At 40.7% G+C, this 42,549-nt stretch carries 42 protein-coding genes; 23 read left to right on the forward strand and 19 right to left on the reverse strand.

Going from position 1 to position 42,549, the window contains the following annotated elements; translation table 11 throughout:
- Window positions 1–95: 95 nt before the first annotated feature.
- A complete protein-coding gene (locus PR766_RS17060; protein WP_154635856.1) occupies window positions 96–1,298 on the reverse strand; it encodes an ROK family protein in 1,203 nt (400 codons plus the stop codon).
- A 202-nt stretch (window positions 1,299–1,500) separates the two neighbouring features.
- Between PR766_RS17060 and PR766_RS17065 the strand changes: the two genes are divergently transcribed.
- From PR766_RS17065 to PR766_RS17075, 3 genes are all read left to right on the forward strand, one after another.
- Complete coding sequence (locus PR766_RS17065) at window positions 1,501–2,319, forward strand: purine-nucleoside phosphorylase (RefSeq protein ID WP_154635857.1); 819 nt, start codon at window positions 1,501–1,503, stop codon at window positions 2,317–2,319.
- A 122-nt stretch (window positions 2,320–2,441) separates the two neighbouring features.
- Entirely contained in the window at window positions 2,442–3,698 is a 1,257-nt protein-coding gene (locus PR766_RS17070; protein WP_154635858.1) for a nucleoside permease, read from the forward strand.
- 325 nt (window positions 3,699–4,023) lie between these two features.
- Window positions 4,024–4,668 (forward strand): Qnr family pentapeptide repeat protein, encoded by a 645-nt coding sequence (locus PR766_RS17075; protein ID WP_154635859.1) that lies wholly within the window; start codon window positions 4,024–4,026, stop codon window positions 4,666–4,668.
- A gap of 146 nt (window positions 4,669–4,814) precedes the next feature.
- On the opposite strand, the gene PR766_RS17080 is transcribed toward PR766_RS17075, so the two are convergent.
- Window positions 4,815–5,678, reverse strand: a complete 864-nt coding sequence (locus PR766_RS17080) for a YicC/YloC family endoribonuclease (RefSeq protein ID WP_154635860.1) — start codon at window positions 5,676–5,678, stop codon at window positions 4,815–4,817.
- A gap of 123 nt (window positions 5,679–5,801) precedes the next feature.
- Here PR766_RS17080 and rph point away from each other — a divergent pair, with 123 nt between their 5' ends.
- Window positions 5,802–6,515 (forward strand): ribonuclease PH, encoded by a 714-nt coding sequence (gene rph, locus PR766_RS17085; protein WP_006660589.1) that lies wholly within the window; start codon window positions 5,802–5,804, stop codon window positions 6,513–6,515.
- A gap of 139 nt (window positions 6,516–6,654) precedes the next feature.
- The gene (pyrE, locus tag PR766_RS17090) at window positions 6,655–7,296 is read left to right on the forward strand and encodes an orotate phosphoribosyltransferase (RefSeq protein WP_036979193.1); all 642 of its coding nucleotides are present in this window, start codon (window positions 6,655–6,657) and stop codon (window positions 7,294–7,296) included.
- A 54-nt stretch (window positions 7,297–7,350) separates the two neighbouring features.
- Here the strand turns inward: pyrE and slmA are convergent, their stop codons facing one another.
- The 3 genes from slmA to coaBC all read right to left on the reverse strand — a co-directional run bounded on the left by slmA (window position 7,351) and on the right by coaBC (window position 9,831).
- Window positions 7,351–7,947 (reverse strand): nucleoid occlusion factor SlmA, encoded by a 597-nt coding sequence (slmA, locus tag PR766_RS17095; RefSeq protein WP_006663233.1) that lies wholly within the window; start codon window positions 7,945–7,947, stop codon window positions 7,351–7,353.
- A 218-nt stretch (window positions 7,948–8,165) separates the two neighbouring features.
- Window positions 8,166–8,639: a dUTP diphosphatase gene (gene dut / locus PR766_RS17100; protein ID WP_181665331.1), complete on the reverse strand. Its 474-nt coding sequence runs from the start codon at window positions 8,637–8,639 to the stop codon at window positions 8,166–8,168.
- Complete coding sequence (gene coaBC, locus PR766_RS17105; RefSeq protein ID WP_154635861.1) at window positions 8,593–9,831, reverse strand: bifunctional phosphopantothenoylcysteine decarboxylase/phosphopantothenate--cysteine ligase CoaBC; 1,239 nt, start codon at window positions 9,829–9,831, stop codon at window positions 8,593–8,595. The genes dut and coaBC overlap by 47 nt, the downstream gene beginning before the upstream one ends.
- A 182-nt stretch (window positions 9,832–10,013) precedes the next feature.
- On the opposite strand from coaBC, the gene radC reads away from it, so the two are divergent.
- From radC to PR766_RS17145, 8 genes are all read left to right on the forward strand, one after another.
- Window positions 10,014–10,679 carry a RadC family protein gene (gene radC, locus PR766_RS17110; RefSeq protein WP_154635862.1) on the forward strand — a complete coding sequence of 222 codons (666 nt, stop codon included), beginning with the start codon at window positions 10,014–10,016 and terminating at the stop codon, window positions 10,677–10,679.
- A 253-nt stretch (window positions 10,680–10,932) separates the two neighbouring features.
- The gene (gene rpmB, locus PR766_RS17115) at window positions 10,933–11,169 is read left to right on the forward strand and encodes a 50S ribosomal protein L28 (protein ID WP_004265123.1); all 237 of its coding nucleotides are present in this window, start codon (window positions 10,933–10,935) and stop codon (window positions 11,167–11,169) included.
- 11 nt (window positions 11,170–11,180) lie between these two features.
- Complete coding sequence (gene rpmG / locus PR766_RS17120; RefSeq protein WP_004265124.1) at window positions 11,181–11,348, forward strand: 50S ribosomal protein L33; 168 nt, start codon at window positions 11,181–11,183, stop codon at window positions 11,346–11,348.
- Window positions 11,349–11,557: 209 nt separating this feature from the next.
- Window positions 11,558–12,622: a lipopolysaccharide core heptosyltransferase RfaQ gene (gene rfaQ, locus PR766_RS17125; RefSeq protein WP_036962530.1), complete on the forward strand. Its 1,065-nt coding sequence runs from the start codon at window positions 11,558–11,560 to the stop codon at window positions 12,620–12,622.
- 1 nt (window position 12,623) lies between these two features.
- Window positions 12,624–13,748, forward strand: coding sequence for a glycosyltransferase family 4 protein (locus tag PR766_RS17130; RefSeq protein WP_154635863.1), 1,125 nt, complete (start codon window positions 12,624–12,626; stop codon window positions 13,746–13,748).
- A complete protein-coding gene (rfaP, locus tag PR766_RS17135; protein ID WP_154635864.1) occupies window positions 13,741–14,538 on the forward strand; it encodes a lipopolysaccharide core heptose(I) kinase RfaP in 798 nt (265 codons plus the stop codon). Before PR766_RS17130 ends, rfaP begins: the two co-directional genes overlap by 8 nt.
- A gap of 25 nt (window positions 14,539–14,563) precedes the next feature.
- Window positions 14,564–15,565: a glycosyltransferase gene (locus PR766_RS17140; protein WP_154630945.1), complete on the forward strand. Its 1,002-nt coding sequence runs from the start codon at window positions 14,564–14,566 to the stop codon at window positions 15,563–15,565.
- 12 nt (window positions 15,566–15,577) lie between these two features.
- Window positions 15,578–16,555, forward strand: coding sequence for a glycosyltransferase family 8 protein (locus PR766_RS17145; RefSeq protein ID WP_230086717.1), 978 nt, complete (start codon window positions 15,578–15,580; stop codon window positions 16,553–16,555).
- 40 nt (window positions 16,556–16,595) lie between these two features.
- On the opposite strand, the gene PR766_RS17150 is transcribed toward PR766_RS17145, so the two are convergent.
- Window positions 16,596–18,149, reverse strand: coding sequence for a phosphoethanolamine transferase (locus PR766_RS17150; protein ID WP_230086719.1), 1,554 nt, complete (start codon window positions 18,147–18,149; stop codon window positions 16,596–16,598).
- 182 nt (window positions 18,150–18,331) lie between these two features.
- On the opposite strand from PR766_RS17150, the gene PR766_RS17155 reads away from it, so the two are divergent.
- On the forward strand, window positions 18,332–19,336 hold the full coding sequence (locus tag PR766_RS17155) for a glycosyltransferase family 2 protein (protein ID WP_154635865.1): 1,005 nt from the start codon (window positions 18,332–18,334) through the stop codon (window positions 19,334–19,336).
- Here PR766_RS17155 and PR766_RS17160 read toward each other — a convergent pair.
- Window positions 19,331–20,599: an O-antigen ligase family protein gene (locus tag PR766_RS17160; protein ID WP_230086724.1), complete on the reverse strand. Its 1,269-nt coding sequence runs from the start codon at window positions 20,597–20,599 to the stop codon at window positions 19,331–19,333. The genes PR766_RS17155 and PR766_RS17160 overlap by 6 nt on opposite strands.
- A gap of 115 nt (window positions 20,600–20,714) precedes the next feature.
- Here PR766_RS17160 and mutM point away from each other — a divergent pair, with 115 nt between their 5' ends.
- A complete protein-coding gene (gene mutM / locus PR766_RS17165; RefSeq protein ID WP_036962540.1) occupies window positions 20,715–21,524 on the forward strand; it encodes a bifunctional DNA-formamidopyrimidine glycosylase/DNA-(apurinic or apyrimidinic site) lyase in 810 nt (269 codons plus the stop codon).
- Between the two features lie 3 nt (window positions 21,525–21,527).
- Here mutM and coaD read toward each other — a convergent pair whose 3' ends face one another.
- Window positions 21,528–22,013, reverse strand: coding sequence for a pantetheine-phosphate adenylyltransferase (gene coaD / locus PR766_RS17170; RefSeq protein WP_006660572.1), 486 nt, complete (start codon window positions 22,011–22,013; stop codon window positions 21,528–21,530).
- Between the two features lie 214 nt (window positions 22,014–22,227).
- Between coaD and waaA the strand changes: the two genes are divergently transcribed.
- Both waaA and PR766_RS17180 read left to right on the forward strand, forming a co-directional pair.
- Window positions 22,228–23,505, forward strand: a complete 1,278-nt coding sequence (gene waaA, locus PR766_RS17175) for a lipid IV(A) 3-deoxy-D-manno-octulosonic acid transferase (RefSeq protein ID WP_154635866.1) — start codon at window positions 22,228–22,230, stop codon at window positions 23,503–23,505.
- 206 nt (window positions 23,506–23,711) lie between these two features.
- Window positions 23,712–25,175, forward strand: a complete 1,464-nt coding sequence (locus tag PR766_RS17180; protein WP_154635867.1) for an ArnT family glycosyltransferase — start codon at window positions 23,712–23,714, stop codon at window positions 25,173–25,175.
- Between the two features lie 96 nt (window positions 25,176–25,271).
- Here the strand turns inward: PR766_RS17180 and rfaC are convergent, their stop codons facing one another.
- The 3 genes from rfaC to rfaD are packed head-to-tail and all read right to left on the reverse strand — an operon-like array spanning window position 25,272 to window position 28,228.
- The gene (gene rfaC / locus PR766_RS17185) at window positions 25,272–26,234 is read right to left on the reverse strand and encodes a lipopolysaccharide heptosyltransferase RfaC (RefSeq protein ID WP_154635868.1); all 963 of its coding nucleotides are present in this window, start codon (window positions 26,232–26,234) and stop codon (window positions 25,272–25,274) included.
- Window positions 26,234–27,280, reverse strand: a complete 1,047-nt coding sequence (gene rfaF / locus PR766_RS17190) for an ADP-heptose--LPS heptosyltransferase RfaF (RefSeq protein ID WP_154635869.1) — start codon at window positions 27,278–27,280, stop codon at window positions 26,234–26,236. The genes rfaC and rfaF overlap by 1 nt, the downstream gene beginning before the upstream one ends.
- Window positions 27,281–27,289: 9 nt before the next feature.
- Window positions 27,290–28,228 (reverse strand): ADP-glyceromanno-heptose 6-epimerase, encoded by a 939-nt coding sequence (rfaD, locus tag PR766_RS17195; RefSeq protein WP_154635870.1) that lies wholly within the window; start codon window positions 28,226–28,228, stop codon window positions 27,290–27,292.
- 233 nt (window positions 28,229–28,461) lie between these two features.
- Between rfaD and PR766_RS17200 the strand changes: the two genes are divergently transcribed.
- Window positions 28,462–29,655, forward strand: coding sequence for a glycine C-acetyltransferase (locus PR766_RS17200; RefSeq protein WP_006660566.1), 1,194 nt, complete (start codon window positions 28,462–28,464; stop codon window positions 29,653–29,655).
- Between the two features lie 54 nt (window positions 29,656–29,709).
- Window positions 29,710–30,735, forward strand: coding sequence for an L-threonine 3-dehydrogenase (tdh, locus tag PR766_RS17205; RefSeq protein ID WP_006660565.1), 1,026 nt, complete (start codon window positions 29,710–29,712; stop codon window positions 30,733–30,735).
- Between the two features lie 81 nt (window positions 30,736–30,816).
- Here tdh and PR766_RS17210 read toward each other — a convergent pair whose 3' ends face one another.
- Both PR766_RS17210 and envC read right to left on the reverse strand, forming a co-directional pair.
- Window positions 30,817–31,890 carry a divergent polysaccharide deacetylase family protein gene (locus PR766_RS17210; RefSeq protein WP_154635871.1) on the reverse strand — a complete coding sequence of 358 codons (1,074 nt, stop codon included), beginning with the start codon at window positions 31,888–31,890 and terminating at the stop codon, window positions 30,817–30,819.
- 96 nt (window positions 31,891–31,986) lie between these two features.
- Complete coding sequence (envC, locus tag PR766_RS17215) at window positions 31,987–33,279, reverse strand: murein hydrolase activator EnvC (RefSeq protein ID WP_154635872.1); 1,293 nt, start codon at window positions 33,277–33,279, stop codon at window positions 31,987–31,989.
- Window positions 33,280–33,716: 437 nt separating this feature from the next.
- On the opposite strand from envC, the gene PR766_RS17220 reads away from it, so the two are divergent.
- The 4 genes from PR766_RS17220 to cysE all read left to right on the forward strand — a co-directional run bounded on the left by PR766_RS17220 (window position 33,717) and on the right by cysE (window position 36,579).
- Window positions 33,717–34,151 (forward strand): rhodanese-like domain-containing protein, encoded by a 435-nt coding sequence (locus tag PR766_RS17220; protein WP_230086735.1) that lies wholly within the window; start codon window positions 33,717–33,719, stop codon window positions 34,149–34,151.
- Between the two features lie 66 nt (window positions 34,152–34,217).
- On the forward strand, window positions 34,218–34,685 hold the full coding sequence (gene secB, locus PR766_RS17225; protein ID WP_006660561.1) for a protein-export chaperone SecB: 468 nt from the start codon (window positions 34,218–34,220) through the stop codon (window positions 34,683–34,685).
- Between the two features lie 9 nt (window positions 34,686–34,694).
- On the forward strand, window positions 34,695–35,723 hold the full coding sequence (gpsA, locus tag PR766_RS17230; RefSeq protein WP_006660560.1) for an NAD(P)H-dependent glycerol-3-phosphate dehydrogenase: 1,029 nt from the start codon (window positions 34,695–34,697) through the stop codon (window positions 35,721–35,723).
- A 34-nt stretch (window positions 35,724–35,757) separates the two neighbouring features.
- Complete coding sequence (cysE, locus tag PR766_RS17235) at window positions 35,758–36,579, forward strand: serine O-acetyltransferase (RefSeq protein WP_154635874.1); 822 nt, start codon at window positions 35,758–35,760, stop codon at window positions 36,577–36,579.
- Between the two features lie 238 nt (window positions 36,580–36,817).
- Here cysE and trmL read toward each other — a convergent pair whose 3' ends face one another.
- The 6 genes from trmL to galE all read right to left on the reverse strand — a co-directional run bounded on the left by trmL (window position 36,818) and on the right by galE (window position 42,529).
- Window positions 36,818–37,321: a tRNA (uridine(34)/cytosine(34)/5-carboxymethylaminomethyluridine(34)-2'-O)-methyltransferase TrmL gene (trmL, locus tag PR766_RS17240; protein WP_006660558.1), complete on the reverse strand. Its 504-nt coding sequence runs from the start codon at window positions 37,319–37,321 to the stop codon at window positions 36,818–36,820.
- 144 nt (window positions 37,322–37,465) lie between these two features.
- Complete coding sequence (locus PR766_RS17245; RefSeq protein WP_230086726.1) at window positions 37,466–38,593, reverse strand: polysaccharide biosynthesis tyrosine autokinase; 1,128 nt, start codon at window positions 38,591–38,593, stop codon at window positions 37,466–37,468.
- A complete protein-coding gene (locus PR766_RS17250) occupies window positions 38,565–39,548 on the reverse strand; it encodes a Wzz/FepE/Etk N-terminal domain-containing protein (RefSeq protein WP_230086727.1) in 984 nt (327 codons plus the stop codon). The genes PR766_RS17245 and PR766_RS17250 overlap by 29 nt, the downstream gene beginning before the upstream one ends.
- A 27-nt stretch (window positions 39,549–39,575) precedes the next feature.
- Window positions 39,576–40,004 (reverse strand): arsenate reductase/protein-tyrosine-phosphatase family protein, encoded by a 429-nt coding sequence (locus PR766_RS17255; protein ID WP_154635875.1) that lies wholly within the window; start codon window positions 40,002–40,004, stop codon window positions 39,576–39,578.
- A 5-nt stretch (window positions 40,005–40,009) separates the two neighbouring features.
- Window positions 40,010–41,158, reverse strand: coding sequence for a polysaccharide export protein (locus PR766_RS17260; RefSeq protein ID WP_154635876.1), 1,149 nt, complete (start codon window positions 41,156–41,158; stop codon window positions 40,010–40,012).
- Between the two features lie 345 nt (window positions 41,159–41,503).
- Entirely contained in the window at window positions 41,504–42,529 is a 1,026-nt protein-coding gene (gene galE, locus PR766_RS17265) for a UDP-glucose 4-epimerase GalE (protein ID WP_154635877.1), read from the reverse strand.
- Window positions 42,530–42,549 lie beyond the last annotated feature (20 nt).

Genomic DNA, 42,549 nt, shown 5'->3' on the forward strand with positions numbered 1-42,549 from the left:
GATTAGCTAACGACTTACATAGTCAGCGGTCATTGATAATGAAGAATGCCCCACATGTTGGGGCATTTTTTTATTTTTTAAGTCTGAGTCGATAACTATTCGGACAGATAGCTTTCCATTACCATTCCTCCCGCGCCTTGCGCGACAATTTCATAGGAATCATTCGCGGGATAAATTCTGGGCTTAATATTGGGAAAAATAGAGAGTTTCTGTTCAATGGACTTTTTGGTCATGTCGAAGAAGTGGTTTTTTGGGGTTAGGGTTCCGCCACAAACCACGACATCGGCTTGGGTTATTAACACGGCGTTGGCAATCGCAATCCCATAGTAATAAGCCGCTTCCTCAAGTGCTTCAAGGCACACTTCATCATTCTGAGCGAGAGCTTGGAAAATAGTGTGGTAGTTAATTTCAGCTTCGGATGTGACGAGTTGGTTAATGACTGATGGTTTGCCAAGTCGAAGGTGCTGGATGACGCGTGATTTGATCGCCTGCAAAGAACTGTACTGTTTTAAACAGCCAAATGAGCCGCATTCACAACGCTGCCCATTGATATCAATTGTGATGTGTCCAAAAGCTTGCGCTGTACTAATTGGCGTCGGAGCGTATTGGTTATTGATGATAGTTGAACTACGAATATCAGTATCACAGGTTGTGAATAGGAAACGTTGGCTATTCGCTGAATAACGTAACCGGTATTCTGCAAAAGCCGCAAAACTGATCCCACTCCCTAATAGAACGAAGCATGGAACACGCTGTGTAATATATTGATAAAGCTCTTGGATTCTTTCTTTGTAGTGGGAATAAGGCACTTTATCGCGCTCTAAAATATGGTCGATGGCAATGCCTATCCCCAATATCTTCTGAGTATCCAATTGATGCTCAGCGAGGAGGTCATCAACGTTATCTAGCAAGTGGTTGAGCATATTTTCGGCAGTTTCAAGATGCTCGTACTTGATTTTGACCTTACCAATAATGTCTAGCTTCAGGTTTTGCAGGACAATCGTAGAGTAAATATCACTCATTTCAATACCCACAAGATAACCATCCGCAGGATTCACGCTGTACAGAATCGGTTTGCGTCCCCCCGTCGATTCTCCGAGCTCAGAGGTCGAGATCAATTGGCACTTACTGAGTTCATCAAGCAATCTGGCACAAGTCGCTGGCTTCATGTTGGCGAGGGACGTCAACATTTCCGCCCTGATTGGCCCGTGGTTGAGGATCAGTCGGTACAGCGTTTTGAGTTTTTGCGTTTTGGAATTTTTAGATGTGCGAAATTCATTCAATAAACGGTGTAACAAGTTCTCCCCCTCCTATTTATATTCGTGATGAACCAAGCCATGCTGGCTTTTATCAAGATTAACAGATTCACATGATGAGTACTTTAACAGATATCATGTTTATCAACATTTTCTCAAAATGAGATTAAGATCGCGGTTAGATTTTTCAATTACGTTATTATCCCAATCATATTCATTATTTGATTTGATTGCGGAGCGCATTATGCACAACACCAAAGATATTTTAGAAAGCTTGAGTTTTATCCAATCTCGTACAGACGTAAAACCTACCGTTGGGATCATTTTAGGTTCAGGCTTAGGTCCATTTGCCGATACGTTAGAGAATGCGGTGCATATTCCTTATAGCGAGATCCCTCATTTTGCTAAGTCTGAAGCAGTGGGCCACGCAAACGAGTTAGTGATTGGAACGATTGCGGGCAAAAATGTCGTGGCGATGAAAGGTCGCTTCCATTACTACGAAGGTTTTTCGCTGGATCAAGTAACGTTTCCTGTGCGTTTAATGAAAGCATTGGGCGTTGAAAAATTGATTATCACTAACGCATGCGGTGCCGTGAATACTGAGTTTAACCCAGGCGACCTAATGGTAATTACAGATCATATTAACCTGACAGCGAATAACCCATTAATGGGACCAAATAATCCAGAACTGGGTGTACGTTTCCTTGATGTCAGCGAAGTGTACAACAAAGAGCTGCGTCAAACGATTTTAGATGTCGCGAAGGAGCAAGGCGTATCTCTGCGCCAAGGCGTGTACGCATGGTGGACGGGTCCAACCTATGAAACTCCAGCAGAAATTCGCATGATCAGAACCCTTGGTGCTGATGCGATAGGTATGTCTACAGTGCCTGAAGCACTAGTGGCGCACCATTCTCAGATTAAAACGGTGGGTATTTCCTGCCTGACGAACATGGCATGCGGCATTTTAGAACAACCACTGAGCCATGATGAAGTGATTGAGACTGCTGAAAAAGTGAAGGCGACCTTCTTAAAATTAGTGACTGGTGTCATCGAGCGCTTCTAACGTAATTTCAAGTTACTTAATCTCAAATTAATAGAAAGACAGTGCGGGAGCGGTTTTCCTTTAGGGCGTTATCGTCAAGCTGAGAATGTCACCCGCCAAACTTACTTCAAACGGAGCCTAGTATGAATATTAAGTCTCGTTTAAAGGTCATGCTTTTTCTGCAATATTTTGTTTGGGGAAGTTGGCTGGTGACATTGGGTGCCTACATGATGAAAACTCTGAGTTTTTCAGGGGCTGAAGTCGGTATGGTCTATAGCTCTAAAGGGATTGCCGCTATTTTAATGCCCGGCTTAATTGGCATTATTGCGGATAAATATATTCCCGCAAATCGGTTGTACATGATTTGTCATGTGATTTGCGCAGGTTCTCTATTTTATGCCGCGACAGTCACGGATTCTTCCGTCATGTTCTGGGTGATGTTAATCAACGCCATGGCATTTATGCCAACCATTGCGCTGTCTAACACCATCAGCTACTCCTCGTTAAGCCAATATCAGCTAGATTCTGTTGCGAATTTTCCACCAATCCGTGTGTTTGGGACAGTTGGATTTATTGCGGCGATGTGGAGTATCAGCTTATTAAAATTTGAGCTAAGTAGTATGCAGCTGTATGTGGCAGGCTGTTGTTCATTACTGTTAGCGCTGTATTCTTTCACATTACCCAAAATCGCAGTCAATAAGCAGGCGATCACTACAAGCTGGATGAGCAAGCTTGGGTTAGATGCGTTAGTGCTATTTAAAAAGCCGATTATGGCAGTATTTTTCCTGTTTGCGATGTTGTTGGGTGCAGTGCTGCAAATCACCAATACTTTTGGTAGTCCGTTCCTGCATGATTTTGCACGTAACCCACTGTATCAAGACAGTTTAATTGTGCAATATCCATCGATTTTATTATCGGTTTCCCAAATGGCAGAAGTGGCGTTCATTCTAGCCATTCCATTCTTCTTGAAACGATATGGAATTAAAGCCGTCATGTTGCTCAGTATGCTAGCGTGGACATTACGGTTTGGTTTCTTCGCATTTGGCGACCCATCGACGATTGGTTTGATGTTCTTAATCATGTCGATGATTGTGTATGGTTGTGCGTTCGATTTCTTTAATATCTCCGGTTCTATTTTTATTGAGCAGGAAGTTGACCATCGTATGCGTGCCAGTGCTCAAGGTCTGTTTATGACTATGGTCAATGGGGTTGGCGCATACTTTGGCGCGATATTGAGTGGGTTGGTCGTCGATTACTTTAGTGTGGATGGAGTGAAGGATTGGCAATCAATTTGGCTGGTATTCTCGTCTTATACGGTCATTTTAGCGGTGATTTTCTACTTCTCATTTCACTATAAGCATCAGCGAGAAAAACCGTTGCAGGTCGCAAAATCGATCTAACTGTTGAGTTTGATTGAATAAAAAAAGCCAGCGAATATGCTGGCTTTAAGTTGTTCTAAAAATTGATAAATCTATTCACTGATCCAGTGACTCAAATGTACGTAGTGACTGGATTCAGTGGGACCCCATTGGGTACAGATTCAATTGAATACCCCCAAAAAATCGAACAAATAATGTTCACCTTGAGACCCTTGTAAGGGTTCCCTTTGCCACCGCTTTTGTGTTAATACTGGTAGCCATCGACCTGATGGTTGCAGGATATGATATAGACAATATTACCTATAAGTAGCAGGATATAGCAGTTACACTTACTGAATGGTTTATTATGTTATTAAATGACGAAAAAATAGGGAGAGATCAGTTTAAAGGGACGAGCATCAAAGATGCAGTGTTTTCAAACTGTGATTTTTCAGGCGCTGATTTGACGGATACCGAGTTTCTCAATTGTAGGTTCTATGATAGAGATACTCAAAAAGCGTGCCGTTTTAACCGTTCAATTTTAAAAGATGCCAGCTTTAAAAATTGTGATTTATCCATGGTAGATTTTAGGCATTCACAGGCCCTTGGATTAGAAATCCGAGAGTGTCTTGCTCAAGGGGCTGATTTTCGCGGTGTCAGTTTTATGAATTTGATTACGGCGAAAACATGGTTTTGCTCTGCATATATCACAAAATCGAATCTGAGTTATGCGAATTTTTCTGGGGTTATCTTAGAGAAATGTGAGCTGTGGGAGAATCGCTGGCACGAAACAACGGTTATAGGATCAGTTTTTAGGAATTCAGATCTTTCAGGTGGAGAATTTTCTTCATTTAATTGGAGTGATGCAGATTTTACGGGTTGTGATTTAACGAATTCACAGCTTGGGGCTTTAGATATTAGACGAGTGGATTTTAGTGGCGTTAAGTTAAACGAAGATCAAATCTTTCATTTAATAGATAGTCTCGGCATCATCGTTGTAAGTAACAGTTGACGATAGTGTTATCTCGGTGATGGGCCTTAGCGGCACACGCGAATCACGCACTTTTATGCTTCACTCTGCCATATACTGAGAGTAAAAAGCCAGCAAATACAGGGTATCGGCTGGCTTTTTAATGTGCTCTGATTTACTGCAAAGTATTACTCAATGTTTTGAATTTGCTCGCGCATTTGCTCGATCAATACTTTGAGTTCAACAGCAGAGTTAGTGACTTCACTATTAATCGATTTAGACGCGAGGGTATTTGACTCACGGTTAAACTCTTGCATCATGAAATCAAGGCGGCGACCGCTAGCTTCTTTCTTCTTCAGAATATTACGCGTTTCTTTAACGTGAGCTTCCAGTCTGTCTAATTCTTCAGCCACATCGACACGTTGTGCCAATAAAATCAGCTCTTGTTCTAGACGATTGTTTTCTAATTGGATACCCGCTTCGTCTAATTTACTTTGCAGACGTTCACGCTGCCACTGTAGGATTTCTGGCATATGTTGGCGAACTTTGGCAACTTCGACTAAAACGCCATCTAAACGCTGTTCAATGAGACTATGCAGTGCAGCACCTTCGGCTTCACGGCTCTGAATAAAGGCATCGATAGTTTCATCTAAACCCGCCATCAGCTGTTCACTGATAGCATCTAAATCTTGTTCACCCGCAGACATCACGCCAGGCCAACGTAAAATTTCTAATGGGTTAATTTCACCTTCGTGGCTGTAATTTTTCACCCAGTTAGCAGCGCTAATCAGCTGGCGAGCTAAATCTTCATTGAGCAGTAACTCACCACGGTGAGCACCATCTAAGTCAAAACGTAGGTTACATTCGACTTTACCACGGGTTAGACGGGAACGAAGGCGTTCACGGATAACTGGCTCTAAGCTGCGAAATTGCTCGGGTAAACGGATATAGGTTTCTAAATAACGCTGGTTTACGGAACGCAGCTCCCAAGCCGCATTCCCCCATTCACCCTTGATATCACGGCGGGCAAAAGCAGTCATACTACGGATCATAATTCGTTCCTATCATTCATTAAGATAACAGGATTATAGCGCTATGACGGATGACAGGATAGGCATTATCCGATTAACAACGTATAATACGTGCCAATTTGAGTTGATAACGGAGATAACACCATGCGCCCAGCAGGTAGATTAGCAGATCAGATGCGTCCTATAAAAATTACGCGTAATTATACAAAGCACGCAGAAGGCTCTGTTCTTATTGAGTTTGGCGACACGAAGGTGTTATGTAATGCAACGGTTGAGGAAGGCGTTCCGCGTTTTCTAAAAGGTCAGGGGCAAGGTTGGATTACCGCAGAATATGGCATGTTACCTCGTGCAACCAATTCTCGTAATCAACGTGAAGCGGCAAAGGGTAAACAAACAGGTCGTACGATGGAAATTCAACGACTGATCGCGCGTTCATTACGTGCTGCGGTCGACCTGAAAAAACTCGGAGAGTACACCATTACTTTAGACTGTGATGTTATCCAAGCGGATGGTGGTACACGTACTGCATCTATTTCAGGAGCTTGTGTCGCATTAGTCGATGCCCTGAATAATATGGTTGCTCAAGGTAAATTAGCAAAAAGCCCACTGAAATCTATGGTTGCAGCGGTATCGGTTGGTATCGTAGGGCAAGAAGGCTTATGTGATCTTGAGTATGTGGAAGATTCCGCCGCAGAAACCGATATGAACGTGGTGATGATGGAAGATGGTCGCATGATTGAGGTACAAGGTACCGCAGAAGGTGAGCCGTTCAGCCATGAAGAGTTACTCGAACTACTCGCTCTCGCGAAGACGGGGCTAGACACCATTTTCGAAGCTCAGCGAGAAGCGCTGAAATAGATTTATGATTGAATAGGCGGCTGAAAAGTCGCCTTTTTTATGTCCGCTGTTTATTGATTAAGTTGCTTACTGATAAAGATAAACCGTGAAAGTAGTTCTAATAAAAAAGACCAATATTAATTAATGAGGAGAATGACCAATGAAAGCCTATCAGCGCGATTTTATTGAACTTGCCATGAAAAAACAGGTACTAAAATTTGGTGAGTTTACGCTGAAATCAGGTCGTAAAAGCCCCTATTTCTTTAACGCGGGGCTATTTAATACAGGGCGTGACTTGGCTCTTGTGGGTCGTTTTTATGCACAAGCATTAAAAGAGAGTGCGATTGAGTGTGATGTGATTTTTGGTCCCGCTTATAAAGGGATCCCTATTGCAACAACAACGGCAGTGGCGTTAGCAGAACATCACGATATCGATATGCCATATTGTTTTAATCGTAAGGAAGCGAAAGATCATGGGGAAGGCGGCACATTAGTGGGTAGTCCATTACAAGGGCGCGTTGTAGTTGTTGATGATGTTATTACCGCTGGCACGGCAATTCGTGAGTCGATGGAAATTATCAAACAACAAGAAGCCACCTTAAATGGTGTGTTGCTGTGCTTGGATCGTCAAGAAAAAGGAAAAGGGGAAATTTCTGCGGTGCAGGAAGTTGAGCGTGATTATGGGTGTAAAGTGTATTCGATCATCACAATGAGCGATTTAATCACGTATTTAACCGAAAAAGAAGATATGCAACAGCATCTTGCTGCGATGAAAGCGTATCGTGAGCAGTATGGTATTTAATTGAAAAAAAGCCCTCGCCCAATAACGGGCGGGGTGAGTAGTATAAATAAGTGGTTATTGTAGCTGAGCCAAAATTAAAGGCCAGCGAGCTTCAAATTCTACCGTTGGACGGTAACGAAACTCAGAACGCACAAAGCGCGACAGCATACCTTCACAGAAGGCTAATAGTTGAGAAGCTAATAATGATTCGTCATGGATAAAACCATGCCCATCACGGATTTTTTTCTCTTTTAGGACTTGTCGCAGCTGCGATTCTATACGTTCGAATAATTGGTTAATGCGCCCTTGCAGTCTATCTTGCTCGAACATGAGCGCATGCCCTGTCATTATACGCGTTAATCCAGGGTTTTTCTCTGAGAAACCTAAAATTAGCGCTAAAACCAATTTAATTCGGACAAGTGTATCTTTTTCATCCGCTAAAATCAGATTGATGCGTGAAACGAGTGAATCTTCAATAAACTCAATTAGGCTGTCGAACATCTTCATTTTACTTGGAAAATGACGATATAACGCCGCTTCTGAAACACCCACCGCTGCAGCGAGTTTTGCCGTTGTAATACGCTGGCTACCGTCGCTACTTTCTAACATTAACGCAAGAGCCTGTAAAATCTCATCACGTCTGTTACGTTTTTGTATTGTATTCTCTGCCATGTCTGATAAGACCCCTGCTAAAACAGCAAGACAAACTATCCAAAATTTCGCTCTGAGTAAAGTCACCCTCAGAATAAAACAGGTTTAAAATATGTAGAGATTATAACCAAATCTAAACAGCTCACGAGATAAGAAACACCGTAATGATTGTTTTTATTCACAAATATAGGCGTTTTTAGAGCGCCTATATTCGGTATTTCAGCGTGAATTGGTTTGACTTATTGGCGACCAGAGTGACCGAAACCACCTTCACCACGCTCTGTTGCATCAAAATCATCCACAATATTAAATTGTGCCTGAACAACAGGAACGAATACCATTTGTGCCATACGTTCACCTGGTTCAACGGTGAAAGCTTTGTCACTGCGGTTCCATACTGACACCATTAACTGACCTTGGTAGTCTGAGTCGATTAAACCCACTAAATTTCCCAGAACAACACCATGCTTATGACCCAGCCCTGAACGTGGCAGGATCACGGCAGCAAGTTGCTCATCAGCGATATGGATAGCCAAACCCGTTGGGATCAATTCAGTTTGACCTGGCGCTAAATCGATAGGTGCATCAAGGCATGCACGTAAATCTAAACCCGCAGAGCCAGTGGTTGCGTAAGTTGGCAGTGGAAACTCGTTCCCAATACGGGGATCAAGAATTTTCAGATCGATTTTTTTCATAACGTTGAAGTATCTCATCAAGTAAATGGTGGCTTAATTCAATTTTACTACTGTGTGGTAAACGAACATCACCGAAAGCATCAAACAGATGTAATGCGTTGTTATCACTATTAAAACCATTATCTGCTAGGGAAACGTCATTAGCACAAATTAAATCAAGTTGCTTTTGTTGGCGTTTTTGTCGTGCATACTCATCGACATTTTGGGTCTCTGCAGCGAAACCAACCACATAAGGTCGATTTTGCGTTAACTTCCCGACACTCGCCACAATATCAGGATTTTTTACAAGGGTAATGGAGACTTCATCACCTTGTTTTTTAATTTTATTTTCAGCAACGGTTTTGGCGCGGTAATCGGCTACGGCCGCACAGCCAATAAAGATATCTTGCTGATGAATCGATTGGTGCACTTGCTCATACATCTCAAGGGCACTGATAACATTAACTCGATTTACACCATTTGGTGTTGCAAGGTTAACGGGGCCTGCAACCAGAGTGACGTTCGCTCCGCGAGCACTTGCCGCTTGTGCGATGGCAAAACCCATTTTTCCAGAGCTATGGTTACTAATAAAACGCACAGGATCTAAATCTTCACGGGTTGGACCTGCCGTGATCATGATTGAAATCCCTTGTAGATCTAAATGTGGCTGGAAATACTGACTTGCTAATTTCACAATAGCGAGTGGGTCTATCATGCGCCCAGGACCTACATCACCACATGCTTGGCTACCTTCGTCGGGCCCCCATATCATAAACTGGCGTTGTTGCAGTCTGATTAAATTATCTTGGGTTGCCGCCGCGCGGTACATTTGTTGGTTCATTGCGGGAACGACCGCAATAGGAGCAGAAGATGCAAGGCAAACCGTTGTGAGTAAATCATTCGCCATACCCGCACTGAGTCTAGCGATTAGGTCCGCAGTGGCTGGCGCTAAAATAATTATATCAGCCCATTTTGCCAATTCAATGTGACCCATTGCGGCTTCAGCTGCAGGGTCTAGCAAATCGTCAGCGACCGGATAACCGGATACCGCTTGCAAAGTAAGAGGCGTAATAAACGCTTTTGCCGCAGGTGTCATCACAACACGTACAGATGCTCCTTCATCACGCAGTCGGCGAGTGAGCTCTGGAATTTTATACGCGGCTATTCCGCCACTAATACCGAGAACAATTCTCTTACCTAATAATGAGTTAACGGAATTTTGCTGAGTCATGGTCTCTGTCCGATTTGGTCAACATGGGGGGCATCTTACCATATCAATGAGCTTGGTGAGAGAGCCGATTTTGTATCCCTATGCTATTTTTGCGAAGCGCTACGCAAAGGACAGCTTAGACGATTGTCGTTAGCGAATTCGTTAGCTAAAAAGAGGGCAACGACGCGAAAGGAGGCTAGTCGATGCATGAATACACGGAGCTTTTACCGCGAGAAAAAATGCTCGCATACGGCGCTGCTTCATTATCAGATACAGAGCTATTAGCAATTTTCTTACGTACAGGAACGCGAGGGGAACCTGTTTTACAACTTGCTCAACGTTTACTTCATGAGTTTGGTTCACTCTATTTATTAGTGCAAGCTGACTATAAGAAGTTAATTGAATGCAAAGGCGTAGGAAATTGTAAATTGACGCAATTGCAAGCTGCGAGTGAATTGGCGAAGCGCTGTTTCTCAATGCAAGTGTTGTGCACGGATATCATGAATAATCCTAATGCACTGAAATCTAAGCTACTTGAGTTATTCTCAGGTCAGGAGCGTGAGGTGTTTATGGTGCTATTTCTCAATAACCAACATCAGGTTATTTGTCATGAAGAAATGTTTAAAGGAACGTTCAATCGTGTTGAAGTTCACCCGCGGGAAATTCTTCGGCTTGCAATGAGAATGAATGCGAGTGCGATAGTGCTTGCCCATAATCATCCGTCTGGTAATCCGGAACCCAGCATGGCAGACAAGTATGTGACTGAGCAAATTCAAGGTGCTTGCGACGTGATGGGGATTAAATTACTCGATCATTTTGTCGTTGGACACAAATCTTGTATCTCATTTGCTGAGCGTGGATGGCTGTAAAATCATTTTTTTGACTAAAAAATGACAACTTTTGCTGTGTTGGGCTTGAGTGAAAACGATTGAAAGCGTATACTACGCCACCTTTAAGGATCTCGGGTTTGACGAGAAGAGCCTATCTCAGTAAATTTTTTTGCTAAGATAAATACATTTTGTTGATCACTTAAAAGTTTGCTGAGATGGGCTCCTAAGCCTGACGAGGCAGTCAAGCCCAGAACAAAAAAGCTCGAGCTGATTAGATTTTTGGAGAATAGACATGTCACGAGTCTGCCAAGTTACCGGCAAGCGTCCAATGAGCGGTAACAACCGTTCACACGCATTAAACGCGACCAAACGTCGTTTTTTGCCAAACCTGCACTCTCACCGTTTCTGGGTTGAGTCTGAGAAACGTTTCGTAACACTGCGTGTATCTGCTAAAGGTATGCGTGTTATCGATAAAAAGGGTATTGATGCTGTTCTAGCTGAACTGCGTACCCGCGGTGAGAAGTACTAAGGAGCTAAAAAATGGCTAAAGGTATTCGCGAGAAAATCAAGCTGGTTTCTTCTGAAGGTACAGGTCACTTCTATACCACTACGAAGAACAAGCGCACAATGCCAGAAAAACTGGAACTGAAAAAATTCGATCCAGTTGTTCGTAAGCATGTGATCTACAAAGAAGCAAAAATCAAATAATTTTGTTTCTGCGTACGAAGAACCCAGCTTAGGCTGGGTTTTTTTTTGCCAAAAATTAGCGATAAAATGGCTATCCATTGGGATATTGATTAAAAGCTATAACCGTTAATCTGAACGTAGTAACATATTCAGTATTCATGGAATTAATAACGCATTTTATTGTCAAATATCCATATCAATTTATCTATAGACCTGATTAAGAGCGCCTGGTGAAAAAACAGTACAAAAAAATTCTTGTGATCAAGATGCGATTTCATGGTGACATGCTACTGACGACGCCTGTTATCAGCTCATTGAAGCAAAATTATCCTGATGCTCAGATTGATGTTTTACTTTATCAGGACACAATTCCTATCTTATCGGAAAACCAAGAAATCCATACGCTATATGGTATGAAAGGTAAAAAAAGTGGCGGGCTCAGTAAAGCCTGTAACTTTTTAAGCTTACTGTTTAAATTACGTCGTAATCAGTATGACTTGGTCGTTAACCTTGCTGATCAGTGGATGGTTTCACTACTGGTTCGCGCGATTCCCGCTACAACGAAGATTTCCCATGATTTTGGGCATCGCGATTCAAAATTTTGGCGAAATAGCTTCACGCATCTGACTCCTCCTGAAGGGGAGCATGTTGTTTTAAATAATCTTTCTGTATTAAAGCCGTTAGGAATCCAAGAATTTAACACAGACCTAACCATGTCTTATACGGAAGAAGATTGGAAAAAAATTGACCAACGGTTGCTCGATCTTGGGGTGCACAGTAGCTACGTAGTGATTCAACCTACAGCACGGCAAATCTTTAAATGTTGGGATAATGAAAAATTCTCGGCGGTGATTGACGCATTGCAGTCTCGTGGATATCAAGTTGTACTAACGTCAGGTCCAAGCAAAGAAGACTTAGCGTGCGTGAATGAAATAGCCAACAATTGCCAAACGAAGCCAACAACTGAGTTGGCGGGTAAAACATCATTTCCTGAATTAGGGGCATTAATTGCTCACGCCGCACTTTTCATTGGCGTTGATTCTGCGCCGATGCATATTGCGGCAGCAGTGAAAACTCCAATTGTTTGCTTGTTTGGTGCGACAAACCATGTTTTTTGGCGTCCATGGAGTGACAATGTGGTGAAATTCTGGGCTGGCGACTACGAAAAAATGCCGCCAAGAGATGAGTTGGATCGCAATAAAAAATACCTTTCGGTGATCCCAGCTTGTGATGTGATTGATGCAACAGAAAAAATGCTACCGATGAATATGCGTTCAATGATGGGAAGGTATTAGTATGGTATTGGCATTCTGTCTGTATAAATATTTCCCATTCGGTGGGTTACAACGGGACTTTTTACGTATTGCGACAGCGTGCCAAGCTCGCGGGCATCACATTCGCGTTTATACCCAATCATGGGAAGGTGAACGACCGGAACAGTTTGAAATTGTTATTGTTCCTGTTAGTTCAGGCACTAACCATGGTCGGAATCGGCAATATTATGAATGGGTGATGGCAGATCTGAAGCAACATCCTGCAGATAGGATTGTTGGTTTTAATAAAATGCCAGGATTAGATGTTTATTTTGCTGCGGATGTTTGTTACGCGCAAAAAGTCGCGGAAGAGAAAGGGTTTTTCTATAAGTTGACTCCACGTTATAAACATTACGCTGCGTTTGAAAAAGCGGTCTTCCAAAAAGGTCAGCCAACCCAGCTAATGATGCTGACCCCTCATCAAATTGCTCATTTTGAAAAGCATTATGGTACTGAAACTGAACGTTTTCATATGCTTCCCCCTGGCATTGCCATTGACCGAAAATATGACCAGCAAATTGCCGATGCGAAGCGTATTTATCGAGAAAAAAATCAAATACCTGATTCCGCTTTTTTATTACTTCAAGTGGGATCTGATTTCAAACGTAAAGGGGTTGATAGAACCCTTAAAGCAATGGCAGCACTGCCAGAAAGCATCAGAAATAACACATTGTTGATGGTTGTTGGACAAGATAAACCTGCTAAGTATAAGAAACTCGCGGAAAGCTTAGGGATTGCAAAACAAGTGTCATTTTTTAGCGGGCGCAATGATATCGCTGAGTTAATGGCAGCTGCTGATTTATTAATGCATCCAGCTTATCAAGAAGCGGCAGGAATCGTACTTCTTGAGGCCATTGTGGCTGGATTACCGATTATTGTGACCGAAGTGTGTGGTTATGCATCATTTATCAATAAAGCGCAATGTGGCGTAGTGATAGCAGAGCCGTTCGAACAGTCTATTTTAAATCAGTCACTATGCGATAGTTTGCAAGATACTCAGAAACTGGTTCAATGGGCAAACAACGCAAAATATTATTCAGATACAGAAGATCTGTATAGTTTACCGGAAAAAGCGGCCGATATTATTTTAGGATGCTCTAATGGTTGAGTTAAAAGCGCCTTTTAACGAATTATGGAAAGATAAAGACCCGTTTGCTGAGACAGACAAACTGGATGGTGAAGTTTTTCGCGCATTAGAAACACGTCGAACGCTACGTTTTCAGCTCGATGATAAAAGCTATTTTATTAAGATCCACTACGGTACGACACTAAAAGAAGTTTTGAAGAATTTATTTTCATTCCGTTTACCTGTGTTAGGTGCAGACCGTGAGTGGAATGCTATTCATCGATTAACTGAAGCCGGCGTTGATACAATGAACGGGCGAGCTTTCGGGCAAAAAGGTTGGAATCCACTTCGCCGTCATTCATTTATTATCACTGAAGATTTAACGCCGACAGTGAGCTTAGAAGATTACTGCGCTAATTGGGTCACTCAACCGCCTAAATTCAAAACTAAGCAAATGTTGATCCAGCGAGTCGCTGAAATGGTACGTAAGATGCATAGCATCGGTATTAACCATCGCGACTGCTATATCTGCCATTTCTTACTGCATTTACCGTTTACGGAAAATCAGCAAGATTTAAAAATTTCAGTCATTGATTTACATCGTGCACAGTTAAGGTCTTCAGTCCCTACCCGTTGGCGAAATAAGGATTTGATTGGGCTATACTTTTCTTCATTAGAAATCGGTTTGACGCAGCGCGATATTTTCAGATTTATGAAGATTTATTTTGATCTGCCGTTAAAAGAGATACTAAGTAAAGAATCTAGTTTGATGGCTGAAGCAAAAAGTAAGGCAAAGCGAATTAAAGAAAGAACTGAAAAACGCGGCTTGTAATTAAAATTCGGTATGGAACATAGGCATGGTAATTAATTTTGATGGTATGGTAAAAAAAACAATTCCGATTGGAAATATCGAGATAGATGATTCGTCATGCCAGCATGTTGCATATGGGATTGATCATAATTTTTTGTATGGTAGCGGCGTCTCGATTGTATCTTTATTGATGCATAATCCACACATTCAGTTTGCATTTCATATCTTTATTGATAATTCAATGAGTGACGAAGATATCGCTAAATTTGCTGAAATTTGTCACTTATATAATACAAAAATTACGATTTATTTTATTGATTCAAATAACGTTAAAAAGCTACCTACGACCAAAAACTGGACTCATGCTATCTATTTTAGATTTATTATCGCAGAATATTTTAAGGATAAAATAGATTATTTACTTTATCTCGATGCAGATGTGGTCTGTAACCGTAATATCGATGAGCTCCTAAGCCATAACTTATTGGGTTATATTGCGGCGGTTGTTCCTGAGCGAGATAAGGTCTGGTGGCAAAAAAGAGCCGATTCATTAGGTTTCCCATCTGTATCGAAAGGCTATTTTAATAGCGGCGTCATGTATATAAATCTACGGACGTGGAAAACGAACAATGTAACAGAAAAATCGATGGCGTTACTGATGGATAACGAGGTTAGCCATAGACTGGTTTATCCTGACCAAGACGTGCTAAATATCTTATTAACGGATAGTGTATTATTTATTAGTTCTATTTTTAATACTCAATTTAGCTTGAACTACGAGTTAAAAAAGAGTTTTGATTTTCCCGTAAAACGAACTACTGTATTTATTCATTATGTGGGCCCAACAAAACCGTGGCATGAGTGGGCTAATTATGAGACAGCGCAACCATTTTTAGAGGCGAGGGCTGTCTCTCCATGGCGAAATGTACCATTGCTTAAAGCAAAAAGCAGCAATCATCTACGGTATTGTGCAAAGCATAATATTAATCAAAGAAAGTATTTTTTTGCTTTCAAAAATTATATGGCATATTTTTTTAGTAAAATATAAGTAGGTATTTACGTGAACTTAATAAAAGAAAAAATCGAGTTGGGAGCACAAAATGGTGCTGCTGAACTAAATATTGCCTATGGTGTAGATAAAGGATTTTTATTTGGTTCTGGTTTATCTATGAACTCAATTATTATTAATAATTCAGATATCAAGCTAAAATTCCATCTATTTACTGATTATATGAATGATGAATTTTTATCTAAATTAGAAAAATTAACATTAAATGAGAATGTTAATATCGATATTTACATCATTAATGCGGATGAACTAAAAAAACTACCAATATCTCATGTTTGGTCTTACGCGACCTATTTCAGATTCTTTATTTTTGATCATTTATGTGAAACATTATCATCTATTTTATATTTGGATGCAGATGTCTTTTGTAAAGGCAGCTTGAGAAAATATATAGATATTGCTTTTAATGGAGAGTATGCAGCTGTTATTCCGGATGTACCAAACATGCAGATTTCTTGTGTTGACCGTCTTTCTATGCCTCAGCTAAAAGATAAATATTTTAATGCTGGCGTTATTTTTCTGAATCTAAAAGTTTGGGATAAAAATAAATTCACTAAGCAGGCATTTAACCTGATTACGAATAACCACACAGGAAAGACATTAAAATATTTAGATCAAGATGCGTTAAATATCATATTTAATTGCCAGAATATTTATCTGCCAAGAGATTATAATTGCATTTATACTCTAAAGAATGAATTAGAACATAAGAATTATAAAGATTATATTACATCAGAAACTAAATTAATTCATTATACAGGGGCGACCAAACCTTGGCACTATTGGGCGGTTAATTACCCAGCAAGTCAAACGTTTAAAGTCGCTTTTGAAACATCACCTTGGAAAAATGATGAATTAGTTGATGCAAAGAAAAAACCAGAGTATCAAGAGAGATATAAACATGAATTTAATCAGAAGAAGTTTTTAACTGGAATTTCTAGCTTGATTAAATATAAAAAGTTTAAATAAAAATTAACGGTGGTGATTATTAATCACCACCGAATAAGAATTATTTTTCTCGAATATCAATAGCTTGGTCGCTGTCTGAGTTTTTTAACTTAGAATACTTATTATATAGCCCATAATCAGTGACATCATCTTTAGGTGTAAATAAACTATGGTTTGAATCAACTTTACTATTATTAATGCCTAGCCAATTAGCGAGTCCATCTACAAATAGTAAGCCAGATTTAAAATTTTTCACCATTATTCTTTCTTTATCATCAGATGATATTTTAATCAATGGGATTTCGAGAACTTTTGCTGTAGAGTTGCTTAAATTCATTCGAATTTCATTGTTAACTTCGCTATGAGATAGTCCATGGTCAGAGAAATAAAGAATAGAAAAAGTACGTTTATCTCTTTTTTCTTGTTCACCTAACAAATTATAAATTTTCTCGATGATTTCATCTGTCTTTTGAATACTCGTTACATAGCAGGAAACATTATTATATTTTTCATCTTTCGTAATGTATTGATTACCATAATCTTCAATTCTTGCACAGGCGTCAGGGTGTGAGCCGTAAAGATGAACAACAAATAATCTTTTTTGTTTTTCCGCTATCTTGGAATTGAGCTCATTTTTGAACATATTAATGAGTTCAAAGTCACTTGCATTACTGGAATTATACGCCCCAATTTTAATAAATTTTTTCGTATCACTTCGAGATGCAATAAAACTAATTGGCGTATCGTACTCACCGATAAATCCTTGGTTGGATAACCAATATGTTTTTATTCCGGCGGATTTAGCGAGATCGATAAAATTTAACCCATAATTGGGTTGCCAATCAGTTTTATCAGCGGAGGTTAACATTAAACGTAATGACGATATGGTATTAGTACCACCTGCTGTTAATCCTTCAACAATAGTTCCATTTACCTTAGATAAGAATGGCGTATTGTTAATTGGGTAACCATAAATTCCCATATAATCACGTCGGACACTTTCCCCAATAATCAAAACATAGTCATCATACTGAGTACTATTATTTTTTTGTTCAGACTGACCCCATTCACTCTTTTTAGTCAAATCGCTTAACGAGTTTACTTCATCTTTCAGATTAACAAAAGATTGGTAGCTTTCATTGAAAAATTGAAATGGAGATTGATTGATTAAGGCAATAATAATGAGGCAAATCATTAAAGTCTTGTTTCTATATAAGTTAATTTTTTTTATTGTAATTATTTTTTTAAAGACAATAAAGCCAGCGATGATCACCAAACTAGATAAATAGTTTTTAATCGGAATTTGAGTGAAAAATTCCTGTGTTTCTAGAGCATCTGTAGCAATTAATGATGCTAAATATTGATAGGTTGGGATACCAAATGTTAATCCTATTGGAGTATATATAACATAGGCTGCGGTGAATATAGAACCCAAATACCAATAGGCTTTTTTAGATGAACTTAAAATAATAAAAAATAGACATATCAATGTTATTTCGCGAACGCTAGGATGTCCAATGCCAGTTCCTCTAAGCATCATTTTAGAAAAAATGACGAGTATAATTAGTGAGATAATCGTAAATAGGATTTTTTTTATATCTATTCTTTCTTTCATTTTTCAAGACCAATAGGTTTTTGCATTGTCTAGAATAAGTACTTCGCATATTTGACTTAAATGGTTGTTCAATAACAGAGTATAAATTTGAACATCAGATAAAATGGGCATATACATTAATTTATGATTAGTTTAATCTATATGTATAGATATACCTATTAATGATTCTACGGCATAATTTTATGGATAACCAACAATTTTTAAAGAGTAATCAAATCCAAAATGGCTTAGTTTCAGTCATTATTCCTACATATAATTCTGAGGCTTTCATTTGTAAGACTATTGATTCGATTTTACAGCAAACATATTCGAATTATCAGATTGTGATTGTTAATGATGGTTCAACCGATAATACCGTAGAAGTTATTACCCAAAAATTGGGTAATAACCTAAATTTTAAGGTTATTACTACGCCTAATGGCGGTGTTTCTAAAGCTCGCAATACAGGCATTGAATATGCAGATGGTGAGTATCTCTGTTTTCTCGATAGTGATGATAAATTAGAACCTACATTCTTGGAAATACTTGTTGAGCAAATTAACCAACATAAAGTAGATGTCCAACTATGTGGGTATTACAAACATTACGCTAATATGGTTGAAAAATTACCTAAATCTAATGATTCTCAAAGAATACTTAGCCAGTATCTTTTAGGTGATATGTCATTTCATATTGGCTCAATGTTAATTTCAAAATCATTTTTAGATAAAACAAACATTCGATTTAATCCAAATTTACGCTTAGCAGAAGATATTTTATTTATATGTCAGATATTATCTGTGGCGAAATTAAATATTTGTTTAAGTTACTTATACCACCACCAGTATCGTGAAGGGTCGTTAACAACATCGGTCTGGACTAAAGATGATTATTTTCATGATATCAATGCTAAGGAAACGATAGAAAAAGAAATTAAACAGATTTATACGGGAAAAGATCAAAATTTTGTTTACCATCAACTAGCATCAAATGTGTTAAGTAGTAAGTTGAGGTATGGCTGGAAGCTATTTTTAGCTAAAAAGTATCGTGAGCTATCCAGCCTGAATGACCAGAAATTCTTTGCGGGCTATGATGTTAGTTTGCTCTCTAAAAAATACAGAAGAAGAGCAAAGATTATTGCACTTAATAACACAGTCGTTTGGGCTCTAATTAAAGTGCTTTATACTAAGAAAAACAGTAAATTATGAGCATTTCAATCGTGAAGAAAAGCAGCTAGTCATAAGAATTAGCACTAGCATCCACGAGAGTGATACTTGGGTAGAAATAATCAGTGTATCACTAAGTCCTAACCCTATTAAGACGAATGCAAACCCTAAGATAAAAGGGTTTTTGGCTTGTTTATAGCCATATGTAAATATTGCAAAATAGAACAATAATATAAGCAGAACACCATTAATCCAGCCTTTGGTGGACAATTCTTCCATTAGATCATTATGTAAATGGGCTTGCATATGCTCAGTTGCGCCAGCGAATCCTTTATCATTCTTTGCTAATTCGATAATTTTACTATTTCTTTCTTCTGCTGATTGCCATAGAAATCCATTAGATGCATAAAATCCCGTTTGGATCATAGATAGTCGATCTCCAACAGATGTGGATGTAGAGTCATTTTTGATATAGGCGATTACTTCATCATTGGCACTTTGCATTCTTTGTATAATTGTTTTGCTAAAAATTGTACATATAATTAAAGCTGCAACGATAGGGATTAACATAAACTTTAATTTTAAATTTCTATTTTGTTTAAAATAAAGAAAAAAGATACAGAGACTAATCACTGGATACAATAGAATTCCCGCTCTAGTTTCAGTCAAAACTACGCAGAAAAAAGTGATTAAAATCGATAGAGAATATAAATAATATTTTATCCTAGAGGCGTAAGATAAAAAGATAAATTGAGCATATAAAGATAGAAATATCATGGCATAAGCTGCTCCAGTGGCATTTGAGGCATTGTGGAATGCCAATTCAACCCTTGGAATATGTAGGTAAAACTCTTGATATACGGTATAACCCAGAACGCTTATCTGGCTTATTGTTGCGGTTATTAAATGCAATTTCGAGATTAAAATATTTTTCAACGCGTTATGGGTGACAAGCAATATAAAGCTACCAAACAGAGCTATTTTCCCCATTTGGAAGTATCCATGGTAGACATTTCTATAAATAGAATCACTTGTTTTGTAAAGTTCCACCCAAATCAAATGAGTTATGCCAATCAAAAATAAAGGGATCGCAATAATGACTATTTTATTTTTTAAATAGCTCTTAGGCGAGGATAAAAATATTAAAACGGAAAGTATGCCTGCAAAATTAAATATTTTACTGGTAATATCAGGTTTAAAAGGTAATAACAAAATCGCAATAAAACATAGTCCGAGCATCAGGGTGGGAAGGTATCGATGAAATGATTGAACTAAAATACTACCGCTGAAAGATAATTTGGTCATAATATCATTGCTCAGAAATGATGATAATGGATAAAATATTTCTCATTAGAATAACTGAGGTTAATTCAACTTAGAAGAAATGATTGATTTTATATGAGAGAGATTGGAGCTCGCCATGCCAGAACTACCCGAGGTTGAAACCAGTCGCCGAGGTATTGAACCTCATTTAGTCGGTAATACAATTAGTTATGCAATTGTGCGTAATGAACGTTTACGTTGGCCGGTCAGCGAACAAATCAAACGTTTATCTGATGAAACCGTGTTAAGTGTCCAACGTCGGGCAAAATATTTGCTGATTGAGCTGCGCAAAGGATGGATTATTGTCCACTTGGGCATGTCTGGTAGTGTCAGGATTTTAACCGAAGAACTCCCAGAAGAAAAACATGATCATGTAGACCTTATTTTAGGTGATGGAAAAGTTTTGCGTTACACCGACCCTCGGCGTTTTGGGGCGTGGCTTTGGTGTGAGGATTTAGCATCCAGCTCTGTGCTTGCCCACTTAGGTCCCGAGCCTCTCTCAGATGAATTTAATCCTCAGTATTTATTTGATTTAGCAGCAAAACGTAAAGTTGCGGTTAAGCCGTGGTTGATGGATAACAAAGTGGTTGTTGGGGTGGGAAATATTTATGCTAACGAAGCGCTATTTGCGTCAAAAATTTCACCAGAAAAATTGACGAATACACTGACACTCAATGAAATCACTGAACTCGTGACACAGATTAAAAAAGTGCTACAACGTTCGATAGAGCAAGGTGGTACGACTCTGAAAGACTTCTTACAGTCGGATGGGAAGCCTGGTTATTTTGCCCAAGAGTTGTTTGTTTATGGGAAAAAAGGTGAGCCATGTTCTTTATGTGGAACACCGATTGAAAGCATTAAACAAGGGCAGAGGACAACCTTTTATTGCCCTCAATGTCAGAAGTAACCGCTAGATTTTATTGAGTTTTTTCAGCATAGCCTCGGCGACAACCGGCGGTAAAAACGACGAAATATCCCCATCATGAAGCGCAACATCCTTAATTAAAGAGGATGAAACGAAAGACAAACTTTGTGATGGGAGTAAAAACACGGTTTCTAAATCGGGAACAAAGTGGCGGTTCATATTGGCTAGCTGCCATTCATACTCAAAATCCGCGACTGAGCGCACTCCGCGAATTAAAATATTCGCACCATGTTTTTGGGCAAAACTTGCCATTAACTCTGAAAAACCAACAACTTCCACATTATCCAAATGAGCGGTTACTTGCTTTGCCAGTTCAACGCGCTCCTCCAAATTAAACATAGGGCTTTTGCGTTGGCTATTTGCGATAGCGAGTAGGACATGATCAAACATTGCGGCGGCGCGGGTTACGATATCAACGTGCCCAGAGGTAATCGGGTCAAAGGTGCCCGGGTAAATAGCTTTATGGTTCATAATATTGCTATCTCATTGTTTATTAGTGCTTATTCTAATATATAAAGATGAATAAGTGACGGTGAAATCCACATTAACGGCAATTGGGCTCTGTTGCAACAAGCACGGATAGGTATACATTTATTTTAAGTCTAATTTTAGGCGCAGATTCTACACACTTTCAGTAATGGTTTATGGTAAGATACCGCCAATTTTGGTAAGTGAATCAGATCGAATGCTATTGCGTGTATATCAGGTACTTCTTTATCTCATCCAGCCACTAATTTGGATACGCTTATTACTGCGTAGCCGTAAAGCGCCTGCGTATCGTAAACGCTGGGGGGAACGTTATGGCTTTTGTAGCGGAAAAGTCGTTCCGAAAGGTATCTTGTTGCACTCAGTCTCGGTGGGGGAAACTCTTGCGGCTGTGCCTCTAGTTCGCGCATTACGCCATCACTATCCATCACTCCCTATCACTGTCACGACAATGACTCCAACAGGCTCGGAGCGCGTCCAGTCCGCTTTTGGCGATGATATCAGCCACGTTTACCTACCTTATGATTTACCGGGTTCAATGAACCGTTTTCTTAAACAAGTTGACCCTAAGTTGGTCATTATTATGGAAACGGAATTATGGCCCAATATGATCAACCAACTGCATAAGCGAAATATTCCATTAGTGATCGCCAATGCTCGATTATCTGAACGTTCAGCCGCGGGTTACCAAAAACTAGGTAGCTTCGTGAAACGTATGCTGCAAAACGTCACGATGGTTGCGGCTCAACATCAAGAAGATGGTGAGCGTTTTATCCAGTTAGGATTAAGGCGTAAGCAGTTAGAAGTGACGGGAAGCTTAAAATTTGATATTTCCGTTACCCCTGAACTGGCGGTTAAAGCCATTACATTACGCAGACAGTGGGCGGCACACCGACCCGTGTGGATTGCGACGAGCACCCATGAAGGTGAAGAAGCCATTGTTTTACAGACACATCAACAATTGCTGCAAAAGTTTCCTAATTTATTGTTAATTTTAGTCCCACGGCATCCTGAGCGTTTTGCTAAAGCGGAAGAGTTGACGCAAAAGGCTGGACTCAGTTTTATTCGACGTAGTAGTGGCGCTATCCCATCTCCAGAAACGCAAGTCGTTATTGGTGATACGATGGGTGAGCTTATGTTGCTTTATGGAATTGCTGATATTGCTTTTGTTGGCGGCAGTTTAGTCGAAACTGGCGGGCATAATCCTTTAGAAGCCGCCGCTCATGCACTACCGGTTTTAATGGGACCGCATACCTTTAATTTTAAAGATATTTGTGCCAAGCTCACTCAAGCTGATGGGCTAATTACAGTAACAGACAGTGAATCCATGGCTCAAGCGGTTACGAGCTTATTGTCTGATGAAGATTACCGCTTGTATTATGGTCGTCATGCGGCTGAAGTATTGCATGAAAACCAAGGCGCATTACAACGCTTACTGAAATTATTACAGCCTTATTTACCCCCAAGAGAACAATAATATTTAGCAAAAATATTGTTAACTTGAATATTACTATAATGAGTAATGACAATTTCTCTCATTTCTAATTATTTTGTTTAAAGTATAGTAAACTATCCAGTCACATTTTTGCATACTCGCTCGAGTTAGGGGGCATCCTCTAAACCTCGAGATAAAATAATGCGTATTTCCCTTTAACTTTATTGATAAATTTCGCTGAAAAAAGAATGCCAACTACCAATCAACCAGTTTCAAATAAGTATTTGTATCTTTGGATCATTGGCTATGCCATCGCCTGGATCCTTGCGAGTTTCTTTTTTGACCCAACGGTTCCCTACGATACTGTGGAAGCAGTGAACTGGGGAATGAATGGTGAATGGGGATCGCCAAAAAACCCTTGGTTCGTGGGCATGATGATGTGGCCAGCCATCCATTTGGGGATTTCTTATAGTTTCTATTGGTATTTCAGCCATTTTGTCGGTATTGCATTTGGGCTACTTGGGGTATGGAAATTAGCTTATCGATTAACCGGGCGCCGCGACCTGGCTTGGTTTGCGATGCTGATGATGAATTTATCCGGTGTTATTAACTTCGATATCATTCCTTATAATGATAACTATATTTTAGTAACACTCTGGCCGTGGGTGCTCTACTTTTTCCTACGCTCTGTTGAAGATAACCCGCTGTGGTGGCTGCCGTTTGCTTTGGTTGCGGGCCTCGCCACGATGGGGAAATATTCTACATTAGCCTTAGTTGGGTCAGTGTTCTTGCTAACTGTATTTGTGAAGCAAGCCCGCCAAAGCTATCGCCATCCAGTATTTTATCTCGCGATAGCACTTTGGTTTGCCATGATATTGCCAAACTTTTTCTGGCTAATGGCGAGTGATTTTTCTGCCTTTAAATGGGTAGACTCGCAAATTGACCCTGGTTTTAATTTACATACGACTGAAGCTGCATTAAGTGTGTTTTATCCGCTGATCATTGCAGCCATTATTTTGTATTGTTGTGGTGGAAAAATTGGTTGGCCAAAAGCGTTATCTAATCGCATGGCAAACTTTATTATTTTATTTCCATTAGCGGTTATTTACGGTTGGTTTTCGTTCCATGATGGCGGACGAATTACTGAATGGCTACAACCATTTATGATGGTATGTGCACCTTTGTTTGTTGGTTCAATCACGGTAATGCCAAAGAAATCTCTGAAAAAACCATTAATTGGCTTAGCGGTGGTTGGTATATTGATGGTTCTGGGCTACTTGATTGTTCAAGCAGGAAATATTCGCGGTGCTGGTCAAAAGTTCATTGGGGTGAAAACCTTAATTGCTGAAGGTGAGCAGCGTTGGTACCAGCGTTATGGTACACCAGTAAAATATGTCGGCGGAGAGGATAATTTACATCAATGGTTTATTATCTATGCTCAAGATAGACCGCACGTTATTCAGCCGTGGACGTTAGAAAATCATATGCCACCAAATGTGTATAACCGTGATATTACTGAAGCAGAAATTCGTGAACACGGTGCTATTTTATTAGGTCGTAAATATGATGATTGTGCACATGAAGATTTTGCGAAAGTACGTAAATTCTGGCCACAGTTTACGATTGAGAAAGAAGATGTCGTTTATCGTTCTGAACCGGATGCTGAGCCGAAGACCATGTGTTTTGGGTTTATTGCGCCTGAGAAAAAATAGCAATCTTCTTCTGTATTGAGAAATTAATGAAGCGGTCAAATGGCCGCTTCATTTTTTTGGATCCCATACTGTAGATGGGAAGCTAGAACAGGTAATTTAAAGATAGGCACTTAATTGCTGAAAAACAGTATTGGCTGTAATGCTATCCATACATTTATCCGCACTTTTTATTTCATTTTGTCCCTTTCCATAACCACCAATTAAGCCTGGATCAGTGGGACCAAATAGAGTGAAGTTTGGTTTATCTAAGGCCGCAGTCAAATGGCTTAAACCAGTATCAACAGAAACCACCGCTTTAGAGCCTGCAATTTGTTGTGCGACTTGTGCTAGCGTTAATTTCGGTAAAACTTCAACAAAATCAAAACCCTCTGCTAGCCTCATTGCGCGTTGACGTTCATGTTCTGTACCCCATGGGAGCTTCACCTTCAGTCCAGTTTCTTTCATTAACTGAATAAGTTCACGCCAATGAGACTCAGACCAATGCTTATCATCACGAGTTGTCGAGTGTAAAAACACCACATAAGGTGCGAGATCTTCGTGACTGGATTGCGAAAAGTGGCGAGCAATCGCATAATCACCTTGCGTTGTGGGGCAGTTGTATCCAAGGCTTTTGGCAAATAACTGGCGAATACGTTCTACAGCATGCTGCTGTTTACTAATGGAATAACGATGATCGTAGAAGAAACTGGCGATCGGTTCTCGAATACTATGGCGATCATAACCATGTTTAGGACCATGAGCGAGACGAGTCACTAGCAATGCACTTTTAAGTAACCCTTGTGCATCGATAATCGCATCGTAGTGCGTTTCCTGTAATTGGCGACGAAATTCTGCACGTTCAGCTCGAATGGGTGCAGAAAACCAATTTTTTCGCCAACGGCGAATGGCGACAGGAATCACTTTGTTTACAGCGCTATGCCATGCGGGAATTTGAGCAAATCCCTCTTCAACCACCCAATCAAACTGAATATCTGGTATCGCAGCCTGCGCATCTGTCAATGCAGGCAGAGAGTGTAAAACATCTCCCATAGATGATGTTTTTACTAATAACACTCTCATTATTTAATACCTATATTTAAACGTGTAAGGGCATCAAGTACCATCTGAGGTTGAATATCGATTAAACTTTGATGATAACCACTCTCGCCATCACCTTTACGGACTTTGTGATAACCCGTGATGAGGCGTATCACTTCCGCTTTATCTGTTAGTGGGGGAGTGAAGTCTGGGCTACTTGGTCCATACAAAGCGACGAGTGGTTTACCCAGTGCGGCAGCAACATGCATGAGACCAGAGTCATTGCTCACCACGGCTTGGCAAGAATCAATAAGGTTAACTGCTTGTTCTAATGACGTTTTCCCAGCAAAATTAAGGCATGAATTGCGAGCACTGTCAGTTAAACTTTGACGGATCTCTTCACCTGCGTCATGGTCTTTTTGAGAGCCAAATAACAGCACTTGATAGCCTTGCTCACTAATCAATTTTTCGGCAAGAGCGGCATAGTGGTAGTGTGGCCAACGTTTGGCTGGACCAAATTCCGCACCTGGGCAAAAACCAATAATGGGGCGAGAAGAATCGATATTGAACTGGCGAACGGTTTCATCAACGTGTTGTTTATCCGTGACTAATTTCGGCCATAAAATAGGCGTAGGGATATCTTCGGCTGATTTAATACGTTGTTTATCATACGCCAATGCGACATAGCGCTGAACCATCAACGGAAATGCTTGTTTATTTAATGGGCGTAAATCGTTGAGCAACCCATAGCGCATTTCACCACGCCATCCAGTTCTTTTGGCTATTTTGGCAAAGAAAGGGACCAGTGCAGATTTTAACGAGTTCGGTAAAATAATCGCCTGATCGTAGCCATTTTTTCGCAATTTGATACCTAATTGGCGACGTTCGCCAATTTCTAGCTTTCCATGCCCTAATGGCATGGAAATGGCTTCAGATACCTCGGGCATTTTTGCCAGCAAGGGACGGCACCAGTCTGGTGCCATAACATCAATTTGAGCATGAGGATGCAGCGCCTTGATCGTGCGATAAAGGCTCTGGGACATCATCATATCCCCCACCCACGAGGGACCGATCACCAATATTTTCATAAATGAGGATTACGCGTCCTTATTCAGCCATTGCATATATTCGGTGACGCCTTCGGCAACCGTTTTAAACGGTGCAGTATAGCCAGCAGCACGTAGTTTAGTGAGATCCGCTTGCGTGAAGCTTTGGTAGCGACCTTTTAATTTCTCTGGGAATTCAATGTATTCAATCGCCACATTTTTATCTTTATGGAATGCAGTCACTGCATCGGCTACCGCTTGGAAAGATTCTGCACGACCTGTACCACAGTTAAAAATGCCTGAAACGTTGTTTTCCCAGAACCATAAGTTTACGGCAGCAACATCACCGACATAAATAAAGTCACGACGGAAAGTCTCACTTCCTTCAAACAGTTTTGGATTTTGTCCTTCATTAATCTGTTTATTTAAGTGATATGCCACGCTCGCCATGCTGCCTTTATGGTTTTCATTTGGTCCATATACGTTGAAATAGCGGAAACCACAGACTTGAGATTGTGCTTCCGGCATGATGTTACGAACATATTGGTCAAATTGGAATTTGGAGTAGCCGTATACGTTCAGCGGTTTTTCAAATTCACGTTCTTCGATGAAATTATCGCTACGTCCACCGTAAGTGGCAGCAGAGGAAGCGTATAAGAATGGAATTTCACGATCTAAACAGTAATGCAGTAGATCTTTAGAGAATTGATAGTTGTTGTCCATAATGTACTTACCATCCCACTCAGTGGTGGATGAGCAAGCACCTTCATGGAAAACGGCATCAATATCGCCAAAATCATCACCAGCAATAATGCTCACGATAAAGTCTTCTTTATCCATGTAATCGGCGATATCGAGATCAACGAGATTGGCAAACTTAGTACCATCTTTCAGGTTATCAACCACTAGAATATCGGTGCGACCTATTTCATTCAGAGCTTTAATAATATTGCTGCCAATAAAACCAGCTCCGCCAGTGACTACGATCATCGTGAATACCTCAAGTGGGTTAAGAATAAATGGGATATAAAATTGGGGTCTATAATAACACCTCTTTGTGCAGACAACAGTATATCGACCAGATAATTGTCCTAGTTGTCATACCTCTTTAAAGGGAATTATCGTGATCTTGTCTACAAACTTAACTTATTTGCTCACCAGATATCGCTAGTTCTAGTGACTATAATTAAACTCTGTAAACAACTTCTTTACAGGAACAAATCATGTCAGAACAATTTTACCAGCAGATTAAACAACAATTGGTGCAAATAGAAGCTGAGGGCTTGTTTAAACATGAACGCATTATAACGACGTCTCAAGATGCGGATATTGAAATCCAAGGTGGGCAGCGCGTTATTAATTTTTGTGCAAATAACTATTTAGGCTTAGCTAATCATCCCGCATTAATTGAAGCTGCAAAACAAGGAATGGATAGCCACGGTTTTGGTATGGCATCGGTGCGCTTTATTTGTGGAACCCAAGATAGCCATAAAGTTCTTGAAAAGAAAATTGCGGATTTCCTTGGAATGGAAGATGCGATTTTATATTCATCCTGCTTTGATGCGAATGGCGGTCTATTTGAAACGCTGTTAGGACCTGAGGATGCAATTATTTCTGATGCATTAAACCATGCATCAATTATTGATGGTGTTCGCTTATGTAAAGCCCAGCGATACCGTTACAGCAATAACAATATGACGGAATTAAAGCAACGTCTTGAAGAAGCTAAAGCCGCAGGGGCACGCCATATTTTGATTGCCACTGACGGCGTTTTCTCGATGGATGGTGTGATTGCGGATTTAAAAACAGTCTGTGATCTTGCGGATGAGTATAACGCATTAGTGATGGTTGATGACTCTCATGCGGTTGGTTTTGTTGGTGAAAATGGTCGCGGTAGCCATGAGTACTGTAAAGTGATGGGGCGCGTTGACATTATTACTGGCACATTAGGAAAAGCATTGGGTGGCGCATCAGGTGGTTATACTGCTGCCAAAAAAGAGGTGATTGAGTGGTTACGTCAGCGTTCTCGCCCTTATTTATTTTCTAACTCTCTTGCGCCAGCCATTGTCGCTGCTTCGATTAAGGTGATCGATATGATGACCGATGGAAAAGAGCGTCGTGAAAAATTATGGCGTAATGCGGTGTTATTTAGAGAAAAAATGTCTGCTGCTGGTTTTACTTTAGCAGGCGCTGACCATGCCATCATTCCTGTGATGTTAGGTGATGCCAAAGTGGCACAGGAATTTGCTTCTGAGTTATTAAAAGAAGGTATTTATGTAACAGGATTCTTCTATCCTGTTGTTCCACAAGGACAAGCGCGAATTCGCACGCAAATGTCCGCGGCTCACAGTGAGGAGGATATCTTACACGCTGTTGATGCATTCACCCGTATTGGCAAAAAGCTTCAATTGATTTAGTTACGAAATTAATTGAGCCATAAAATTAATGTAGCCATAAATAAAAGGTCGCCTATGAAAGCACTGTCCAAATTAAAAGCAGAACCAGGTATATGGATGACAGATGTTCCGAAACCGGAACTGGGACACAATGATGTGATGATTAAAATCCGTAAAACCGCGATTTGTGGGACGGATGTTCATATCTACAATTGGGATGAATGGTCGCAAAAAACGATTCCCGTACCCATGGTGGTAGGTCATGAATATATAGGGGAAATTGTTGAAATTGGGCAGGAAGTTAAAGGATTTAAAATTGGTGACCGTGTTTCCGGTGAAGGGCATATCACTTGTGGTCATTGCCGAAATTGCCGTGGAGGGCGTACTCACTTGTGCCGTAACACGATTGGCGTAGGTGTCAATCGCCCAGGGTGTTTCGCTGAGTACTTAGTGATCCCTGCGTTTAATGCGTTTAAAATTCCTGACAATATCCCAGATGAAATTGCATCGATCTTTGACCCATTTGGTAATGCGGTACATACAGCGCTGTCCTTTGATTTAGTCGGGGAAGATGTGCTGGTATCTGGTGCAGGTCCCATTGGTATTATGGCGGCGGCTGTTTGCCGACACGTAGGCGCTCGTCATGTGGTGATCACCGATGTGAACGATTATCGTCTTGAATTAGCAAAGAAAATGGGCGTAACACGTGCGGTGAATGTGAGTCGTGAAAATCTTAAAGATGTGATGAATGAACTGGGGATGAAAGAAGGATTTGATGTGGCGTTAGAAGTTTCAGGGGCGCCAGCCGCTTTCCAAACCATGCTAGACACCATGAATCATGGTGGCAGAATTGCTCTGTTAGGTATCCCTCCAGCATCGATGGCAACAGACTGGAGCCAAGTGATTTTCAAAGGTTTGTTTATTAAAGGAATTTATGGGCGGGAAATGTTTGAAACGTGGTACAAGATGGCGACTTTAGTACAGTCTGGTCTTGATTTATCACCAATCATTACTCATGAGTTTTCCATTGATGATTTCCAAAAAGGCTTTGATGTCATGCGTTCAGGGCAATCAGGAAAAGTGATTTTAAACTGGGACTAAATTAAGTTTAATCAATCGGTCATTTCGAAGGGTTCATAGGCTAAATGCCTTTGAACCCTTTTATATCCTGCCTATTTATTGCTATGAGGCTTTCTTTTCTGCAATTAAAGGTTGCAAGGTTTTATCTTGATAAATGGCTTCTACCACAAACATGAGTAGGTCAATGCCTTGTAGGCGGGTAGTTGGAAGCTCTATCTCACAAATTCCTAATTCGCTCGGTTTCTCAGATTGTTGAGCGTTTTTATTGACCTCTGTGAGTTCTGAATTTTCTGGTACAGAGGTTTCGTCACCGGAGGTTGGCTGCGTAGGCTTAGTCAGTTTTTCATCGGATTGACTTGGTGTTTTTACTTCAGGCTTTTCTGTTGGTAACGAATGAGTCATACCTTCAGGCTGCATTCTGAGTGTTTTACGAGGCTCGCCCGTTGCTGATTGATGATTGACTAAAGTGCTGACGGGGACTAATTCAATATCCGCAGGAACTAGAGGAATAAATTTTTGTAATGCTCGTACTGTCGAAGGATGTGGGTGACCAATGGCGACCGCACTACCATGTTTACGTGCGTAGGCAATAGCTTTATTCAGCTGAGTGCGCGTTTCTTCTTCAGATTGGTGGTTATCAATAAAAATATTTCGCTTTGCGGAGGGGACACCGAATTCTTTTGCCGCATTCATAGCCTGTGTATTGCCAATGGTGACGCTATCTAAGAAAAAGAGGTTAGACTGAGAGAGTGAACGCATGACATTACGCATTCCAGATAGGCTAGAGGTCATTTCACTGCCCATATGGTTGTTCATGCCTTTGGCATGGGGAACTCGGCTGATTGCATTTTTGATAATGCGATCAACCTCTTCCGCACTCATCGAAGGGGCGAGAGTATCTTTTTCAAGTGGTTGTTTACTCAAAGGTTTCATTGGCATATGAATCAAAATATCTCGCCCTTGTTGATAGGCGGTTGCCGCAACCTCAGCACCATGAGGTGAGTTAGGTAAAATCGCAATGCTGATTGCCGCAGGTAGCGCGAGTATTTGGTTATCTTCTTTTACGCGATAGCCAAAATCATCAATGACAATTGCGAGCTTAGCGGCACTCACCTGAAAGCTAATTATGAGAAGGAGTAAGCTAATCAGCAATTTTATGGGTGAGTGTTTTAACATAATGATTTTCCTAACAGATTATAGAATTAGCGAGAGATTAAAGTGTAATCTACTCGCTATCTATTCATTTATGGGTACATCTATCTATTGATATTTTTATCGACCTAACCACGGACGAGGGTTAACAGTTTTACCTTGGCGACGAATTTCAAAATAAAGAGCAGGGCGTTCTTGACCACCACTACTTCCTACTAAGGCAATTGGCTGACCGGCGCGGACTTCTTGCCCAACGTTAACTAAGGCGCTTTGGTTATAGCCATACAGGCTCATATCCCCTTTACCGTGTTCAACGACGACAACCAGACCATAACCTTGTAGCCAGTCTGCGAGTAATACACGACCATCCGCAATGGCTTTAACTTGGGTACCTTCATTTGCCGCGATAACCATCCCTTTCCAGCGTAATTCACTGGAGATGACATCACCGTAATTGTGTAGCGTTGAACCTCGTACTGGCCAAATAGCTTGACCGGCTGGACGACCTAAACCGCCTGTTCGGGACATCAGTGATTGCTCACTTTCGGATGGCTTGTAGGTTGCCCCTTTCTGTTTCGCTTTTCGCTCTTTTTCAGCTACTTGGGCACGAATTCGAGCTGCTTCACGCGCTTCACGTTCCGCTCGAGCTTTAGCTTCACGCTCTGCTTTGGCAATTTTGTCACGTAATCTGGCTTCGTTTTGCTTTAATACCGCTAAGTTTTTCTGATCTTCTTTTAGTGAGCTTTCTAAGACGGTTAGTGTTTTTTGCCTTGAAGCTTGTGCATTATCTAATTTTTGTTTTTCTTGCTGTTGGCGTGTGAGCGTTGTTTTTTGCTCAGCTTGTTTTTTTTGCTCTAACTGCTTTTGCTCATGTAGTTCTTGGGTCGTTTCTTCCAGCCCAAGAATCGTTTTTTCGCGGGCCTGATTAAGGTAGCCATAGTAGGCAAGAATACGTTCTTCGCGTTGACCTTCTTCACCTTTTAACAGTAGTGATAAACCTTGATGTTTGCCAAGTCGAAATGCGGCATCCAATTGCTCAGCAAGCAGTTTTTCTTGTTCATTTTTTTTCTTCTGCAATCGACTAATATTGGCGGATAAAGCGGATATTTCTTTATCTAGTTGTTTTAATTGGTTTTGGGTTAGGTGCAAATCACGGCTTGCGGCAGAAATACTTTGTTCTTGTTCTTTCAGTTGCTGGAGGAGATTGTTTTTTTTAGCCTGCTGTTCTTTAACGCTTTTTTCTTTTTCAGCGATACTTTTCAGTAGGTCGTTTAGCTGACCTTTATTTTCGGTGATCGGATTCGCGAGTGCGACATGAGAAGGCGCCAAAGTAAATAATCCCAAACCAAGCAGGGCAGGAATCATTGCCTGACGAACAAAAAATGTCTTTATTCGATGGGATGTATGGGCCATTGTGATAGATCACCTCAATTAAATGCAATAACTGATTATTTCATCTGCAAGTCGTGCTTTCCAGTGTTCTCTTAAAAATAGTCATAAAAACGCTTAAAAATTAAGAATGTTGCTATTATGCAACGTAATACTAAGTCAAATTATAGGCGTATTATCACTGATTTTTTTTGTATAGCTAGTTTTAGGGGATTTTTTTCTATCTCGACGGGAATTAATTTATCGTCGAGGCCTAGTCTGAGCATGTTTATGTTAAAATGCTTGCGTGCAGCTTCGAGGAAAAATTTCTTTTTTTCAGTAAAAAGGTGTTAACTCTGCGAGTGTTTTCGCAAAAAAGATATTCTAGTTTGCGCTAACTGGCTGTAATTAGCTCAGCACAAAGGTATACTCTGAACCCTTTGATATTCGTTTTTAACTAACGGGAGTAATTGCCCCCCATGATCCAAGAAATCATGCAATTTGTCGGTCGTAACACGTTTGTTAGTCTGACTTGGATAGTGTTATTTGTTGCTGTGGTCGTGATGACCTTCAGAAGCCTATTCTCTAAAACTAAAGTCATTGCGCGCACTCAAGCGATTACGATGATCAATAAAGAAGAAGCAGTTGTTGTGGACTTACGTACTCGTGAAGAGTTCCGCAAAGGGCATATTATTGATTCAATTAACTTAACACCATCTGAAATTAAAGATAATAATTTAGGTGAGCTGGAAAAACACAAACAAAAATCAGTGATTATGGTTTCTGCGAGTGGTATGGAAGCAGGTAAGCCTGCTGAACAGCTAGCTAAACATGGTTTTGAAAAAGTCTTTGTCCTGAAAGAAGGGATCGCTGGTTGGGCGGGTGAAAATCTGCCACTGGCTCGTGGTAAGAAGTAATCATCCGGCACAGTGTCGGCAACTGAATATATCTCGAAACTCTAATATGGAAGTAAGGTAATTATTATGTCAGAACAAAACAACTCGGAAATGGTATTTCAAATTCAACGTATTTATGCAAAAGACGTTTCATTTGAAGCACCTAATGCACCTCAAATCTTTCAAAAAGAGTGGCAGCCAGAGATCAAATTAGATTTAGATACTTCTTCAACTCAATTAGCTGAAGGCGTATATGAAGTTGTTCTGCGTGTAACAACGACTGCAACATTGGGCGAAGAAACTGCATTCTTATGTGAAGTTCAGCAAGCGGGTGTGTTCTCTATCGATGGTATCGAAGGAACTCAAATGGCGCATTGCTTAGGTGCATACTGCCCGAACATCCTGTTCCCATATGCCCGTGAAACTATCACTAATATGGTGGGACGCGGTACATTCCCACAATTGAACTTAGCGCCAGTTAACTTTGATGCACTGTTCATGAATTATTTACAGCAGCAACAAGGTGAACAAGCGCAGAACCCTGAAGTTCAATAAGGTCGCTTAATGAATACTGCTTCAATGACAGTGATCGGTGCCGGCTCGTACGGCACCGCTTTAGCCATTACCCTTGCACGTAATGGTCATCAGGTGGTGCTGTGGGGGCATGACCCCGCACATATCCGCAAATTAAACCAAGAACGTAGCAATCAGGCGTTTTTGCCTGGCGTTTCTTTCCCTGATAGTTTATCTCTCGAGACGGACTTAAAAAGTGCCGTTGAAGCGAGCCTGAATATCTTGATTGTAGTGCCTAGCCATGTATTTGGTGACGTACTGAAGCAAATCAAACCGTATCTACAAGCGGGCTCCCGCATTATTTGGGCAACCAAAGGGCTAGAGAGAGATACTGGACGTTTGTTGCAAGATGTCGCGCGTGAGGTATTAGGTAATGAAATTCCTCTGGCGGTATTGTCTGGACCTACGTTTGCGAAAGAGTTAGCGGCGGGTCTTCCTACTGCAATTTCAGTCGCCGCATCTGATAGCCAATTTGGTGATGATTTACAAAAATTATTCCATTGTGGCAAAAGCTTCCGTGTCTATAAAAACCCAGACATGATAGGTGTGCAGCTTGGTGGTGCCGTGAAAAACGTGATTGCGATTGGCGCAGGGATCTCTGATGGAATGGGATTTGGCGCAAACGCACGTACGGCATTAATCACGCGTGGGTTAGCTGAAATGAGCCGCTTAGGTGTGTCATTAGGTGCTGACCCTTCAACATTTATGGGTATGGCTGGGTTAGGTGATTTAGTGCTAACCTGCACGGATAACCAATCTCGTAATCGCCGTTTTGGTATGATGCTGGGAAATGGTGTCAGTGTTGAAGAGGCGGAAAAAGAGATTGGGCAAGTGGTTGAAGGCTATCGTAATACCAAAGAGGTGAAAGCCCTTGCGGAACGTGCCGGTGTTGAAATGCCAATCACAGAACAAATCTACCAAATCCTCTATTGCAATAAAAATGTGTTAGAAGCCTCCCAAGCGCTGTTAGGTCGGGCAACTAAAGATGAAATTGCGGATATGCCTAAATTACCAAGCTAATAATAAGCCAATAATAATATAGAAGAGAGCCATTATGTCGCGTGAAGAATTGGATAGAATTTGGGGTTACATTAAGGAAGAAGCCAAGGCGCTTGCTGACTGTGAGCCCTTACTCGCCAGTTTTTTTAACGCGACATTACTAAAGCATGATAATTTAGGTAGCGCGCTTAGCTATATGTTGGCAAATAAGCTTAGTTCCCCCATTATGCCTGCAATCGAAGTTCGTGAGATCGTAGAAGAAGCTTATCGCAATGATGAGCAAATGATTTTTTCTGCGGCGATGGATCTTTCTGCGGTACGTTTACGTGATCCCGCGGTTGATAAGTACTCGACTCCTCTGTTGTATTTAAAAGGCTTTCACGCCTTACAAGCCTACCGTATTGGGCATTGGTTATGGGGAGAAGGTCGTAAGGCTCTTGCGGTCTACTTACAAAACCAAATTTCGGTTTCTTTTGGTGTTGATATTCATCCTGCTGCACAAATTGGTTGCGGAATTATGCTCGACCATGCGACTGGAATTGTGATTGGTGAAACGGCGATTGTCGAAAATGATGTATCTATTCTCCAATCGGTCACTTTGGGTGGTACCGGTAAAACCTGCGGTGATCGCCATCCAAAAGTACGTGAAGGCGTGATGATTGGCGCTGGCGCTAAAATTCTGGGCAATATTGAAATTGGTCGCGGCGCAAAAATTGGTGCGGGCTCCGTGGTATTACATCCCGTTCCTCCTCATACGACAGTGGCGGGCGTTCCTGCACGTATTGTCGGTAAGCCAACAAGCGATAAGCCATCGCTAGAGATGGATCAAAACTTTAATGGTAACGTTGATGGTTTTGAAAGAGGGGATGGGATCTAGCTGGTGAAAAAAATTCAGGGTTCGAGCTCAACTCGGTTTGTTGAGCTACTTAGGTGCCGCTATTCTCAGCTAAGTAAGAAACATTCACCTGTCCTTTTAGAAGTAGACTTGCTTAAAAATCTCGATCAGTATAATAGCCATTCAGATGGATTAACTGATGTCCGTAATATTGAAATAGAGAATTAGGCGTCATATTAAGATTAAAAACCAAAGGAGCTTAACCAGCTCCTTTGTTGTTTTAGTCTTTCAGCAGTGCACCTGGATACCCAAGCTGGCGCCAAGTTTCGAATACCACAACGGCAACTGAGTTAGAAAGATTCATACTGCGGCTTTCAGCTAGCATCGGGATACGAATTTTCTGCTCGATTGGCATATTGTCGAGAACATAAGGCGGCAAGCCACGAGTTTCTGGTCCAAACATTAAATAATCATCTTCTCGATAGCTCACATTGCTGTGGCTCGGTTTACCTTTGGTTGTCAACGCAAACACACGAGCGCCTGTTGGCGACTGATTATTATCAGGATTTAACCCTTCACTTTCTAAGAATGCATAATAATCATGGTGATGTTTGATGTCCGCAAACTCACTGTAATCGAGTCCTGCGCGGCGCAAGCGTTTGTCATCCCAAGTAAAACCCAGCGGGTGAATAAGGTGTAAGCTAAAACCTGTATTAGCACATAAGCGGATGATGTTGCCCGTATTGGGTGGGATTTCAGGTTCGAATAAAACAATATGTGGCATAACGTTAATGGCTATTGGTCTAGATGAAAAAAGATGATGCAGAGTTTACGCGCAAATTTGGAAAGATGCATCTATTGCATGGCGCGAGGGTGAAACGGAATAATTTGAGGGTATAAAAAGACGAGCTAATCGCTCGCCATTTCATTAATACTGGTAAACATAGCGATAATCCTCTGATTTCTTGTGAATACCATTGAGGATCGCACCTGTAATTTCAATATTATTTTGAGCAAAATGTTTAAGAGCACGTTCGAGCTCTTTCACGGTACTGACATCGTAATGCGCAATCAGGAGTGAGGTTCCCGCATATTTACCAATAATAGCAGGGTCTGTTACTGCAAAAATAGGCGCCGTATCAAGTAGTACCATGTCATATTGATGCTTAAGCGAATCCAATAAATGTTTAAATTGTTCGCTCATGAGTAGCTCGGAAGAGTGAGAAACACTCTTTCCTCGGCTTATAATATCCAAATTATCAATAACTTGTTTATGAATAATGATTGGGTCAGGATTGTGTTGAGATAAGAACTCTGAAAGCCCCGATTTATTTTCTAAGCCAAAAGTTTTATGGATATGGCCCTTACGTAAGTCGGCATCAATAAGCAGAATTTTTTTACCTGCATTTGCGAGGACAACAGCGATATTTGAAGCAATGAAGCTTTTGCCAATGTTGGGCGACGCGCTAGTCAGCATGACAATGTTATTGTCTTGGCTCATGACTGAAAAATAGATGCTCGTTCTTAATGAACGGATGGCTTCTATTGCAAGATCGCATGGATTTTCAATCGCTAATGGCTTTCGATGCTGATTAGACTGTAATCTTTTTTCATCAAAAGAAAATGGAATGGCGGCATAAACATGAACACCGAGCGCTTCGATATCTTCAGAATTTTTAATTTTATTATTCAGGCATTCTTTTGCGAGCACATAACTGCTACCAACAATGAAACCTAGAATTGACGCTAAAGCCATAATTAAGGTTTTTTTCGGCGCAATAGGCGCGGGCTGAGATTCTGCTGGGTCAATGATGCGCATGTTAGAGGTTATCCCAGCATTGAGTACACTGAGTTCTTGTTGCTTCGCAACCAATTGATTATAAATTGCCTGTTCTGATTCAACATCTCGAGTTAGCCGAACAATCTGTTGCTGAGTATTTGGCAGCTGTTGGATATTTTTACTGATACGTTCTTTTTCGAGTAATAATGTTTGGCGTTTATCTATCAAGGATTGGTAAGCAGGGTGATTACGGGTATATAACTGTTGAATTTCCACTTCTTTGAACGGTCAGCTCGTTGAGTTTTTCTTCTATTTGTAATGCGCTTTCAAGTGCGGATTTTGCTTCTAAAGAGAGGTCAATAGACTCATTTTTTTTACGAAAAGCATTTAATTGATTTTCATAATGGTCAAGCTTACTTTTTATTTGGGGCAAATAATTCTCTAAAAAGACCAACGAGTTATCAGTGGCTTTTTTCTTATGCTCTATATTTTGATCGATATAATTTTGAATAATGTTATCCAGTATTTTGGTATTTTCTTGCTTATTTAGTCCCTTAATCGATAAATTAATGATTCCAGTACTTTTTCCAAGCTCATTAACGCTGATACGACTACGCAAGTTTTCGATAGTGGAATACTGATCATTTTTTATCAGGGTCAGTTTATCTCCCGTTTCTGCCATGAATGAATTCACTAATAGGCGAATACCCTGTTGCTCTATGGGGGAGCCAAATTTGCCGTGATAAGTTTCCCCTGCAATAGCCAAAGTATATTGATGTTCATTGAGATACGTTAGTGTTGCTGGTTGATCCATTAAGCTAGGGGGTAAATGATATTGCCCAATATCGATGGTGATTGTATTTCTGCTTAGTTTAGGCAACAGCCCTGATGGTGATATTTGAATATCCAAATTAAGGTCTGAGACTGTTTTACCTAAAACCATGCGGGATTTTATCACTTCAACTTCTGATTCTACCGGATTTGCATGGCTGCCGAAGGGCATCACGTCATTCATTTGATCTAATAATGAGGCTTGGTTGACCTTGTCATATTGCAGCGTGGCATTAGCTTGATAGATGGGGGCAGCCATAAAACAATATATTCCTGCAATGAATATAAAAATAACAGTCGAAATACTTATTGTTAAATAATTGAATTGTAATGCTTTAAATAAGGCGAGAAGGTCGATTTCATCTGCATTTAGCGATTGGTTTTTTTCTTTATTTATCATTATGTTAGTTTTGTCATCAGTTAAAAATTAAATTTTCCCTTGCCAGGAACTGGCCGCTTGTTCCATAAGTTGATAAACATGTTCAAACATCTCATCACTATGTTTATAGGGATCGGGGATTTCAGATTTGTTTAGCCATTCACCGAATAACATGACTTTGCCGCGAGTTTGCGGAAACTGTTGATAGAGTTTTTGTATATGGTGGTTTTCCATCACAAGGATTAAGTCTGCTGATTGGCATAGGGGTTCAGTTAAACGGCGAGAATAATGCCCCTCTAAAGAGAGATTATGGTTTTTAGCAATACGGATAGCATTGTTATCCGCAGGCTTGTTCAGTGGTGCCATAAATCCGACGGAATGAATCATTTTTTGAGGGAAAAACGACTGCATTAAGCGTTCCCCAGTGGGGGAACGGCAGATATTACCCACGCATATAATAAGGATATTATTGAACATAGGTATTACCAGTTATAAATACGCTTAGTACTTTCGGTTAACAGGTTGTATGACGTGATGGTTGGCAAGAGTTGGGTAATCAAACGGTTCCAACGAACAATAGGCGCTGCGGTTACATAAACAAGGTCATAAGGTTGTAATTTAAATTTTGTTCCCATCACTAATGCGGTCGCATCGGATAGATCTAGTTGATAAATAACCGCTATTTTTTGTGGCGCTAGCTCATTTGGCATGTGATTATTCAGCGCTTGCCTATTAATAGGACGAATCACAAATATACCGGTCGCACTTGCTGTTGTTTGATTGAGTCCGCTGGATTTGCTGAGCGCCTCGGTAATACTCATGCCTGCACGGTCGATAGTCAGGGTCGCTGGTTGTTCGACTTCTCCCATCACAAATACTTTTTGTGCATCATTGCGGGGCACATATAGCACATCATTGGGCTGCATTAGATGGTTCTGGGTTAGGTCGCCATACTGAACTAAGGATTGTAGTGAGATCTTGATTTCTTTGCCGTTACGGGTAAGCACCACGTTATTCCAATCTGCGTTTTCAGTGAGCCCACCTGCCGTATTGAATGCCTCTAAGAGGGTTAGCGGTATATTTGTGATGGGAAGCGCTCCCGCCTTGATGACCTCACCAGAAACATACATTTTTTGTGAACGAAATGCCGCAATACTGACATCAACTTGCGGTGTTTCAATATAGGCGGCGAGTCGGAGGCTCACTAATTTTCGTATTTCACTAATTGTTTTTCCGATAACGGATACTTTTCCAATGTAGGGATAATAAATTGTGCCATCGGAGTGAACCCAATTTCCGGAATCAGCTGCGCTGCGATAAGAACCCGCAGGAATGGTGAGCTCGGGGTGATCCCAAACCGTAATGGCCAATACATCGCCAACGCCAACCCGATAGTCATAAGTGGCTAATTGTTTTTCCAGCTGTGGATTTGGTTTGGCGATCACAGGGGCAACCTGCATTTCATTTAGCAATTGCGGGGAGATAGGAGAGATATCTACAAGCGTATTAATGTCATGTTTGCCAGTGTTAATAATGGTTTTTTCTGATGTGGAAATATACGTTCCAGGGACGATTTGGCACCCAGCAATGAGCGCGCTGGCTGCTATAGGAAGTAGGTATTTAATCAACATGGTAATCGCCCTAAATCAGGATAGGAAATCGTGCATTTCAGACATTGAAGTTACACAAACATATAATTCTGGCTGGCATAATAATTTAATTTTTAATTTATATTCAAATATTTTGTCTGAAAAACCCACTTATATAAAAATATAATAGAATAAAAAAGGTTATTGATTTTTTGGATGTTTTTTGTGTAATGACGAGAATGGAATTATTTTTAAGACTTTATTTAAATATCAGGGAGTTATTTTTAGAGGAAAAGAGAGACAAGGGAGGGAGTTATAGGAGGGGGATTTTTAAATATAAAAAAGGCGAGCTGAGTGCTCGCCTGATTATTGCGGAATCAATGTTACTTAGCTTTGATAACCATTTGGATTCATGGATTGCCAGCGCCATACATCATCAGCCATATCTTGAATAGAATATTTCGCTTTCCAACCAAGCTCACGTTCTGCTTTTGCTGGCGTTGACCAATATTCAGCGATATCTCCCGCACGACGCTCTGCTATTTTATAAGGAATTGGTTTACCTACTGCCTTTTCAAAAGCAGCGATAACTTCTAGCACACTTGTTCCAGTACCAGTACCTAAATTGTAGATATAAAGCCCAGAACCCTGATTCATATGATTTAATGCAGCAATATGTCCATCAGCTAAATCCATAACGTGGATATAATCGCGGACGCCAGTACCGTCTTTGGTTGCATAATCTCCGCCGAATACGGCAAGTTCTTTACGACGACCAACAGCCACTTGTGCAATAAATGGCGTGAGGTTATTCGGGATTCCATTCGGGTCTTCACCCATCAAACCGGAGTTATGTGCGCCAACTGGGTTGAAGTAGCGTAGTAAGGAAATTGACCATTCGCTATCTGAGATACAGAGGTCAGTTAAAATACGCTCAACCATATATTTGCTAGTGCCATATGGGCTGTTGGTGTTTCCTACGGAGGATTCTTCAGTTAACGGGGTATGTTCAGGTTCACCATATACCGTTGCAGATGAGCTGAATATTAAGCTCTTAACACCCGCCTGACGCATGCTTTGGACTAAAACTAAGGTACCATTAACGTTAACGTCATAGTATTCAATAGGCTTTTCAACCGATTCGCCTACCGCTTTTAAACCCGCAAAGTGGATTACAGAACTAATCGTATGCTGTGCAAAAATGGCATCAAGTACGGCTTTATCACGAACATCACCTTGATAAAACGTCGGTTTAGTTCCCGTGATGGTTTCAATGCGATTAAGTACTTCAAGGCTGGCATTGTGGAGGTTATCTAAAATGATCGGCTGAATACCTTGCTGGATCATTTGTACGCAGGTATGGCTACCAATATAGCCAAGACCGCCGGTGACTAATACGCTAGGGTTATTCATGGTGAAATCCTGTCTACTCT

This window comes from Providencia sp. PROV208 (assembly GCF_028479465.1).
Classification (GTDB): Bacteria; Pseudomonadota; Gammaproteobacteria; order Enterobacterales; family Enterobacteriaceae; genus Providencia; species Providencia alcalifaciens.

What these genes read in the sequence shown, in the direction of transcription:
- PR766_RS17065 (WP_154635857.1), top strand. Translation starts at nt 1,501, where the DNA reads ATGCACAACACCAAAGATATTTTAGAAAGCTTGAGTTTTATCCAATCT.
- PR766_RS17070 (WP_154635858.1), top strand. Translation starts at nt 2,442, where the DNA reads ATGAATATTAAGTCTCGTTTAAAGGTCATGCTTTTTCTGCAATATTTT.
- PR766_RS17075 (WP_154635859.1), top strand. Translation starts at nt 4,024, where the DNA reads ATGTTATTAAATGACGAAAAAATAGGGAGAGATCAGTTTAAAGGGACG.
- PR766_RS17080 (WP_154635860.1), bottom strand. Translation starts at nt 5,678, where the DNA reads ATGATCCGTAGTATGACTGCTTTTGCCCGCCGTGATATCAAGGGTGAA.
- rph (WP_006660589.1), top strand. Translation starts at nt 5,802, where the DNA reads ATGCGCCCAGCAGGTAGATTAGCAGATCAGATGCGTCCTATAAAAATT.
- pyrE (WP_036979193.1), top strand. Translation starts at nt 6,655, where the DNA reads ATGAAAGCCTATCAGCGCGATTTTATTGAACTTGCCATGAAAAAACAG.
- slmA (WP_006663233.1), bottom strand. Translation starts at nt 7,947, where the DNA reads ATGGCAGAGAATACAATACAAAAACGTAACAGACGTGATGAGATTTTA.
- dut (WP_181665331.1), bottom strand. Translation starts at nt 8,639, where the DNA reads ATGAGATACTTCAACGTTATGAAAAAAATCGATCTGAAAATTCTTGAT.
- coaBC (WP_154635861.1), bottom strand. Translation starts at nt 9,831, where the DNA reads ATGACTCAGCAAAATTCCGTTAACTCATTATTAGGTAAGAGAATTGTT.
- radC (WP_154635862.1), top strand. Translation starts at nt 10,014, where the DNA reads ATGCATGAATACACGGAGCTTTTACCGCGAGAAAAAATGCTCGCATAC.
- rpmB (WP_004265123.1), top strand. Translation starts at nt 10,933, where the DNA reads ATGTCACGAGTCTGCCAAGTTACCGGCAAGCGTCCAATGAGCGGTAAC.
- rpmG (WP_004265124.1), top strand. Translation starts at nt 11,181, where the DNA reads ATGGCTAAAGGTATTCGCGAGAAAATCAAGCTGGTTTCTTCTGAAGGT.
- PR766_RS17130 (WP_154635863.1), top strand. Translation starts at nt 12,624, where the DNA reads ATGGTATTGGCATTCTGTCTGTATAAATATTTCCCATTCGGTGGGTTA.
- rfaP (WP_154635864.1), top strand. Translation starts at nt 13,741, where the DNA reads ATGGTTGAGTTAAAAGCGCCTTTTAACGAATTATGGAAAGATAAAGAC.
- PR766_RS17140 (WP_154630945.1), top strand. Translation starts at nt 14,564, where the DNA reads ATGGTAATTAATTTTGATGGTATGGTAAAAAAAACAATTCCGATTGGA.
- PR766_RS17150 (WP_230086719.1), bottom strand. Translation starts at nt 18,149, where the DNA reads ATGAAAGAAAGAATAGATATAAAAAAAATCCTATTTACGATTATCTCA.
- PR766_RS17155 (WP_154635865.1), top strand. Translation starts at nt 18,332, where the DNA reads ATGGATAACCAACAATTTTTAAAGAGTAATCAAATCCAAAATGGCTTA.
- PR766_RS17160 (WP_230086724.1), bottom strand. Translation starts at nt 20,599, where the DNA reads ATGACCAAATTATCTTTCAGCGGTAGTATTTTAGTTCAATCATTTCAT.
- mutM (WP_036962540.1), top strand. Translation starts at nt 20,715, where the DNA reads ATGCCAGAACTACCCGAGGTTGAAACCAGTCGCCGAGGTATTGAACCT.
- coaD (WP_006660572.1), bottom strand. Translation starts at nt 22,013, where the DNA reads ATGAACCATAAAGCTATTTACCCGGGCACCTTTGACCCGATTACCTCT.
- waaA (WP_154635866.1), top strand. Translation starts at nt 22,228, where the DNA reads ATGCTATTGCGTGTATATCAGGTACTTCTTTATCTCATCCAGCCACTA.
- PR766_RS17180 (WP_154635867.1), top strand. Translation starts at nt 23,712, where the DNA reads ATGCCAACTACCAATCAACCAGTTTCAAATAAGTATTTGTATCTTTGG.
- rfaC (WP_154635868.1), bottom strand. Translation starts at nt 26,234, where the DNA reads ATGAGAGTGTTATTAGTAAAAACATCATCTATGGGAGATGTTTTACAC.
- rfaF (WP_154635869.1), bottom strand. Translation starts at nt 27,280, where the DNA reads ATGAAAATATTGGTGATCGGTCCCTCGTGGGTGGGGGATATGATGATG.
- rfaD (WP_154635870.1), bottom strand. Translation starts at nt 28,228, where the DNA reads ATGATCGTAGTCACTGGCGGAGCTGGTTTTATTGGCAGCAATATTATT.
- PR766_RS17200 (WP_006660566.1), top strand. Translation starts at nt 28,462, where the DNA reads ATGTCAGAACAATTTTACCAGCAGATTAAACAACAATTGGTGCAAATA.
- tdh (WP_006660565.1), top strand. Translation starts at nt 29,710, where the DNA reads ATGAAAGCACTGTCCAAATTAAAAGCAGAACCAGGTATATGGATGACA.
- PR766_RS17210 (WP_154635871.1), bottom strand. Translation starts at nt 31,890, where the DNA reads ATGTTAAAACACTCACCCATAAAATTGCTGATTAGCTTACTCCTTCTC.
- envC (WP_154635872.1), bottom strand. Translation starts at nt 33,279, where the DNA reads ATGGCCCATACATCCCATCGAATAAAGACATTTTTTGTTCGTCAGGCA.
- secB (WP_006660561.1), top strand. Translation starts at nt 34,218, where the DNA reads ATGTCAGAACAAAACAACTCGGAAATGGTATTTCAAATTCAACGTATT.
- gpsA (WP_006660560.1), top strand. Translation starts at nt 34,695, where the DNA reads ATGAATACTGCTTCAATGACAGTGATCGGTGCCGGCTCGTACGGCACC.
- cysE (WP_154635874.1), top strand. Translation starts at nt 35,758, where the DNA reads ATGTCGCGTGAAGAATTGGATAGAATTTGGGGTTACATTAAGGAAGAA.
- trmL (WP_006660558.1), bottom strand. Translation starts at nt 37,321, where the DNA reads ATGCCACATATTGTTTTATTCGAACCTGAAATCCCACCCAATACGGGC.
- PR766_RS17250 (WP_230086727.1), bottom strand. Translation starts at nt 39,548, where the DNA reads ATGATAAATAAAGAAAAAAACCAATCGCTAAATGCAGATGAAATCGAC.
- PR766_RS17255 (WP_154635875.1), bottom strand. Translation starts at nt 40,004, where the DNA reads ATGTTCAATAATATCCTTATTATATGCGTGGGTAATATCTGCCGTTCC.
- PR766_RS17260 (WP_154635876.1), bottom strand. Translation starts at nt 41,158, where the DNA reads ATGTTGATTAAATACCTACTTCCTATAGCAGCCAGCGCGCTCATTGCT.
- galE (WP_154635877.1), bottom strand. Translation starts at nt 42,529, where the DNA reads ATGAATAACCCTAGCGTATTAGTCACCGGCGGTCTTGGCTATATTGGT.